We start from the raw sequence: 54282 nt of genomic DNA, 5'->3' as shown, positions 1-54282 counted from the left end.
GAGAGCACCTCTCCCGACACCGAGGACGCCCCCACCGGAAGCTGACACCCGACCACTCGCCCCACCCGCCCCGCTCGCGGCGGGAACGCCGACGGCCCGGAGGACACTGTCCCCCGGGCCGTCGGCGTCCGTCAGCGCGCGTCGCGGCGGCGGCGCGTGACTCCGAGCGCGAGCGCTCCACCGGCGAGCAGGGCGAGAGCCGCCGCGGCGGTCCAGCCCGTCTCGACGCCGGTGCTCGCGAGTCCCGAGCCGGTCCGCGGAGGAACGGCGCCGGCCGGAGCGGGAGCCGGCGCGCGGGTCGGCTCGGCCGAGGGGTGCGCGGTCGGCGCCGTGGTCGGCTCACCCGTCGGCGCCACCGTCGGCTCGACGGTCGGCCCAACAGTCGGTCCCGGCGTCGGTACCGTCCCCGTCCCGAACACGGACGCCGCGGAGCCGAGCGATGCGAGCACCGTCTCGCCGTTCGCGTCGTCCACGCCGTCGTTGTCGGTCACCGCGAACACCTCGCCGGAGCCGGTGATCCCGAGGCCCTCGAGCTTCTCCTGGGTCCAGCCGTTCCCGGCCTGCAGCGCGGGCAGCACGTCGACCGCGAGGGTCTTCTCGAGCATCGGCAGCGTCTCGCCGACCGCCGCGCCGGCCTCCGTCGGCAGCGGCACCGTGTACACGGCCTTCAGCGCGGCGTCCGGCCCGTTGAGCTTGTCGCGCTCGATCACCGCGAGCGTGCCCGCGGGGGTCAGCGTGATCTCCGAGAGCCCGTTCCAGTCGCCGTCCGCCCCGGAGACGGCCTCCAGCGGGTAGCCGAAGAAGCTCCAGCTGTCGGCGGCGACGTCGTAGCGCCCGATCCGGACCACTCCGTCGGCGTCGATCGAGGCCTCGCGCTGCAGCGCCGTCCAGACGATCTCACCGGCGGCGCCGTCCTCGACGGTCACTCCCTCGAAGCCCTGCTTGCCCAGTGCGGAGGCGAGCTCCGCGGGCAGGGCGATCCGCTCGGTCACCGCGGCGTCCGCGTCGAGCCGCAGGAGCGCGTTGCCGTCGCCTGTCCCGCCCTCCGTCACGGCCCAGAAGCCGCCGTCGACGCGGGCGGCGATCCCCTCCAGATCCAGAGCGGCGGGCTCGCCGCCCTCGGTCACCGTGAGCGTCGAGTCGAGCAGCGCCGGCGAGACGGAGGTGTCGATAGAGTGGAGGGTGCTCGGCGCGTAGGCGCTGTCGCTCACCGCGTACAGGCGGTCGGGCGCCGCCGGGTCGGTCGAGAGGCCCGAGAGCGCACCCCAGGGCAGCGGCGATCCGTCGACGTCGGCCGACAGCACGGTCGGGAACGCGGGGGCGGAGGCGCCGAGCGCGTAGAGCTGCACACTCGCGCGGACGGCGGCCTCGGCGTCGTCGGTCTCGCTCGAGACGACCAGCAGGTCGCGCTCGGGCAGGGCGAGCAGCCCCTCCGGGCCGGGCGTCGACGGCAGCGCCTGCACGAAGCGCGGCGCGGTCGGCTCCGACACGTCGTAGACGGCCACGAAGTTGGCCCGCTCGGCGCCGACGAACACGTAGGGGACGCCGTCGAAGGTGGCCGAGAGCAGGCCCTCGGGCTCGGAGCCCTTCGCGTCGGAGCGCTTGTCCGGGTAGAGCCCGAGGCGCACCGCGAGGTGGTCGAACGAGTTCCCGGCGTCCCACTGCACGGCCCCGGTCGCGGCGTCGAGGATCGACCAGCCGCGCGTGCCGCCCTTCCAGTCGCCCTCGTTCGCGATCGCGACGTGGTCGTCGCCGACCCAGCCGATCGCGTCGGGCTCGCGCGGGACGTCGGTGATCGAGCCGGTCAGCGAGATCGAGTCGTCGTCGAGCGTGTCGATGCCGCCGACGGAGGCGGTGCCCGCGGTGTACGAGGCGGTGACGGAGCGGGTGGCCAGGTCGACGATCGCGACGGCGTTGTTCTCCTGCAGCGTCACGGCGACGGCCGTGTCGGCCGGGTTGATCGAGACGTACTCGGGCTCCGGGTCCGACGGGGTGTCGAGGCCGGCGAGACCGGTGAGGTCGACGTGCTCCGGCACCCAGGCGGAGGGGTCGCCCGCGAGGTCCATCACCACGAGCTCCCCGGCGGGCGCCTGCGGGAGGTCGCCCTCCTCGCCGCCCTCGGGGGCGAGGTCCTCGTCGCGCTGGTTCTCGATCGCGATGACCGCGGTCGAGCCGTCGGTGGTGACGTCGATGGAGTCGGGCTGGCCGCCGAGCTCGATGCTCGCGATGGGCGCGAGGTCGTCGGCGTGCAGCACGCTGACGTGGCCGGAGGGGTTCGCGAAGTCGCCGTCGCTCGTGTCGACCACCGCGAGGACGTACTCGCCGGTCGCGTAGACCGAGGTCGGCTCGCCGCCCACGCCGACGCCGCCGCGCGGCTCGGGGGCGTCGGGGTCCGAGATGTCGAGGACGTCGATGCGCTGCCCGGCGGAGTCCGTCGAGTAGACCAGGCGGCCGTCGGGCGACGCGCTCGAGATCTCGGCGACGGCGGAGTCGGCGGACGGGTCGGCCGCGTTCAGGTAGGCCGGCACCGTGGCGATGCGGGTGAAGAAGGAGTCGCCCGCGGCGGAGGCGGGCAGGGCCGCGGCTCCGAGGGTGCAGCCGGCGAGGGTGACGGTGAGGGCGAGGGCGGCGGTGCGGGTGCTGGTGCGGGTGTGACGAGAGGACACGGGTCTCCTGAGCGGCTTCGAAGGAACCCGCCCACGCTGGCCGCCCCCGGTGAACGCCCCGCCGCCCGCAGGTGTCCGCCCGGCGAACGCGCGGTGGCGGAGCCGCGACCGGGCGGGGGTCTCGAGACGCCGGCACGGACGCCTCGAGATCCGCCGGGCGGCGTGGTCAGCGCGCGAGGCCCTCCGCGGCCGAGCCCCAGGAGCCGAGGGCCGCGCGGACTCGCTCGTCGCGCGCGAGCGTCAGCGCCTCCGCGTACCCCTCCTCCAGCACGTCGTCGAGCCGCACCCGCGCACCCGTCTCGGAGGAGCGGACCGCCGCCTCCACCATCGCGAGGCTCCGCACGTTCGAGTGCACCTCGCCCGAGGGGACCGCCCCCGAGCCCAGCACTCGCACGAACTCCGCGAGCGAGCCCGCGATCTCCTCGGGCACGGGCTCGAGCGCGGCGGTCCGCACCGGCTCCGACTCGCGCGACTGCCACTCCGGAGCGCCGTCGCCGTCCCAGTGCGCGGTGCCGCCGGCCCCGTTCACGCGCCAGTCGCCGTTCCACGAGGTCTCGAGGCCGTCGGCGCACCAGCTGCCGGTGTAGCTGAAGCGCACTCCGCCGGCGAACTCGAACACGGCGCTCGCCGCGGCTCCGTCGGCGTACCAGCTCCAGCCCGGGTTGTACTCCTCGCAGTAGACCGCGACCGGGTCGCTGTCGAGCAGGTACCGCGCCGCGTCGAAGGCGTGGATCGCCATGTCGACCAGGAGCACGTGGTCCATCTCGTCGCGGAAGCCGCCGAAGCGGGGCGCCTTCGCGAAGTGCACGGAGGCGGTGCCCAGCTGCCCGAGCCCGGCGATCTGCTCGCGGAAGGCGGTGATCGCCGAGTAGTAGCGGCGCGACTGGCTGGTCATCAGGAGCCGGCCCGAGGCCTCTGCCGTCGCCGCGAGCACCAGCGCCTCGGCGATGGTCGGCGCGATCGGCTTCTCGGAGAGCACGGGCAGCCCGGCGAACAGCGCCTCCGAGCTGACGGGCAGATGCGCCCGCGGCACGGTCACGTTGACCACGGCGTCGGCGCCGGAGCGCGCGGCGACCTCGGCGACGGAGGTGCCGACCGCGACCGGGCCGACCCCCTCCTCCTCCGCGGCAGCCGTGGCGAGGTCGACGTCGAGGTCGACCAGGCCGACGAGCTCGGCGTCCGGGGAGTCGCGGATGGTGCGGATCCAGGCGCGGCCCATCGCGCCGGCGCCGACCTGGACGAGGCGGACCGTCATCGGACGAGCGCTCCCTCGTAGTCCTGGCCGTTGTGGAAGTCCTCGGTCTCGTAGCGCTGCAGCACCGGGAGGCGGCGCTCGGGGCGCGAGGAGCGCACCCACTCGACGCCGTTCGCGATCACGCGGCGCACCTCGGCCTGGTGGTAGACGGGGTAGTCCTGGTCGCCGGGGGAGAAGAAGAAGATGCGCCCGTGGCCGCGCTTCCAGGTCATGCCGGAGCGGAAGACCTCGCCGCCCGAGAAGGTCGAGAGGAACACGAGCTCGTCGGGCGCCGGCACGTCGAAGAACTCGCCGTACATCTCCTGCTGCGGGATCAGGAAGGGGTGCGGGATCCCCTGGGCGATGGGGTGCGTGGGGTCGACGGTCCAGACCAGCTCGCGGTCCTGCTCCGAGCGCCAGCGCAGCGTGCAGGTGGTGCCCATGAGCTTGCCGAAGATCTTCGACCAGTGGCCGGAGTGCAGGACGACGAGGCCCATGCCCGAGAGGACGTGGCGCTGGACGCGCTCGACGATCTCGTCGGAGACGTCGCCGTGGGCCATGTGGCCCCACCAGACGAGCACGTCGGTGGCGTCGAGGACGTCCTCGGTGAGGCCGTGCTCGGGCTCGTCGAGCGTGGTGGTGGAGACGGTGGCGCGCTCGCCGAGGTTCTCGCGGATGCCGTCGGCGATCGTGCTGTGCATGCCGTCGGGGTAGATCGCGCGGACCTTCTCCTCGATCTGCTCATGGCGGTTCTCGCCCCAGACGAGGACGCGGACGGGGGAGGAGGGTGTGGTCACGGTGTTCCTTCTTCGACGGTGGAGACGGTGCGGCGGTGGGCGGCCCGACACGGGGTTAACCGCTTTACCGGCCGCGTCTCCTAGGATGCGGGAGACGTCCGCCCCGCGTCAACCACGGCCGGGCGGCGCGAGCGGAGGAGGCGCGGTGGCCACGATGAGGGATGTCGCGCGCCTCGCGGGGGTCTCGATCGCGACGGTCTCGTTCGTGGTCAACGACACCAAGCCCGTCTCGCCCGAGACCCGCGAGCGGGTGCGGGCGGCGATGCACGAGCTCGGCTTCCGGCCGCACGCCCTGGCCCGCGCCCTCGCGCGGCGCCGCTCGGGGATCGTCGCGGTCGTCTATCCGCTCGTGTCGAGCCGGCCGCTCAACACCGCCACCTCGTTCCTGCTCGGAGCCGCCGAGGCCGCGGCGGAGCAGGACCACTCGATCGTCCTGTGGCCGACGGTCGGCGGCTCCGACCGCCTCGCCGACCTGCGCGCCGACGGCCTGATCGACGGCGTCGTGCTGATGCAGGTCACCAGCGAGGACGAGCGCGTGCCGGTCCTGCGGGACTCCGGCACGCCCTTCGCCCTCATCGGGCGCACCCGCGACCCGTCCGCCCTCGACTGGGTCGACATCGACTTCGAGGGAATGGTCGAGGAGGCGCTCGGCCGGCTCGCCGGCCTGGGGCACGCGCGGGTGGCGCTCGTGCTCGGCCCGGACCGCGACGCCGCGGCCGACTTCGGCCCCTACGCGCGCACCCAGGAGGCGTTCGCGCTCGCCTGCGCGGCCCGCGGCGTCGAGGGCGTGCTGCTGCGCTGCGAGGAGTCGCCCGCCGGTGGCCGCACCCTCGCCCGCTCGTTCGACCCCGCCTCCGCGACCGCCGTGGTGATCGTCAACGGGGGCGCCGCCGTCGGGTTCGCGCACGAGGTGCGGCACCGCGGGCTGCGCGTGCCCGAGAACCTCTCGATCGTCCTGCTCGCCTCCGACCCCGACGTCGCCGACCTGGCCGACCCGGCGCTCGACCTGCTCGTCGCGCCCGGCCGCGAGCTCGGCCGCCGCGGAGTGGAGGCGCTGCTCGCCCGCCTCGCCGACCCGGCGGCGCCGCTCCTCCAGGAGCGCATCGGCGGCCCGTGGCGCCCCGGCGGCTCTGTCGCCCCTCCGCGCTGACGGCCGGCGCCCCGGGAAGCCCCGGGAGCGCGCGCTACGGCACGATCGAGTCGATGTAGCCGCCGTCGACGCGCACGGCGGCGCCCGTGGTGGCCGAGGCGAGCGGGGAGGCGAGGTACGCCACCATGTGGGCGATCTCCTCCGGCTCGATGAGGCGCTTCAGCAGCGACTGCGGCCGGTGCAGGCGCATGAACTCGCGCTGCGCCTCCTCCCACGGCAGCTCGCGGTCGACCAGCTCGTAGACGAAGTCCTCGACGCCGCCCGTATGGGTCGGCCCGGCGAGCACGCTGTTCACCGTCACCCCGGTGCCGGCGGCGGCCTTGGCGAAGCCTCGCGAGACGCCCAGCAGCGCGGTCTTCGACACTCCGTAGTGGATCATCTCGGCGGGCGTGACGACGGCGGAGTCGCTGCCGATGTAGAGGACGCGGCCCCACTCGCGCTCCATCATCCCCGGGAGGTAGGCACGGGTGAGGCGCACGCCGGTGAGCACGTTGACCTCGAAGTAGCGGCGCCACTCGTCGTCGTCGATGGAGAGCGCATCGGCGGAGCCGAAGATCCCGAGGTTGTTGACGAGCACGTCCACCTCCGCGGCCGCGCGCAGGAGGGAGGCCGTGCCCTTCTCCGTCGACACGTCGGCCGCGACTCCGCGCACCCGCGCCTCCGGCACCGCCGCGCCGACCGCCTCGATCGCCCGGCGGATCGACCGCTCGGAGCGGGCGTTCACGATCACCTCGGCGCCCGCCTCCGCGAGCGTCGTCGCGATGGCCAGCCCGATGCCCTGCCCCGACCCCGTGACGAGGGCCGTGCGCCCGGTGAGATCCAACCCGATCATGCTGCTCCGCTCCGCGCTGCCGCCCGCCGGCCGCGCTCGGGGTCGAGCATGCCACCGAGCCCTGACATCCGGCCCGCTTCCGGCTGAGGACGCCCGCGGGTCGCCGCGGCATCGCTCGGAACGGCGGAGACCGTTGCCAACCGGACACTCGTGCGTTACGGTCTAATCAATCGGCAATACGTATTACCCGCGGGTAGTAGGCCGATGACCCAGACTGTCGACGAGGACGAGGCGGACGCGTGACCCCGATGCAAGCAGATGTCGCCGTGATCGGCGGCGGCCTCGGAGGAGTGGCGGCGGCGATCGCCCTCGCCCGCAACGGCCTCTCGGTCGTGCTGACCGAGCAGTACCCGTGGCTGGGCGGCCAGCTCACCTCGCAGGGCGTCCCGCCGGACGAGCACACCTGGGTCGAGCAGTTCGGCGTCACCGCCGACTACCGGCGCCTCCGGGACGGCATCCGCGGCTACTACCGCCGCAACTACCCCCTCACCGCCGAGGCGATGCGCGACGACCGCCTGAACCCCGGCCGCGGACTCGTGAGCAGGCTCTGCGCCGAGCCCCGCGTCGCCGTCGCCGTGCTCGACGAGATGCTCGCCCCCTACCGCTCGAGCGGAGCGATCCGCGTCGTCACCGGCGTCGTCCCCTTCGCCGTCGACGGCGGCCCGGGCCGGATCGAGCGCGTCCTGCTGCGCGACGCGGTCTCGGGCGAGGAGCTCGCCGTCTCCGGACGGTACGTGATCGACGCGACCGAGACGGGGGAGCTGCTCCCCCTCGCGGAGGTCGACTACGTCACGGGCTCCGAGTCGCGCGACGAGCACGGCGAGCCCAGCGCTCCCGCCGTCGCCGACCCGATGAACGTGCAGGCCGTCACCTGGTGCTTCGGCTTCGACAGCGCGGACGGCGACCACACCATCGAGCGCCCGGCCGACTACGACTACTGGCACGAGTACGAGGTGCCGTTCTGGGGCGGGAAGCTCCTCTCCTTCACCGCGCCGAACCCGAGGACGCTGCGCCCCGAGACCCGCACGATGCACGTGAACGCCGTGGGCGACACCCGCACCGCGGACCAGCGCGCGCAGGGCGGGGACACCGACCTCTGGATGTTCCGCCGGATCCTCGCGACCGAGACCCTCCGGCCGGGCGCGCTCGACAGCGACATCGTGCTCGCGAACTGGCCGATGCTCGACTACCTCGACAGCTCGATCCTCGACGTGCCGGAGCCGGAGAAGCACCTCGCCGGCGCCCGCGCGCTCTCGCTGTCGTACTTCTACTGGCTCCAGACCGAGGCGCCCCGGCCCGACGGCGGCCGCGGCTGGCCCGGGCTCCGGCTCCGCGGCGACGTGATGGGCACCGCCGACGGCCTCGCGCAGGCCCCCTACATCCGCGAGTCCCGCCGGATCCGCGCGCTCACCACGGTGCGCGAGCAGGACGTCTCCGTCGCCGCCCGCGGGACGGGGAGCCCCGCGCGCTTCGACGACTCCGTCGGCGTGGGCATGTACCGGATCGACCTGCACCCGACCACCGGAGGCGACAACTACCTCGACGTGGAGTGCTCACCGTTCGAGATCCCGCTCGGCGCCCTCGTGCCGCGCACCCCGACGAACCTGCTGCCCGGGGGCAAGAACATCGGGACGACGCACATCACCAACGGCGCGTACCGCCTCCACCCCGTGGAGTGGAACATCGGCGAGGCCGTCGGCGAGCTGGCGGCCCTCGCCCTCGCCGAGGACCTGTCGCCCCACGAGATCGCCGCCGACCCCGCCCTCGTCGCCCGCCTGCAGGCGAGGCTCGAGTCGCGCGGCGTAGAGACCCACTGGCCCGACGTCGTCGGGTACTGACCGGGAACACCGAGAAGACCATTGGAGAAAGAGAGACGATGAGACCAGCGAAGAAGCTGATGGCCTCGCTCGCCGCAGTCGGAGTGATCGCCGCCCTCTCGGGCTGCGGCGCCGCCGGCGGCGGTGACGACTCAGCACCCGTCGCTCTGAGGATGTCCGTCTGGACCTCCGACGAGAAGCAGCTCGCCCTGTTCGACTCGATGGCCGACGAGTACATCGCCGACCACCCCGAGATCGAGTCCGTGACCTTCGAGTCCCTCCCGTTCGCGGACTACAACTCGACCCTGACCACGCAGGCCGCGGGCGGCAACGCCCCCGACCTCGCCTGGGTCGGCGACATCGCGAAGGACCTGATCGACGCCGGAGCGCTCGCTCCGCTGACCGAGACCTTCGAGGGGACCGAGGGCTACGAGTACGACGACATCCTGCCCAGCGTGGCGCAGTCGTTCAGCCAGGACGGCGAGCTCTACGCGTACCCGTTCTCCAACTCGCCCTTCGCGCTGTACGTGAACCAGGACCTCATCGCGCAGGCCGGGCAGACCGTCGACCCCGCGACGCTCAGCTGGGAGGACGTCGACCGCATCGGCGCGGCCGTCAACGAGTCGACCGGCAAGGCCGGCTACATCATCCGCGACTTCGACTTCTCGGGCTGGCTGAGCCTCGCGAACCTCTGGGCGGGCTGGGGAGCCCAGCCGTGGAGCGACGACGGGACCCAGTGCACGATGGACTCGCCCGAGATGGTGGAGGCGTTCCAGTTCTTCCACGACTCGGTCTACGTCAGCGGCGCGACCCCCGGACCCGGCGTGACGGCGGACTTCTTCGCCGGCGACGCCGCGTTCACGACCGCGCAGGTCTCGCGGGCGAGCCTGCTCGACGGCTCGTTCCCGTTCGAGATCTACCCGCTGCCCGTCGGCCCCGCCGGCGAGTACGGCAACATCGGCCAGGCCGGCATGGCCGCGCTCGCAGGCGGCGACCACGTGGAGGAGGCGACCGGCTTCCTCTCGTTCATGACCAACCCGGAGAACTCCGCCAAGCTCGCGCAGTTCTTCCCGCCGCCCCGCGAGTCGCTGCTGTCCGGTGAGGAGCTGGCGAAGGTCAACACCCGCCTCAGCGCCGAGCAGCTCGACCGCGTCGTGGTCGACGAGCTGGCCGACGTGTCCGCCACCCCTCCGGTGACGAGCCCTGCCGAGATCACCTCGGTCGGCAAGACGGCGCTGGACCGCATGTGGTCGGCCGACGCCGACGTCGCCGAGGTGCTCGGAGGCGTCTGCGACGCCATCGCGCCCGTCCTCCAGGGGAAGTGATCCCGTGACCGCGACCTCGACGGACAGCCGCCGATCCGCTCCCGCCGGCGCCTACTGGAACCTCCGGCGCCGCGACGCGCTCGCCGGCTGGCTCTTCATCGCGCCCCAGCTGCTCGGTGTGATCGTGTTCGTGCTGCTGCCCGTCGGGCTCGCGGTCTGGTTCAGCCTCAACGAGTGGAACGTCTTCACCGGCTCCATGACCTTCGTGGGCGGCGAGAACTACGAGCGGGCGATCAACGACCCGAGCATCGGCGCGGTGCTCGGCACGACCGCGGTCTTCTCCGGGGGAGTGGTCGTCCTGAACCTCGCCCTCGGGCTGGGCCTGGCCGTGCTGCTCAACCGGAGGATCCCGGGCGGCGCCCTGTTCCGCACGCTCTTCTTCTCGCCCGTCGTCATCTCAGTGGTCGCCTGGACCCTCGTCTGGGGCTTCCTCCTTCAGGACAACGGCGCGATCAACGGCCTGCTCTCGCTGGTCGGCCTCGACGGGCCGAACTGGCTCCAGGAGGGACCCACCGCGATGGCGAGCGTCATCGTCACGCAGGTCATCCGCAGCGTCGGCGTCAACATGGTGCTCTTCCTCGCCGCGCTGCAGGGAGTGCCGGGCGACCTCTACGAGGCGGCCCGCCTGGACGGCGCGAGCCCCCGCGCGATCTTCTTCCGGATCACGCTCCCGCTCATCTCGCCCACCCTGCTCCTCACCGGCATCCTCACGATCGTCGGCTCGCTGCAGGCGTTCGCGCAGGTCGCCGTCCTGACCGAGGGCGGGCCGGAACTGTCGACGACAGTGCTCGTCTACTACGTGTTCCAACAGGCCTTCGAGTTCAGCGACATCGGCTACGGCGCGACGCTCTCGCTGATGCTGCTCCTCTTCGTCCTGATCCTCACGGTCGTGCAGTGGCAGCTGCGCAGGAAATGGGTCTTCTATGAGAACTGACGCCGTCGTCGAGCAGGGGACCCCGCTCACGCCACGCCTCGAAGCCGTCCCGGAGCCGCCCGTCAAGCGCCGCCGCGGCCGCGGCCCGCTCATGACCGCCCTGCTCGTCGTGACGCTGATCCTGCTCGTGCTGCCGTTCGCGGTGCCGACGTTCTGGATGATCGCCTCGTCGTTCAAGCCGGTGAACGAGATCTTCTCGAACCCGCCGACCCTGCTGCCGGACTCGCCGAGCCTGGCGGGCTACGCCGAGGCGTTCCGGTTCCAGCCGTTCGCGCTCCAGTACTGGAACAGCCTCTACATCGCGGTCACGGTCACCGTGGTCACGCTGCTGGTGTCGAGCCTGGCCGGCTACGCCTTCGCCCGGATCCCGTTCCCGGGACGCAACGCGGTGTTCCTCGTCGTCCTGACCGGCCTGCTGGTGCCGACGGAGGTGACGATCATCCCGCTGTTCCAGATCTTCCGGCAGCTCGGCTTCATCGACACCCACGTGCCGCTGCTGCTGGTGCCGATGGTCGGAGCGCCGGCGGTGCTGGGCACGTTCATCATGCGGCAGTACTTCATCGCGATGCCCGGCGAGCTCGAGGAGGCCGCGCGCCTGGACGGCCTCGGCCGCTTCGGGATCTGGCGGCGCATCTTCCTGCCGCTGTCCAAGCCCGCGCTGTCGGCCGTCGCGATCCTGACCTTCCTCGGGTCCTGGAACATGTACCTCGAGCCGACGGTCTACCTGACCTCGCCCGAGCTCTTCACCCTGCCCCAGGCGCTCACCCGCTTCACCGACGCCTACGGCGGGGAGATGTGGGACGTGCAGCTCGCCGCGGCGACGATGACGGTCGTGCCCGTGCTGGCCGTGTTCCTCCTCGCTCAGCGGCAGTTCGTGGAAGGGCTCGCGCACTCCGGTCTGAAAGGCTGACCCGGTGTTCACGGATCGCCCCCTCGCCGCCCTCCGCGAGTTCCGTGCGGAGGTCGCGGAGCCCGACGACTTCGACGCCTTCTGGCGGGCCACCCTCGCGCTCGGGCGGGAGGGCGGCCCCGGCGTCAGCGCCGTGCCGGTCGACGCGGGCCTCCCGCTGGTGCGGGTGCGGGACGTGCGGTTCCCCGGCTTCGCGGGCGAGCCGATCGCCGCCTGGCTGGTGACCCCCGCGGTCGACCCGGGCGCCCCGCTCCCCGTGGTGATCGAGTACCCCGGGTACGGCAGCGGACGGGGCCGGCCGATCGAGCACCTCTGGATCGCCGCCGCCGGGTACGCGCACCTGGTCGTCGACGCGCGAGGCCAGGGAGCCGGCCGCCTCGCCCGCTCCGGAGCCACCCCCGACCCCCACGGCAGCGGCCCCGCCTACCCCGGGGTCACGACCCGCGGCATCGAGTCGCCCGAGACGTACTACTACCGGCGCCTGATCGCGGACGCGGCGCTCGCCGTCGACGCCGTGGAGGCGCTCCCCGGGCTGGACCCGGACCGGGTGTCGGTCTTCGGCGGCAGCCAGGGCGGAGCGCTCGCGACCGCCGCGGCGGCGCTGCGCCCCCGGATGCGCGCCGCGATCGCCCTGGTGCCCTTCCTCTCCGACGTCCTGCGCGCGACGACCGTCACGAACGAGGCGCCCTACGTCGAGATCGCCCGCTACCTGGCGACCCGCCCCGAGGACCTCGACGCCGTCGAGCGGACCCTCTCCTACGTCGACGGCGTCCACTTCTCGCGGCGCCTGCGCTGCCGGGTGCACCGCTCGGTCGGCCTGATGGACCCGATCTGCCCGCCCTCGACGGTCTTCGCCTCCCACAACGTCTCCGGCGGCGAGACGTCGATCGACGTGTGGCCGTACAGCGGGCACGAGGGCGGCGGGGTCGGCGACCGCGAGCGGGCGCTGGAGGTGCTGCGGGAGGTCCTCGGGTGACCGCGCGGGCGTGACCCCGCGTCTCAGGACGTCGGCGCCTCCTCCATCCCGAGCCGCATCGCCAGGTCCATGGCGCGCAGGCGGGCCGGCGAGACGTCGTAGGGCAGGCTCCGGATGATCTCGCCGGCGCTCCGGGCGCGGGAGCCCTGTGCGGGATCGGGGGCCGGCGCGGGGTCCTCGGGCGGGTGCGCCTCGTCCCACGCGTCGAAGATCGCCTCGTCCTCCTCGAGCTGACCGGACTCCTCGACGACGCGCATCAGCCGGGCCTCGAAGGCGTGCCGCTCCCGCGCCACCTGCTCCACCCGGGGGTCGTCCTCGGGGACCGTGTCGTCGAGGGCCTCCTCGGCGGCGTCGACGCGGTCGGCCTCCGCCCGCAGCGCCGGATCGGCGGCCAGGACGACGAAGCGGCCGGCCTGGGAGACGGCGCCCAGCGGGCCGAACATCCGCTCGGTGACCAGCAGGGTGTCGAGGTCGGCCTGGCGCAGCGAGCCCTCGGGTGCGCCCTCGAGGCGGCGCGAGACGATGTCGTCGAGCAGCCCAAGCCGGCCGCCGAGGGTCCGCATGCGCCGGACCGAGGCCCGCTTCCGCTGCAGCTCCTCCTCCTGCGCGGCGAGCGCGGCGTCCAGCCGCGCGAGGACGCCCGCGACCTCGTCCTCGCGGTCGGCGCTGTCCTCGGCGCCGACCGGGGCTGCGACGGCGAAGGCGTCCCGGATGTCCTCGAGTGCGACCCCGGCGTCGGCCAGGCGGCGGATCCAGAGCAGCCGGATGATGTCGTCGTAGCCGTAGCGCCGACGACCGTCTCCGCCCCGCTCGCGCTCGGGGAGCAGGCCGAGCCGGTGGTAGTGGCGGATCGCCCGCGGAGTGACGCCGGCGAACGCGGCGGCGTCGCCGATCTGCACCTGGCGGGGCGGGGCGGGGAACGACTGCATGGGGGACCTCTCCGATCGGGACGGTGCGCATCGAGCAGACCACATGACGCAGGGGCAGGAGCAAGCCGACCCGGCCTGCTCCCGCCCCCGCGTCCCCTCGCGCTCAGCGCGCCAGGCGCACCGTCGCGATCTCGAACGGGCGCAGCTCGAGCCGCACGTCGGCTGACTCCGCCTCGACGGAGCTCTCGATGCGGACCTGCTCGGTCGGGCGCTCCATCAGGTCGGTGCGGGTGACCGTCCGGACGGCGAAGGCGGCGCGGAGGGTCGCTGCGGCGCGGCGGCCGAGCGACTCGTAGAGCCGCACGATCACGTCGCCGCTCCCGTCGTCCGCCGCCTTCACAGCCTCGACGATCACCGAGGGGTCGTCGATCGACACCAGGGGAGCGACGGGCGCGGCGCCGGTGAGCCTGCGGACCGGGGTGTTCAGCGCGTAGCCGGCCTCGACGGCGTCGGGCAGCTCGGCGCCGACCACGAGCGACACTGCGAGGCGGTGGCGGCCCTGGTCGGCGTCCGGGTCGGGGAACAGCGGCGCGCGCAGGAGCGAGAGCCGGACCGTGGTCGTCGGTGTGCCGGCCGCGGCGCGGTCGCGGGTGATGTCGTGCCCGTAGGTGGAGTCGTTGACGACCGCGACGCCGAAGCCCGGCTCGCCGACGTGCACCCAGCGGTGCGCGACGGTCTCGAAGCGGGCGGCGTCCCACGTCGTGTTCACGTGGGTCGGGCGGTGCACGTGGCCGAACTGGATCTCGGACGTCGCCCGGTCCGAGAGCAGGTCGAGCGGGAAGGCGAGCTTGAGCAGCTTGCGGCGCTCGTACCAGTCGATGTCGAGGTCGAGGTCGACGGCCGCCCGGCCGATCTGCAGCGAGACGGTCTGCACGACTGTGGAGCCGCCGAACGAGCGGGTGATCACGACCGCCGGCACCTCGCGGCCGAGCGGGTCGCTCACGGTGCCGGCGCGGACCGAGTCGACGCCGACGAGGTCCTCCACCGTGCGGCGGTAGTTGTCGTCGAGGTCCCAGGCGTCCCACTTGTTCGGGGTGTCGCGGTGGAGCTGGAGGAGCCCCGCGGCGGCGCCGGCGGGCACGACCTCCCGGCCGCTCGCGAGGTCCACGACCGACTCGAGGAGCCCGGAGGCGCCGATCCGCACCCGGACGAGCCCGTTGTCGAGGACGTGGGCGTCGCCGTCGGAGCGGAGCGTCGGGGCCGAGTGCTCCGCGGCGGGGTCGGCCGCGGCCGCGCCGAGCGCCGGCACGCCCCCGACGGCGAAGGGGGAGGAGTTCACCAGCAGCTCCGCGGAGCCCTCGCCGGCGAGGGCCCGGACGGCCTCGGCGATCATCTCCTCGATCCGCTGCGCGATGCGGGCGTAGTTCTCCTCCGCCTCGCGGTGCACCCAGGCGATGGAGGTGCCGGGCAGGATGTCGTGGAACTGCTGCAGGAGGACCGTCCGCCACATCTCGCGCAGCTCGTCGGCCGGGAACGGGACCCCGGCGCGGACGAGGGCCGTGGTCGCCCACAGCTCGATCTCGCGGAGCAGGTGCTCGCTGCGGCGGTTGCCCTGCTTGGTGCGCGCCTGCGACGTGTAGGTGCCGCGGTGGAACTCGAGGTAGAGCTCGCCCGACCAGGTGGGCGCGTCCGGGTACTCGGCCTGCGCCTCCTCGAAGAAGCGGCGGGGTGTGGACAGCTCGACGGTCGGCGAGCCCTCGAGGCTGCGCGTGCGGCGGGCGGCCGCGATCATCTCGCGGTTGGGGCCTCCTCCGCCGTCGCCGTAGCCGAAGGGCACGAGCGACATGGTGCCGCTGCCCTTCTCGGCGTACTGGCGCTCGGCGCGGGCGAGGTCCTCGCCGGAGAGGTCGGAGTTGTAGAGGTCGACGGGCGGGAAGTGCGTGAACACGCGGGTGCCGTCGATGCCCTCCCACCAGAAGGTGTGGTGGGGCATCGTGTTGGTCTCGTTCCACGAGATCTTCTGCGTGAGGAACCAGCGCCCGCCCGCTCCGGCGATGATCTGCGGCAGCGCCGCGGAGTAGCCGAAGGAGTCCGGGAGCCAGACCTCCTCGGTGTCGATCCCGAACTCGTCGAGGAAGAAGCGCTTGCCCTCGAGCAGCTGGCGCACGAGCGCCTCGCCGCCGGGCATGTTCGTGTCCGACTCGACCCACATCCCGCCGACCGGCACGAAGCGGCCCGCGAGCACGTGGCCGCGGACGCGCTCGAACAGCTCCGGGTGGTCGCGCTTCAGCCACGCGTACTGCTGCGCGGAGGAGGCGGCGAAGACGAAGCCCTCCTCGCGCTCGATCAGATCGCAGACGTTCGAGAAGGTGCGGGCCACCTTGCGGGCGGTCTCGCGGGCGGGCCAGAGCCAGGCGGAGTCGATGTGGGCGTGGCCGACGGCGTGCAGGTGGTGCGCGCTGGCCGAGGCGGGCCGCTCGAGGACGGTCCGCAGCGCCTCCCGGCCCGCGGCGGCGGTGCCGGACACGTCGTCCGGATCGAGGACGTCGACGGCGCGGTCGAGGGCGCGCACGATCTCGGCGCGGCGCTGGGAGGACTCGGGCAGCTGCCCGATCAGCCCGACGAGCACGGCCATGTCCTGCTCCAGCTCCCAGACCTCCCGGTCGAGCAGCCCGAGCTCGAGGCGGCGGAGGCGGTAGAGCGGGTCGGACGGCAGGGCGCCGTCGGCGGGGCGGCCGCCGAGCGCCGTGGGGGTGAATGACCAGTCGCCGGTGATGTTCGGGTTGGCGGCGGCCTCGATGTAGAGCTCGACCGTGCGGTCGCCCGCCTCGCGGCCGGGCAGCCGGTCGAGCGGGACCGACTGGTTGAACGGCTCGACGGCCTTCACGACCGTGCCGGTCGCGGTGAAGACGAGCCCCTCCGCCTCGAAGCCGGACTGGGCGCCGGTGTAGCCGAGGTCGACGACGAGCTCGGGCTCGCAGCCGTCGACGCCGACCCAGGAGGCGGGGATCTCGCCGCGCACGTGGAACCACACGGTGCCCCAGGGGGCGCCCCACGGCTCCCCGATGCGGGCGGGCGCGTAGGACGCGGCCCGCGCCTGCTCGAAGGGGACCGGCTCGCCCGGAGCGGTCCACGACTCGATCCCGAGCGGCTCGACCGCCCGGTGGATCGCCGGCCGGAGGCTCTCGGCGCGGAAGCGGGCGATGCGGGCTTCGATGCGGGTGCTGTCGTCATGCATGCGTTCTGGTGCTCGTTCCGTGTGCAGTGGGGGAGGGCGGCGGCGCGGAGGGCGCCACCGCCCGGGGTCAGGAGGCGATGACGACGCGGTGCCCGTCGGGGAAGACGGCCACCTTCCGCCAGGTGTCGCCGGAGCGCTCCCAGCCCTCGTTGACCTGTCCGGCCGGAGGGGTCGGGATGGTCTCGGGGGCGCGGGCGACCGTGGTGTAGCCGGCCGCGCGCTCCACCCGGCCGCGGCCGAGCTCGAACGAGGTCAGGCGTCCCTCGTCGACGATCAGCGAGCCCTCGTCCACTCCCGCGGCGCCGCGCTCGATGAACGGGTTCACGAGGCGCGTCTGGGAGGAGTCGCTGCCCAGCACGATCGCCTTCTGCTGCGGGAAGCGGCCGAGGCTGAGCCCGTAGAAGCCGCCGAGGACGGTGAGGTTGCGCACCTCGAAGTCCGCTCCGCCGTTCGTCAGGCCGACGCCGAGGCAGTTCGCGCCCGAGGTCGGGAAGAAGTTCGGGTTCACGATCATGTGGCTCGTGCCGGCCTCGATCAGCACCTCCCAGCCGTCGCGGGAGCCCTCCGAGCGGAAGTTGATCAGGGTCAGGCCGGAGTTGACCGAGCGCCGGTTCTCGTTGCGGATCGACCGGAGGCCGACCGTGCCGCCGATGGCCTGGCAGTCGAGCAGCGTCATGTTCGTCGGCGCGAGGAGGAAGCCGCCGAGGCCGGGGCTGATCGCCTCGACGTTGGTCATCGAGCCGCCGATGGAGGCCTTGCCCGAGTCCTCCACGCCCCAGCCCGCGGGGGCGACGATCTTGATCTTGTTCCAGGAGTTGGCGTACGAGTACTCGTCGTCGACGCCCGAGACGAAGGTGGCGCGCTCGCGGAAGATGCCCGACTTGCCGGTCTTCTGGATCCACAGGTTGCGGAACTCGCAGTTGACCAGCGAGCGCAGCGACATCCCGTGGCCGCCGGAGGGCGTGCCCGTCATCTCGAAGTCGGCGAGGACGACGCCGGTGGCCTTGTTGTTGTTGGCGGGACCGGCCGCGTCGCCGGTCTGGCCGGAGACGGTGAAGATGTCGCGGGTCGAGCCCTCGATCTGGACGATCCTCGTCTGGCGCATGCCGGCGCCGACGATCTTCGGCCCGGCGTAGCCGTAGGGCGGCCCGTTCTCGGGCTGCACCGGGTAGCCGCGGTAGTCGACCGCGAGGCCCGTCACCCGGATCTCGCCGGCGGGCAGCGACACCTCGCCGCCCGGAGCGGTCATCGCCTTGTCGATGGCCGCCTGCACCGCGCGGGTGTTGTCGGCGCCGGCGCGGTCGTCCCAGCGGAACTCCTTGTCGAGCGGCGAGATCGGCCCCTCGGTGACGCTCAGGCGCTTCTTCTGCCCGGGAGCGTCGGCCGGGGGCGCGGCGGCGGCCGGAGTGGCGGCGCCGACGGCCCCTGCCGCGCCGGCGAGGGCGGCGGCGCCCCCGGCGAGGAAGAGGCGGCGCGAGTTGTCGGGCCTGCGCTGCGGATCGTGCTCGGGCTGCTGATCGGGCTTGTGCTGCCGATCGGGCCTCGGGGAGGCCGTGGTCTGGTTGTCTGGGTCTGCGGGATTCATCATCGTCGACGTTCCGCCCTCTCTCGCCCCGGATGGGCGTACGGCGATCCTTCGTCATCGGTAGCCTGAGGTCAAGACGTAATACCTATTACCAGGATGAAGCGGGGGTGTCCGGGTGCCGCGGATCACGCAGAAGGACATCGCGCGTCTCGCGGGAGTCAGCCAGACGACGGTGTCGTTCGTGCTCAACGACAAGGGCGAGCAGCTCGCCCGGGTCCCGGAGGCGACGCGGGCGCGGATCCTCAAGGCGATCCAGGAGACGGGGTACGTCGCCGACCCCATCGCGCGCCGCCTCAAGCAGGTCGGCACCGGCATGATCGGCGTCTACACCTACGAGAGCCTGTTCCCGCTCGACCGCGAGGACTTCTTCCACCCGTTCCTCGCCGGCATCGAGGAGGAGGCGCAGAACCGCGACATCGACCTCCTCCTGCTGACCAGCGGCCGTGTCGGCGGCCGCCGCGGCGGCCTCAGCGGCGGCACCACCCGGCTGCGCCTGGCCGACTCCTGCATCCTCCTCGGGCAGCGCATGCCCCGTGAGGAGCTCGAGTTCCTCAACGCGAGCGGCTTCTCCTTCGTCAGCGTCGGCCGCCGCGACGACGCCGGCGGGCCCGTGCCCTACGTGGCCGCCGACTACGCGTCGATCGTCCGCGAGCTGATCTCCTGCGCGCGCGCCCTCGGCCACACCCGCTTCGCCTACGCCGGCCACGGCGAGGGCGTCGAGTCGTACACCGACCGCATGGCCGGCGCGCGGGCCGAGCTCGGCGACGGCTTCCTCCACCTCGTCCCGGGGCCGGAGGCGTCGCCGCGGGAGTGGATCCGCCGGATCGCCACCGAGGGCGTCACGGTCGTCCTCGCCGAGCAGGAGGAGCAGTTCGTCCTCCTGCAGGAGGCCGCCGAGGCCGAGGGGGTGGCGGTGCCGGGCGACCTGTCGCTGGTGTCGCTCTCCGGATCGGCCGACCGCACCGGCTGGCAGGCCGGCTTCGAGCTGCCCCGGCGCGACATGGGCCGCCGCGCCGTGCAGATCCTCATCGAGGGCGACCCCGCGCGACGGGAGCAGCAGCTCCTCCGCTGCACGCTCGTCGACGGCGCCTCCCTGGCCGCGGCCCCGGCCTGACCGCTCAGTCTGAACGGCCGGGCTCAGCCCGAGTGGTGGCGCCCGATCGGCAGCACCAGCGGCGTCCGCGAGACCGGGTCCTCGATCACGCGCGACTCCATCCCGAACACCGCGCGCACCGTCTCCGGCGTCACCACCTCGGCGGGCGTGCCCGAGGCGTACAGGGCTCCGTCGCGCACGGCGACGAGGTGGTCGGCGTAGCGGGCGGCGAGGTTGAGGTCGTGCAGCACGATCACGATGGTCGTCCCGCGCGAGCGGTTGAGGTCGGTGAGCAGGTCGAGCACCTCGACCTGGTGCGACACGTCGAGGTAGGTCGTCGGCTCGTCCAGGAGGAGCACGTCGGTCCGCTGGGCGAGGGCCATCGCGATCCACACCCGCTGGCGCTGCCCGCCCGAGAGCTCGTCCACGGGGCGGTCGGCGAGCTCGAGCGTGCCGGTGTCGCGCAGCGCCTCCTCGACGATCGCGTCGTCGTCCGATCCGGAGCCGCGGCCGAAGAGGCCCCGGTGCGGGTAGCGGCCCCGGGCGACCAGGTCCGAGACGGCGATCCCCTCCGGGGCGATCGGGGTCTGCGGCAGCAGCCCCACCTGCTGCGCGACCTGGCGCGTCGGGAGCCGGTGGATCGCGCGCCCGTCGAGCAGGACGCTCCCCGAGCGCGGGGTGATCAGCCGCGCCATCGCGCGCAGGAGCGTCGACTTGCCGCAGGCGTTCGCGCCGACGATCACCGTGATCCGGCCGGGCGGCACGGCGAGCGAGAGCCCGTCGACCACGACGCGCTCGTCGTAGGCGAGGGTGACCGCGTCGGCGGCGAGGGTGGGCGGGGCGTCGGTCACAGGGAGCCTCCGGAGCGGTTGCGGCGGGCGAGGAGCCAGAGCAGGAAGGGCGCGCCGAGGGCGCCGGTGACGACGCCGACCGGGAAGCGCGCGCCCGAGAACAGCGCGCCGACGACGTACTGGGCGAGCAGGTCGGCGGCGAGCACCACGACCGCGCCGACCAGGGCGGAGGGGATCAGCAGCGTGCGCGCGCTCGGCAGGATCCGCCGCGCGATCGGCCCCGAGACGAAGGCGACGAACGCGATCGGGCCGGTGGCGGCGGTCGCGACGGCCACGAGGCCGACTCCGACCGCGAGCAGGGCCAGCCGGCTGCGCCGCACGTCGAGCCCGAGCGCGGTCGCCGACTCGTCGCCGAGCTGCAGCACGCCGAGCCGGCCCGAGAGCAGCAGCGCCAGCGGCACCAGCACGAGCATCGTCAGCGCGAGCGGCGGGACGGAGGGCCAGGCGGCCGAGTTGAGGCTGCCGGTCAGCCAGCGCAGCGACTCCTGGACGTCCTCGAAGTCGGCGCGGGTCTGCACGTAGGCGATCACGCTCTGGAACATCGCCGCGACGCCGATGCCGATGAGGATCAGCCGCGCCCCGATCACTCCGCCGCCCTCGGCCAGCCCGGCGATGATCAGGGCCGTCGCGAGCCCAGCCGCGACCGCGATCACCGAGACCGCGCCGCCCGAGAGCCCGAAGAACGCGATCGCGACGACGGCCGCCGCGCTCGCCCCCGACGTGATGCCGATGATGTCGGGGCTGGCGAGGGCGTTGCGCAGCATCGTCTGGAAGATCACGCCGCCCATCCCGAAGCCCACGCCCACCAGGACGGCCGTGATGGTGCGCGGCAGCCGCAGCGTGCCCACGGTGAAGGAGGCGCCCGGCACGGTCTTGCCGAGGACCACGCGGACGACCTCCGGCACCGAGTAGACCGTGCTGCCGACCGTGAGCGAGACGACGACGAGCGCCAGCACGAGCACCGCGAGGACCGCGCAGCCGATGACCGTGCGCCGACGGCGCAGCGTGCGGCCGGCCGCGATGCCGACCGCGGCGGGCGCCTCCGCGGTCCTCACAGCGCCCGCACCTTCGAGCGGCGCACGATCGCGATGAGCACCGGGGCGCCGATCAGCGCGGTCACGATGCCCACCTCGACGTCGCTCGGCCGGGCGACCACGCGGCCGACCACGTCGGCGACGAGCAGCAGCAGGGCGCCGAGCAGAGCGGAGGAGGGCAGCAGCCAGGCGTGCGCGGGGCCGGTGACGCGGCGGGCGAGGTGCGGGACGACCAGGCCGATGAATCCGATCGGTCCGGCGATCGCGGTCGCGGCGCCGCAGAGCAGCACGGCCGCGAGCCCCGCGACCAGGCGGATGCGCCCCACGCGCTGGCCGAGGCCGGTCGCCAGGTCGTCGCCGAGCGCCAGGGCGTCGAGCCCTCGCGCGCTGGAGAGGGCCAGCACCGCGCCGACCGCGAGGAACGGGAGGACCTGCAGGATGCTCGCGGTCTCGGCGCCGCCGACTCCGCCGACCTGCCAGAAGCGGAAGCGGTTCAGCGTGGTCTCCTGGGTGAGCAGGACCGCGCTGATGAGGGAGGTGAGCGCGGCGGCGGTGGCGGCTCCGGCGAGGGCGAGCTTCAGCGGAGTGGCGCCCTCGCGGCCGAGCGACGCGACTGCGTAGACGAACGCCCCGGCGGCGGCGGCTCCGAGGAACGCGAGCCAGATGAACTGCGGCAGGCTCGTCGCGCCGACCCCGGCGATCCCGAGCACGACCGCGAGCGAGGCGCCCGAGTTGAGGCCGAGGATGCCCGGATCGGCGAGCGGGTTGCGGGTCAGGCCCTGCATCACGGCTCCGGCGAGCCCGAGCGCGGCGCCGACCAGGATCGCGAGGACCGTCCGCGGCACCCGCCCCTGCACCGCCGCGTCGACGATGGACGCCGGATCGGGCGAGGTCAGCGCCGGCCAGACCTCGCCGAGCGGGATCTCGCGGGAGCCGTACACGAGCGAGAGGACCGAGGCGACGGCCAGCGCGACGAGGGCGACCGCCAGCGCGGTCGCCCTCGTCTTCCGGGTGGGTGCGGTGCGGGTCACGACACCTTGTCGGCGGCCGCGGCGAGGCCGGCGGTGTACTCGTCGAGCACCCACGGGATGCTGAGCAGGTTCGGCGACGAGGTGGCCATGGCGGCGGAGGAGCCGTCCTCGAGCACGTAGACGGAGCCCCGCTCGACGGCCGGGATCTTGGAGAGCAGCGGGTCGGCCTGCAGTGCGGCGAGGGTCGTGTCGTCGCCGTAGACGACGAGCACGTCGGCGTCGAGCTGGTCGGCGTTCTCGGAGCTGATCGTGCCGCTGAACGCCTCCGAGTCGCCGGAGAGCTCGGCGACGCTCGGGGCGACGTCGAGTCCGAGGTCCTCGACGAACTTCACGCGCGCGTCGTTCGGCGTGTAGTAGGTGAAGGTGCTCGCGTCGGTCGGGTCGTACCAGCCGTACATGAACGTGGTGCCCGCGAGCTGCGGGTAGGACGCGGTGGTCTGCGTGATGTCGCTCTCGATCTCGCCGACCTTCGCGACGGCCTCGTCCTCGAGGCCCAGCGCGGCGCCGTCGAGCTTCGCGGAGTCCTGCCAGGTCGTGCCCCAGGGCAGGCCCGGGTAGGCGACGGTGGGGGCGATCTGGCTGAGGGTGTCGTAGTCCTGCCGGGTGATGCCGGAGTAGGCCGAGAGGATCACGGTCGGGCTGAGGTCCGAGATCGCCTCGAAGGGCACGCCGTCGGTCTCGTCGAACAGGGTCGGGGTCTCGGCGCCGGAGGCGTCGAGCGCTTCCTTCGTCCACACCAGCAGGCCGTCGCCGTCCTCGTCGCCGTAGGAGGCGCGGGTGAAGCCGACCGGGGTCACACCCAGCGCGAGCGCCACGTCCTGGTTGGTCCAGCTCGTCGCGACGACGCGGTCGGCCGACTCGACGGTGGTGCTGCCGAAGGCGTGGTCGACGGTGACGGGGAAGCCCTCGCTGCTCTCGGCGGCGCTGCTCTCGGACGTGCCCTCGGAGCCGGCGTCGGCTCCTCCCGAGCAGGCGGTGAGCAGCAGCGCGGCGAGGCCGAGCGAGGCGACGGCGGTCAGGCGGAGGGGGGTGCGAGTGGCGGGCACGGCGATCCTTCGAAGGGGGTGGTGTGGGTTGCGAAGGTTAACCTAACCTAACCGCCTGGACGGGGCCAGTGGCCGAGGGGATCAGCGGACGGGTCGCGCCTCCGCCGCCGCGTCCATCCGTCGCCCGCGGCCCGTGCCCGCCGCGGGGACGGGCCGCTGCTGACGGATCGATCGCGGGTGCGGCCCAGCGGGAGCATCGTTAGCGTGGAGGTCCGCGCCGATCGCCGGCGCCGAGGGGAGCCCCATGGATCAGACCGTCGAGATCGACGCCCGGGCGGAGGCCCTGCGCGCCGACCCCGAGAGCTTCGCCGCGATGGACGCGCTCTGGCGCAGCGTCTACGCCCTGCCGATGTGGTGCTTCATCGCGCGGGGGCCGGACGACGCGCCCACCCCCTTCGTCGGCGGCCTGGAGTCGGGGCCGATGGTCTTCGCCTTCACCACGGGGGAGCGCGCCCGCGCCGGGGCGCTGCACGCCGGCCTCTCCGACGAGGACGCGTCGCGCGTGCTGAAGGTGCCGATGCCGGCCGCGCTCGAGTGGATCGCGGCGATGGGATCCTCCGGAGTCGCGGGAGTGGTCTTCGACCTGCCCCGCTTCGGGTACTTCGCGCCCCTCCAGAATCTGCTGCCGATGCGCGACTTCATGGCGGCGAACCCGCCGGCCTGAGCCCCGCCCCGTCGAGACCAGCGGATCCGCCGATACCAGCTGATCCGCCGGTTGTCGCCGCCCCGAACTGGTCACTGGACGACACCCGAGGATGGTGGGCCGGAGGCGCGCCCGTCCTCCGAGGACGAGGCCGGGAGACGCCGATGGGGAAGCTGCACTACGACGGATCGGTCGAGATCGACGTCGAGGACCGGGTGCTCGCCCACCTGCAGATCGTCCTCACCGCGAAGCTGCGCCGGGGGGAGTCGTGCCTGCTCACCTGGCGCGACGAGAACGGGATGAGCGACGGCCGCAGCGCGATCTGGCTGCACCCCTCGCACACGCTCCGCTACACCTACGCCGGCGGCCGCATGCCCCGCATCAACCCCGCCTGGATCTCGGCGCTCACCGATCTCGCGAACTCCGCCGGCGGCCTCCGCTTCGTCCCCGAGCCGCCGGAGCCCGTGCATCCCCCCGGCGGGAGCCCTCGCCGGTGACCGGCGGCCGGCCCCGTGCCCGGCCTCGGGCTCAGCAGCCGGAGTCGGCGGCGTCCGCGTCGAGCGCCGCCGCGGTGCCGAGCGCGATCAGCGACTGATCCGTCGCGATCGCGACCCTCGGGAAGCCGAGCGCTCGCAGCAGCCCGGCGCGCTCGCGGTCGCCCGCGTAGGCCCCGGCGCCCTTGCCCGCGCGCCGGGCCGCCGCGGCGATCCTCGGCAGCGGGTCGTCCGGTCCGTCCGCGGCGAGCAGGTCGGACAGGTCCCGTCCGAGGCCGATCGCGAGGTCGAACGGGCCGACGAAGACTCCGCTCACGCCCGGCACCGCGAGAATCCGATCGACGGCGTCGAGGCCGGCCTGCGTCTCGATCATGACCCAGAGCGCGGTGCGCGCCTCGGCGGCCGACGGGGGAGCGGCGCCCCAGAGATCGGACATCGGCCCCCAGCTGCGGCGACCGAGCGGCGGGTAGTGCGCGGCGCGGACGGCCGCGAGCGCCTCCTCGACCGTCTCGATCATCGGGACGACGACGACGTCCGCTCCGGCGTCGAGCGCCCTGCCGATCAGCGCGTCGGAGAGCCCGGCGACCCGGACGCCGACGGGCGGCCTCCCGCTCACGACGCCGAGCGCGCGAAGGGAGGCGAGGACCGCGGCGTCGTCGAACGCGCCGTGCTGCGCGTCCAGGCACAGCCACGCGGGCCCGCCGCGAGCGATCTGCGCGACCGTCAGCGGCTCCCCAAGCCGGCACCACACCCCGTCGGCCCGACCGTCTCCGAGAACCCGTTCCGCATCCACGGGTCCGATCCTCGCGCACGGAGCGCCGCCTAGGCGAGGACCGCCAGCGCCGTCGACAGGATCCCGAGGACGACGCCCGCCGCGAGCAGGATCAGGCCGGTCAGGCGCAGCGCCCGCACCGCGTCGCTCCACCGGTGCAGGCGGATGCGGTGCGGATCCTCCTCGCGGTAGTGCACCTCCCGCTGGTCCGACCGCGTCGGCGTCAGCGGGTCCCCGGCGGACAGCGGACGCGATCGCACCTCGCCGGCCCGGGTCACCCAGTGCAGCGCGAGGGGCGGACCCTCCTCGAGGTAGGCGGTCGTCGTCAGCCAGCGTCCGTCGATCAGCGCCGCGACGAACGCGGCGAGCAGGAACAGCACGCCGAGGGGGAGGGTGACAAGCGAGAGGGCCTCGGAGATCGTGTCCAGCATGCAGCGTCCCTCCGACCGGATCCGGTGCTGAGCGTACCGAGTCGGCGGCCGGCGCGTCCGCAGTGGGACGCGCCCCGCCGCCGAGCCCGCGGGCCTCAGCCCCAGGCGACCTCGAGGTCGACGACGAACGTCACTCCGAAGCGATCGCGCAGCATCCCGTAGAGGGGCGACCAGGCCGCCGGGGCCAGGGGCACGACGACCGCCGCCCCCTCCGAGAGGCCGTCCCAGAGGCGGTGCAGCTCGTCGGCGTCGGAGCCGCGCAGCGACACGAACACCGGGATCGTACCCGAGTCGTAAGCCGTGTGCGCGGGGACGTCGTACGCCATGACGCGGAAGCCGGCCTCGGAGACGACCTGGCCCCACATCAGCTGGTCGGCCTCGTCGGGCGCGGTGACAGCGTTCGCGTCCGCGTAGGACATCGCGTCGACCCGGCCTCCCGTGACCGAGGCGTAGAACTCCAGTGCCTCGCGGGCCTGTCCGCGGAAGTTGAGGTGGGTCGTCGTAGTGATGCTCATGGTGCGCTCCTCGCAGTCGTGCCGGGTCGATCACCCGGTGCCCCGACGCTCCCAGGAGAAGAGGACGGTGACGGTCCTCTTCTCGGAATACCCTCGGGACGTGCCCACGACGACCGAGCGGCTCCTCCTGCTCCTCTCCCTCCTGCAGACCCGCCGCGACTGGCCGGGCGGAGTGCTCGCCGAGCGCCTGGGGATCGCGCCGCGCACGGTGCGTCGCGACGTCGACCGACTCCGCACGATGGGCTACCGGATCGACGCGGCGAAGGGCCCCGACGGCGGGTACCGGCTCGAGGCCGGCGCCGAGCTCCCGCCGCTGCTCTTCGACGACGAGCAGGTGCTCGCCCTCACCGCCGCCCTGCGCGCGCCGATCACGGGGCTCGAGGAGGCGTCGGCCCGTGCGCTGGCGACGGTGCGGCAGGTCCTGCCCGCCCGGCTCCGGCCCCGAGCGGATGCGCTGCGCTTCACGGTCGCGGCGGCGCCGGCCCCCGCAGTCCCTCCGGAGCGGCTGGTCGCGGTCGCGGCGGCCGTCCGGGCCTCGGAGGTGCTCCGCTTCGCGTACGCGGAGGCGGTGCGCCGCGTCGAGCCCCACCACCTGGTCGCGCGTCAGGGCCGCTGGTACCTCATCGGTTTCGACCTCGACCGCGACGACTGGCGGGTGTTCCGCGTCGACCGGCTCGAGCCGCGCTCGCCCCGCGGGGCTCGCTTCCGCCGCCGGGTGCTGCCGGGCGGGAGTCCCGCCGAGTTCCTGGAGGCGCGGTTCCGCGGCGGAGCGCCCGGGGAGGGGTGGCCGTGCCGCGGCTCGGTGGTGCTCGAGGCGCCCGCCGCCGAGGTCCTGCCCTACGCGGGCGACGGGGAGGTGGAGGACCTCGGCGACGCGGGCTGCCGACTCGCCCTCGGCGCCTGGTCGTGGGAGGCGCTCGCCGCGTCGTTCGGCCGGTTCGCCGCTGCGATGGCCGGGGCCGAGCCGCCCGAGCTGGCCGCCGCGTTCCGCGTGCTCGCGGAGCGGTACGCCGCGGCGGGAGCCTGACCGGACCGCGGCGGCCGTCCGGCGCCGCTACTTCACCGAGTACCGGGCGCTCCCCGTGCTGCCGTCCGCCGTCGTGACCGTCAGCGTCCAGCAGGTGCCCCGCTTCGCGGGCACCGTCCACGCCTTCACGTAGCGGTTCGTCGCGGTGTCGTAGCGGAGGCGTCCGGTCAGGGTGGTCGTCGGCGCTCCGGTGAGGACGGCGCCGGCGGTGCAGGAGGTCTGCTTCTGCGTGACGCTGCGCGCGTCGGCGAGGGCGGAGTGGCGGAACGTTCCCGCGGAGGACGTCGAGGTCACCTGGAACGTCATGCCGGTCGCGGCTCCGGCGGCCACGCTCTTCACCGAGGTGCTGAGCCCGCCGATCGTCCACGGGGTCACGGTGTAGGACGCGGTGAGGGTCGAGACGTTGCCCGCCCGGTCGGTCGCGGTCGCCCGGTACACGTGCGGTCCGACGGAGCGGCCGCCGCCCGCGATCACGCAGTCGCCGGTGAGGCCCGCGAGCGCGTCGTCCGCGAGGCAGCGCGCCTCCGGGAGCACGGTGCCGAAGGGGTAGGACCCCTCGGGCCTCGACGTGAACGAGAGCTGCGGCTTCGTGGTGTCGATGGCGATGCCGCTGCGGGTCGTCGTGGCGCGGTTGCCCGCGTTGTCGACGGCGGTGCCGGTGACGCTCTGGCCGGGGCCCTCGCGCAGGATCCGCGCGGGGGTGCAGCTGCGGATCCCGGAGCCGCTGCCGTCGGCGCAGGAGAAGCCGACGGAGACGGGGGAGCGGAACCAGCCCGCGGCGTTCGGAGCCGTCGGCGCGGTCGTCGCGGCGATGGTGGGGACGCCGGTGTCGACGATCCGGTAGGTCGCGGTGGCGGTCGTGGTCAGTCCTCCGGGGTCGGTCCAGGTGCAGGTCGCCGTGCGGGTGCCGAGGCCGTTCACGAGCGTGCCGGTGACGACGGCCTCCTCGCTGAACGTTCCGCTCTCCGCATCCGTGATCGCGCAGGCGGCCCTCGGCTCCGAGCCCTTCTCGTAGGAGGCGCCGTCGGTGGCGGAGGCGACCGTCACGACGGGCGGGGTGTTCGCGGGGACCACGGTGACCGTGTGCGGCACGCCGGCCGTGGTGCCGTACGCGTTCCGCGCGCTCACCGTGAAGGTGGAGTCGCCTGCGGTGGTCGGCCTGCCCGAGACGACGCCCTCCGGCGAGAGGGCCACCCCCGCGGGAAGGGCGCCGGACGAGACCTCGAAGGTCGCAGCCGGGCCGGACGCCGTGAAGGTCGCGGAGTAGCGGGTCCCGGTCGTGACGAGCGTCTCGGCGGTGTCGGCGGTGAGGGTCGGCAGCGGGCCGATCGCGAAGGCGTGGTTGAAGCCGACCGCGATGCCGGTGGCGCCGGTGATCCCGGCCGGGACGTCCAGCTCCGTGTCGCCGTCGGGGTGCAGGGAGACGACGGTGCCGTCGGACGTCAGCAGGACGCTGAAGCCGATGCCGGCGGCGATCGCGGTGATGCCGCCGAGATCGGCGGGGACCCGCGGCAAGCCGGAGTCGACGGGGTCGCCCCAGGTGACGACGGTGCCGTCCCGCTTCAGGGCGAGGCTGTGGGAGTAGCTGACCGAGACGGCGACGACGTCCCGGAGGCCCGCCGGGGCGGTGTACGCGCCCCTGTCGTCGCCGCCCCACGCCACGACCGTCCCGTCGGCGCGCAGCGCGAGGCTGTTCCAGCCGCCCGCGGCGATCGCGACCACTCCGGAGAGACCCACCGGCACGTCGGTCGCTCCGAACTGATCCGAGCCCCAGGCCGCCACGGTCCCGTCGCCCCGCAGAGCGAGGGTGTGGTAGCTGCCCGCGGCGACGGCGGTCACGCCGCCGAGTCCGGCCGGGACGTCGGTCTGGCCCTGACGGTCGTCGCCCCACGCGACGACCGTCCCCTCCATCGTGAGGGCGATGCTGTGGAGGTACCCGGTCGAGATCGCGGTCACCTCGCGGAGCCCGGCCGGCACGTCCCGCTCGCCCTCCAGATCCGCTCCCCAGGCCTCGACGGTGCCGTCGGTGTGGAGCGCGAGGGTGTGGCTGTAGCTGCTCGCGACGTCCGTGAGGTCGGACATGCCCGCCGGCACGTCCCACTCCCCGTTGAGGTAGCGCCCCCAGGCGGCGACGCCGTTGGCGAGGTGGTCGTTCCCGACCGGCACCGGGTCCGGCTCGGCGGAGGCGAGGGGAGCCGCGGTGCCGGCGAGCAGCGCGACGGTCGCGGTCAGAGCGAGCAGAGTGCGGCGCAGACCCGCGGCGGTGCGGGTGGGGCGCGGAGAAGCGGGGTCGGTCACGGGCTCACGCTAGGGGCCGGCTCTCCTCCGCGGCGGGGGCGGGGGCGCCCTGTAGCGGACATGTCCTCTAGAGGGCGGAGCGCCGCTCCTCCAGGGCGAAGCCCGGGCCCTCCAGGGCGGAGCCTGGCCCCTCGGGGCCCGCGGCGGAAGGGCTTGCTCGGATCCGCGGCGGGCGATTGGCTGGAGGGCAGGAGAGAGAGGTGTCACCATGACGCAGACCTTCCCCGCCTGGTTGCGGGATCAGCAGAAGAGGGACGACGAGGTCGGCCGCTTCGCGCAGGCCTTCGGCGGTCGCGACGACCTGCCCGAGCACGGCGGCCGCGCGATCTACGACGGCTACTTCGCCAGCGAGCCCGAGTCGGCGCGGGCCGATCTGGACCGCGCTTGGATGGAGTTCGAGGCGCACCCCGAGCCGTCCGCCACGTCCGACGAGCCGGAGGGGCTCCGATGAGCGACCAGACCCCGAGCCCCGTCGAGGACCCGGACGACCAGTCCGACAAGCCGTCGCAGGCCGAGGGCGAGGACGAGCGCGACACCCCGCACGAGGTCCTGCCCGCCGAGGGCAAGCCCTCGAAGGCCGAGGGCTGAGCCGACGCACTGAGCCGACGCACTCCCCGGAGGGGCGCATCCTGCAGAGGGTGCGCCCCTCCATCGCGTCAGCGCCCGGTGACCGCCAGCAGCTCGTGCGCTGCGGCGCTGTCCGGGTAGCGGGAGAGCACGCGGTCCAGATCGCGCCGAGCAGGAGCCGTGCGCCCGTCCGAGAGGAGCGTGCTCGCGCGCTCGAGCAGCGCCTCCGCCCCCAGCTCCACGGGCCGCGCACTGGTGACGGTCGGGCGCACCACGCGGTCGAACGCCTCGAGGGCGCCCTCGACTAGGCCGAGCTCGCGGAGAGCGACGCCGCGGCGGATGAGCACCGCGGCGGAGGCGGCGTCCACGTTCTCGACGGGCGCCGAGAACTCGGCCACGTCGCTCCAGCGGCGGCGGGCGGAGTAGAGGGAGGCGAGCGTCGACGCCGCGAGGGTCGACGGCTCAAGGGTCTCGACCGCCACGACCGCCGCGGCCGGATCCATCGGTGCTGCCAGCTCGGCGTAGAGCAGGCGCAGCGCCGGGGCGTCGAGCGGCACCTCCACGTCGAGGCCGCCGCTCAGCGGCAGGCGGACGGTCAGCGCGATCCCGTAGCGGCGGAGGAAGGAGTCGGCCGACGGGTCGTAGCGGATGCGCACCAGCCAGCCGGTGAGCCGCAGAGCGCGGTCGTCGTCTGCGGAGTGCAGGGCGTCGCGGACGAGCTCGACGACGGCCGCGAGGCGCGAGCACTCGGGGGAGCCGGTGGTCGCCTCGTGCAGGTCCTCCGCCGGCGCCCCGGCGCGCACGAGCCGGAGCAGAGGCGCCTCCCACGCCGGAGCGAGGGCGGAGGGGCGCACGAGACCCGGCCCGCCGGGCATGCTGAGCCAACCGGACAGCCGGGAGCGGTGGTCCTCGGGGGAGAGCGGGTCGCCGGCAGCCCGGAGCCGGGGGCGCGCGAGGGCACGGAGCTCACCGCTCCGCCGGAAGCCGACTGCCACGGCCGATCCCCCTCCGCGTGCGGCGGCGGCTGAGGACCGTCGATCCGCCGAGTCTACGGCGTCGCCCCCCGCCGTCACCCCCGAACGGGGAGCGACGCGCTGGCGGCGATCCCCCGCCTCCCGTCGTCGCCCCCCGGCGCTGTCAGGCGCCGATCGAGCCCGCCGTGCGCAGCGGCATCACGTCGGGCTTCTCGGCGGTGCTCGCGATCGTCACGACCGCCTTCTCCTCGTTCGAGCGGAGCACGGCGTCCATGATCTCGAGCACGTGCAGGGCCACGCGGCCGGAGGCGCGGTGCGGGCGGTCCTCCGCGATCGCCTCCGCGAGGTCGGCCAGTCCCACTCCGCGACCGGTGTCGATCACGCCGGCGGAGTCGGGGACGACCCGCCAGTCCTCGTCGCGGACGGCGACCTCGACCGGGTCCGAGAACATGTTCGGATCCGGGACCGAGATGGTGCCCTCGGTGCCGTAGACCTCGAACTTCGGGGCCCGGCTGCGCCAGACCTCGAAGCTCACGGTGACGGTGGTGGCGACTCCGCTCGCGTGCTCGAGCAGCGCGGTGATGTGCGTGTCGATCGTCACCTCGATCGGCGTGCCCGCCTTCGGCCCGGTCTCGATCGTGCGCGGGCGGTCGGAGCGGGTGGCCAGGCCCGTGACGCGGACGACCGGCCCGAAGAAGTGCACGAGCGCCGTCAGGTAGTACGGGCCCATGTCCAGCAGCGGGCCGCCGCCGGGCTGGTAGTAGAACTCGGGCGCCGGGTGCCAGCGCTCGTGGCCGGGCGCGGCCCAGTGCACCTGCGCGGCGATCGGGGTGCCGATCGCGCCGGAGTCGAGGGTGAGGCGCGCGGTCTGCACCCCGGTCCCGAGCACCGTGTCCGGGGCGCTCGCGAAGCGCAGGCCCAGCTCGTCCGCGAGGTCGAGCATCGGCGCGGCCTCGGCCGGGTTCAGCCCGAGCGGCTTCTCGGCGAAGACGTGCTTGCCCGCCTTCAAGGCGCGGGTGCCGATCTCGACGTGCGCCGCCGGGATCGTGAGGTTCAGCACCGCGTCGATCTCCGGGTCGTCGATCAGCGCGTCGACGGTGAGGGCGCGGACGCCCTGCTCGTCGGCGACCTGCTGCGCCCGCTCCTGGTTCAGGTCGGCGACCGCGACGAGGCGGAGGCCGGGGAAGGTCGGGAGGTTCGCGAGGTACTGCTCGCTGATCTTCCCGACGCCGATGATGCCGACTCTCAGCGGGACGCCCACAGCATTCCCCTCTCGATGATCGTGCGGACGTTGTCGTCCTGGAGGATCTCGACGCGGTGGCCCGGCGTCGAGACGAAGATGCGGCCCTCGCCCCAGAGGCGGGTCCAGATCGCGGGGGAGGTGATGGGGCGCTTCCACGGGTCCCACGGGCGGACGGCCTGCGTGGTCGTGGCGAGCACGTCGTTGTAGTCGTCGTGCAGCACCCAGTACTGCTCCGTGACCAGCTCGAAGTCGGAGATGCCCTGCGTGATCGGGTGGTCGGCGGCGAGGGCCGTCATCTCGATCGTGTGCGGCATGTAGTTGTCCGACTGCTCGCCGGTGCGCTCGTCCGGGTGCTTGCCGGGGTGCGAGGCGAACTGGCCGCCGATCAGCTGCAGGTAGTCGGAGTTGTCGCGGTAGGAGTCGGCGATCCCGCCGTGCCAGCCGGCGAGGCCTGTGCCGCGCTCGACCGCCGCGCGGAGGCCCAGGAACTCCTCCCACTGGATGGAGGTCATCGTGTTCGACTGCACGATCAGGTCGACCGTCCGCATGTAGGCCTCGTCGGCGTACACGGCGGTCGACTCCTCGACGCGCACGTCGTAGCCGTTGTCGCGGAGGAACGGCAGGAACAGCTCGGTCGCCTCGACCGGTTGGTGGCCGTCCCAGCCCCCTCGGACGACGAGGGCCGTCTTGCCGGGAGTGGTCGGGGAGTGGTCGGTCATCGTCGTCCTCACGTGCGGGCGGATCGCTCCGCGGTTCGTCATCGAACAGGACTTGCGCAACTTCTGTGCGGGAGCCCCGGCGTCCGACCATCATGCACCGCGGTTCCCGGCGGAGCAAGCCGTCCTGGCGCAGGGCTAGTTGCGAAAGTCGGTATCCGCTACGGTGAGCACATGCCCGACCACGACGACGTCTCCGGAGCGACCACCCGCCCGACCATGGCGCTGATCGCCGAGCGCGCCGGGACGAGCGTCCCCACCGTCTCGAAGGTGCTCAACGGCGGCACCGACGTCTCGGAGGCGACCCGCCTGCGCGTGATGGAGGCGGCGCACGCGCTCGGCTACCGCCGCCGCCCGCGCCTGCGCCCGCCGGTCGAGGATCCGCACTCCGCCCAGATCGTCGACGTCGTCGTCGGCCACATCGGCGGCACCTGGATCGGACCGGTCCTCGAGGGGATCGAGGCCGAGGCCTCCGCCGCCGGGGTCGACCTGGTGCTTACCCGCGCCCGCGACGACGGCGCCTGGATCAGCCGCCTCCTCCGCCGCCCCTCGCTCGGCGCCATCGTGGTGCTGGTCAACGTCTCGGCCGCGCAGCTGCACCTGCTGACCACCGCCGAGCTGCCCGTCGTCGTCGTCGACCCCAGCACGCGGCCGCCGGCCGACGTCGCGAGCGTCGGCGCGACCAACTGGGACGGGGGCCGCATGGCCGCCGAGCACCTCCTCGACGCCGGCCACACCCGCTTCGGCGTCCTCGGCGGCACCCGCACCCAGCTCTACAGCAGCGCCCGGATCGACGGCTTCACCACCGCGCTCCGCGCCGCCGGGGTCGAGGATCCGCGCGTCGCCTACTGCGACTGGGACCGCGAGCTGGCCCGCGAGGCCGCCGGGCTGATGCTCGCCGAGCCGGACGCGCCGACCGCCTTCTTCGCCTGCTCCGACGTGATGGCGCTCGGCGTCTACGAGGCCGCCGACGACGCCGGCCTCCGCATCCCGCGAGACCTCAGCGTCATCGGCTTCGACGACGTCGAGGAGTCGGCCTGGGCGACCCCGCCGATGACCACGATCCAGCAGCCCATCGGCGAGATGGGCGCCATCGCCTTCCGGATGCTGCACCAGGCGCACCGGTCGGCGACCCCGCTCGCCTCGGGAGCCTTGGCCACCCGCATGGAGCTGGAGACGCGGCTGATCCGCCGCGCCTCCGTCGCACCCGTGCGCGTCTAGCGCCGCCCGCGGGCCCTCCCGCCTCCCGCCCTCCCCGAGATCGATGCGTCACGATCGGCCCCTCTCCCGCGCCCGTGACGACCGTTCGTGACGCATCGACCCCGGCGGGCGCCGCGGTCCCGCAGCCCCGACCCTCAGTGCCCCGCGCCGAGGTTCCCGGCGAGGCGGCCGTGCATCCGGGTGGAGGCGTCGTTCATGCCCTCGATCACGGCGCGGGTGCCGTGGCGCTCGTACTTGGTCGTGACGGCGTCCAGCGCGGCGACGGTCGAGGCGTCCCAGATGTGGGAGCCGGAGAGGTCGATCACGACGTGCGCAGGGTCCTCCGCGTAGGAGAACTGCGTGGTGAGGTCGTTGCTGGAGGCGAAGAACAGCTCGCCGGTGACCGTGTAGTGGGCCGTCGATCCGTCGGACGAGAGGGTGCGCTCGACGGTGGCGAAGTGGGCGACCCGGCGGGCGAAGACGACCATGGCAGCCAGGACGCCGATGACGACTCCGATCGCCAGGTTGTGGGTGAGGACGACCACGACGACCGTGGCGATCATGACGACCGTCTCGCCCACGGGCATCCGCTTCAGGGTCGACGGGCGGATGCTGTGCCAGTCGAACGTCGCCACCGAGACCATCACCATCACCGCGACCAGCGCGGCCATCGGGATGATCGCGACGAGGTCGCCGAGCGCGACGACGAGGATCAGGAGGAACACGCCAGCGAGGAAGGTCGAGATGCGGGTGCGGGCGCCGGACGCCTTCACGTTGATCATCGTCTGGCCGATCATCGCGCAGCCGCCCATGCCGCCGAACAGGCCGGAGAGCACGTTCGCGGCGCCCTGCCCGAGCGACTCGCGGGTCTTGCGGGAGGGGGTGTCGGTGATGTCGTCGACGAGCTTCGCAGTCATCAGCGACTCGAGGAGTCCGACGAGCGCCATCGCGACGGCGTACGGCGCGATGGTCGTGAAGGTCTCCCAGGTCAGCGGTACGTTCGGCAGGAACAGCTCGGGGAGGCTGCGGGGCAGCTCGCCCTGATCGCCCACGGTGGGGACGGCGACCGCCGTCACGACGACCGCCGCGGTGATGAGGACGATGGCGACGAGAGGCGCCGGAACGGCCTTCGTCAGGCGCGGCATCACGACCATGATCACGATCCCGACGGCGACCAGCGGGTAGACCAGCCAGGGCACGCCGATCAGGTTGGGGATCTGCGCCGAGAAGATCAGGATCGCCAGCGCGTTCACGAATCCGACCATCACGCTGCGGGGGATGAAGCGCATGAGCTTCGCCACTCCGAGCAGCCCGAGCACGATCTGGAGCACGCCCGCGAGGATCACCGTCGCGATGAAGTAGTCCATCCCGTAGTCGCGGGCGACGGGGGCGATCACGAGGGCGACGGCGCCCGTGGCGGCGGTGATCATCGCGGGGCGTCCGCCGAGGAACGCGATCGACACGGCCATCACGAACGACGAGAAGAGGCCGACCCGCGGATCCACGCCCGCGATGATCGAGAACGAGATCGCCTCGGGGATGAGCGCGAGCGCGACCACGAGGCCGGCGAGGACCTCGCGGGTCAGGATGCGGGGGGTGCGCAGCGCCGTCATCACGGTGGGCTCGGCGTGAGGGCGGGCAGGGGTCTTCGAGGCGAGGGCCATCGCGGCGGCTCCAGGGAGTGGGAGGGGTGCTCGACGAGGAGCGCGGAGGGCTGCGGCATCAGGTCGGCGGAAGCGGGCGGGGATGCCAAGCTTGCAGAGGCGTGTCAGCAGCACGGGCAACCCTACCCTCACGTAAGGGTAGATCTGAAGGGGTGAGCAGGATCGGCACCATGCACATCGGCGAGCTCGCCGAGCGGACCGGCCTCTCGCTCCGGACCCTGCGCCACTACGACGAGATCGGCCTCGTGAAGGCGTCCGGCCGCACCGAGGGCGGCTTCCGCCTCTACACGTCCACCGACTACGACCGCCTGATCCTCATCCGCCGCATGAAGCCGCTCGGCTTCTCGCTGGAGGAGATGGCCGCGCTGCTCCGCGTGATCGACACCCTCGAGGCCGAGGGCGACGACGCGCCGGCCGAGGTCCGCGCGCAGCTCGACGCCTTCGTCGCGCAGGCCCGCGAGCGCCGCGAGGCGCTGAGCGCCCAGCTCGCGATGGCCGACGAGTTCGTCGAGCTGCTCACCAGCCGCTGAGCCCGGCCGCCTGCGCGATCGATGCGTCGCGAACGGCTCCCCTTCGCCTCCGATGACGACCTTTCGCGACGCATCGGATCCCCGGGAGCGCGGGAGAGCCGCTCAGGTCGCGCTCGCGTCGGGCAGCTGCTCCGAGCAGTCGCCGCCCGGCTCGGTGGCGAGCTCGAAGTGCCAGATCTCGTTCGCGTAGATCTGGCAGAGCCCGTAGTCGGTGCCGTGCTGTGCGAGCCAGCTGTCCGCGTCCGTGTAGCCGATGTCGACCGCGCCGCCGGTGAGGTGGGCGGAGGAGGTGACGGATGCGACGCGGCGGCCGCGGCCCGACGGCGGCCGTCAGCCGCGCGGACCGCGGGCCAGCAGGGCGTGCAGCAGCGGCAGCGCCGACGCGATCATCAGCACGGTCCCGAAGCCGCTGTCGTCCGGGCGCACGACGGCGCCGGCGATCAGCAGTCCCGCGAACAGCACGGCCGAGATCACGCGGCGGACGGTGCCCTCGAGCCGGTTCAGCCGGCGCTCGATCGTGGGGACGGTGACCGCGAGCTCGCCGTCGTCGAGGGTCGTGACGAGCTCGTCGAGCCGGCGCGGCAGGCGCCAGATCAGGCCGAGCGTGTCGACGGCCTGCTTGCCGACGTCCTGCACGACGGAGCCGCGCTCCTCGCGGATCAGCTGCTGCGCGTAGGGCTCGACCGAGTCCCACAGGTTGAAGGCCGGGTCGAGCGCGCTGCAGACGCCCGAGGTCAGCGACATCGCGCGGATGACGAGCAGGAAGTTCTCGGGGAGCTGGAACGGCAGCGCGCGCACGACGTCGCCGAACTGCACGGCGAAGTCGCGGAACTCGCGCGGATCCACCTCCCGCAGCTCGGCGAAGCCCATGCCGCCGAAGCGGGCGAAGAGCTGCGTGAGCGCCCGCTCCAGCTCGCGGGAGTCGGCCGAGGGGAGGAGGACGCCGACCGCTCGGGCCGCGTCGACGAGCCCCTTGCCGTCGCGGGAGGCGGCGGCGATCAGCATCCGGCGCAGGCCCACGCGGGTGCTCGGCGGCACCTCGCCCATCATCCCGAAGTCGATGAAGGTGAGGCGCCAGGGCAGCTCGCCCCCAGGGGTCGGCGTGACGAAGACGTTGCCGGGGTGCGGATCCGCGTGGAAGTAGCCGTTGGTGAAGAGCTGGTCGAACATCACGGCCGCGAAGACCGGAGCGACCTCCCGCGGGTCGATCCCGGCGGCCAGCAGCGCGGCGTGGTCGGTGATCTTGATCGCGGTGACGTCCTCGAGCGTGAGGACCTTGCGGGTCGAGCGCTCCCAGACCACGTCCGGGACGGCCACCCGGGCGTCGCCCGCGAAGTCGGCGGCGAAGCGGACGGAGTTGGCCGCCTCCTGCAGGTAGTCGATCTCCTCGAGACTGGTGACCGCGAACTCCTCGACGAGCGCCGGGGCGTCGACGCGGTCCGAGACGAGGCGCACGTGGCTGAGCCAGCCGCCGACGCGGCGCAGAGCCGCGAGGTCGACCTCGACGATCTGGTCGATCCCCGGCCGCTGCACCTTCATGATGGCGGCGGAGTAGCCGGTGTCCTCGGCGTCGGCGGGGGAGAGCCGGGCGCGGTGGGCCTGGCCGAGCGAGGCGGCGGCGACGGGCGACTCGTTGACTCCGGCGTACGCGCGCTCGAGCGGCAGCCCGAGCTCGGACTCGGCCAGCGCCCGGATCCGCGGGAACGGGACGGGCGGGACCTCGTCCTGCAGCCCCTCCAGCTCGCGCGTGATCTCGGGCGGCAGCACGTCCAGGCGCGACGACATGAACTGGCCGACCTTGATCATCAGGCCGCCGAGATCGACCGCGAGCACGTGGAAGCTGCGGGCGAAGCGGCGCATCCGGCCGGGCCGGGTGCGGAGCGCGACGCGCGTGAGCCCCACCCGCGGCAGGAGCAGGTCGAAGAACCAGGTGACCGCGAGATGCCACGCGGCGAAGCGGAGGATCCGGCGGTAGCGCCGCCGGTCCTCCCGCTCTCGGTGGCCCGGGGCGGCAGGACCCGGGCTGACCGAGGCCACCCGGGTCAGTCCTGCGCGAGGATCGCGTACAGGCGGCGGCGCACGTCCTCGAGTTCGGCGACGGCCTTGCGGATCTGCTCGGGGGTGCCCGAGCGTCCGACCTGGGCCGCGGCCTGGGCGAGCTCGAGGCCCGCCTTGGGCAGGGCGCCGAAGTCGACGTGGTCGGAGTCGTTCCACGGGGTCGAGGTGCCGTGCTCGGCGACCGTCGCGCGGCCGGCGTCGGTCAGCGTGTAGGTCTTGCGGCCGTTCTGCTCGTCGGCCGTGATGAGGCCCTCGTCCGCGAGGAGCTGGAGGGTCGGGTAGACCGAGCCGGGGCTCGGCTTCCAGTCGCCTCCGCTGCGCTCCTCGATCTCGCGGATGATCTGGTAGCCGTGCATGGGCTGCTCGGCGAGGAGCGCGAGCACCGCGGTGCGCACGTCCCCGCGGCCGACCCGGGAGCCGACGCGCTTCTCCATGCGGGAGCGGGCCTGCTCCATCGCGCGCCAGATGCTCTCGATGGGCGTGCCGGTGCCGAACGCGCCGGTCGATGACGATCCGTTCATGATGACCTCCTGTTTCTCCGAACGATACTCAGCGATATGGGTGGCGACTGTGAACGACTGCCGCGTCGGCTCAGAGCTTCGCGAGCTTCGCCCGGGCGACGAGGAACAGCCCGTACATGACCAGTCCCGCGCTGACGAGGGTCAGGGCGATCGTGCCGTACGGAGGGACGTCGAGGAAGCGGATGGCCCCGTCGAGCCCGGTCGCCTGGCGGGCGTCGCCGGTCAGCGCCGCGACCACGAAGATCCCGCCGGCCAGGCCCAGAGCGAGCCCCTTCGTGATGTAGCCGGTCGCGCCGAGGATCAGCACTGCCGTCCCCGTCGGGCCCTCGGGGATGCGGACGAGCTTGCGGAAGCCGCGCCGGATCCCGATCGCGACGAAGCCGATCCCGCTGCCCAGCACGATCCCGCCGACGATCACGAGGATCACGACGCCGACCGTGCTCGTCAGCAGCTCGGTGTTGATGCGGCGGATCGTGGCCGAGGAGCTCGTCGAGCCGCCGAGCGCGAAGACGAGCGTGGTGCCCGCGAGCGTGAGCGAGGCGAAGCCTTTGCCCGACTCGACGATCCGGCGGCCCAGGCGGGCGGGGAGCCCCGGCGCGGAGGAGCGCCCGCCGAGGGAGAGCTGCCAGAGCCCGAGCGCGACCAGCCCGACCAGCGCAGCCCAGACCACCACGAGCCCGACGGGGGAGTCGGCCATGCGCCCGATCGCTCCGGACGCGTCCGCCTCCCGCGAGGTCTCGTCGCTGACCGCGACGCGCAGGGCGAGGCCGCCGATCAGGAGGTGGATCAGTCCGTTGACGGCGAAGCCCGTGCGGGCGAGGCGCCGGAAGCGCCGGGTCCGGACTCCGGCGCGCGGCGACGGCACGCTCGCAGTGGACATCGCGCAACCCTCTCATCCCCGGCGCCTCCTGACCCGCCGACGCGCGCGTGGCAACCCTCTCCCCGGCCCGGGTGCCCACGTCGTGTGATGGAGGTGCGGTGCAGTTCGCGCCGCAGCAGGACGAGAGAAGGAACCCCATGCGTGCACGCCGACGTCGCGCGGGCGGTCGCCGAGGGCCGAGGCGGGGCGGACGTCCCGGACCGGTCCCGGGCAGGGGAGGGCGGCGACGATGACCGGAGCGACGCTCCTGGTCCGCCGCCCGTCGAGCCCGGCCTCGCGGGTGCTGGTGCTCCACGCGACTGCGGTCGAGCTGGAGCTGCTGGTGGCCGCGCTGCTCGGGCTCGCCGAGGAGACGCCGTGCCTGGACGTGCGGGTGGCGGCGAGGTCGCGGGCGGCGCTCCTGCTGGCGACCGTCGATCCGGAGGCGGTGCTGCCGCTGGCAGAGGCGCGGCGGGTCCGCGTCGGGCTCCGCCGCGAGCGCGAGGAGCTGGAGCGCGGCGGGGTCGGGTGCCGGCACGTCGTCGAGGCGCGGGCCGGCCGTCGGTAGCTCCGGAGCGGGTCCGATCGGCCGCCGGCCTCGCGACGAAGTCGTGACGGAGGTCGTCCACCGCCGATGTGCGCCGCGCCGTCCCGCCCCCGTCAGCAGCAGCCGCAGGCCTCGGAGTCCTCGCTCGTGAGCGCGGCGATCGGCGTCGTGCAGGACTCGCCGCGCCAGGCCTCCAGGCCCTCGCGGACGGCGACCGCGGCGATCACGAGGCCGGCGACGGGGTCGGCCCACGTCCATCCGAGCGTGCTGTTCAGCAGCAGGCCCACCAGGACGGCGGCGGAGAGGTACGAGCAGAGGAGCGTCTGCTTCGAGTCCGCGACGGCCGAGGCCGAGCCGAGCTCGCGGCCGGTCCGGCGCTCGAGCAGGGAGAACGCCGGCATCACCAGCAGGCTGACGGCGGCCAGCACGATGCCGACGGGGGAGTGCTGGGCCTCCGAGAATCCGAGCAGCGCCCGGACCGAGTCGACGGCGACGAACGCGGCCAGGCCGAGGAACGAGACGGCGATCACCCGCAGCGCGGTGCGCTCGCGCGCCTCCGGATCGCGGCCCGAGAACTGCCAGGCGACGGCCGCGGCGGAGAGCACCTCCACCACGGAGTCGAGGCCGAAGGCGACGAGCGCGGTGGACGAGGCGACCGTCCCGGCGGCGAGGGCCACGATCCCCTCCACCACGTTGTAGCCGATCGTCGCGCCGACGATCCAGCGGATGCGCCTCTGCAGCACGCGGCGGCGGGCGGGGAGGAGCGGAGCGCGCAGGGCGGTCATGCGCAGCGGCAGTCGTCGCCGGAGCAGCAGTCCGGATCGACGACCAGGGCCAGGCGGAGCAGGTGGTCGAGCGCCCCGGCGATCCGGGTCTCGGCCAGCCGGTACCAGGTGTACCGGCCGTCCTTCACGGCCTCGACCAGCCCGCATCCGCGCAGGCACGTGAGCTGATTCGACATCACCTGCCGCGAGACCCCGAGCGCGTCCGCGAGGTCGGAGGGGACGGCCGGAGCCTCTCGCAGCGCGAGCAGGATCCGGGACCGGGTCTCGTCCGCCAGGGCGGATCCGAGGCGCGCGAGAGCAGCGGAGTGGGTGAGGGTCGCGGAGGCGGGCACGGGAGCGACGGTACACGCGATGCTGTATCGAGCGCGAGGGCGGTGGTCTCTCCTCGAACGTGCGAGCCCCCCCTCCTGCTCCCCCCGTCGGGTGGGCGGACGGGCCGCACTGCCGCGGATCCCCGGGGCCGGCCTCCACGGCGCGCCCCGAGCGGCCCGCGCGCCGTGCCAGGATCCCCTTGATCACGGCGCCCGTCCGCCGCTCCGCCGCTCGGTCTCCTGGAAGGGCCACGGACCCGCCTTGCTCGATGCCACGGCCCTCCGCGTCGCCTTCGGGGTCACCGCCCTCACCCTCTTCCTGCTGTTCGCGCTGGTCACCTACCGGTCGACACGCTCGTCCTTCAGCTTCTGGTGGTGCACGGCGCTCGCGCTGTTCATGGGCGGCTCGCTCGCCTACCTCCGCGACGGCACGGCCGACCAGGTGTGGGCGAATCCGCTCGGCAACGGGCTCATCGTGGCCGGCGCCGCCGCGGTCTGGGCGGCGAGCCGCTCCCTCCGCGGCCGGCCGACGCCGTGGTGGCTGGTGGTCGCTCCGACCGTGGTGGTGACGGGCGTGTCCAGCCTCGACTCTCCCGCCGTCAACGACTGGTCGGGAGGGCCGCTCTACCTCGCGTCGATGGCGCTCCTCATCGGACTGTCGACCCGCGAGATCGCGCTGCTCGGCGCCGGACGCTCGCGCACGCGCTGGCCGCTGCTGCTGAGCTCCGGCGCCCTCTCCCTCTACTACGCGCTCCGGTTCGCCGTGTTCCTGGCCGCGGGGCTGCGCAGCGAGCTGTTCGCGACCTGGTTCGGGACCCCGACCACCACGCTGATCACGCTGGTGCTGCTGGTCGTGGTGTCGTTCAGCATGGCCTCGCTCAGCGGCGAGCAGGTCGCGCAGATGCTCACCGCCGGCGCCGCCCGCTCGCGGCAGGAGCTCGCCGACGGCGAGAGGGTGCAGCGGCGGCTCGAGCCCCGCTCGGTCCCGGACCTCCCGGGCTACGACGTCGCCGGCGCCTGCGTGCCCAGCGGGACGGTGAGCGGCGACTTCTTCGACTGGCGCTGCACGCCCGACGGGCTCGCCGTCACCGTCGCCGACGTGATGGGCAAGGGGGTCGGCGCCGCGATGATCGCGGCCACGGTCCGCGCCGCCCTGCGCGTCACTCCTCCCGCCCTCGGCCCCGCGGCGACGATGGCGCTCATCGACCGGGTCGTCGAGCCGGATCTGTCGGCGAACGACGCGTTCGTCACGCTCCTCCACCTGCGGCTCAGCGCCTCGACCGGCGACATCGCGCTCGTCGACGCCGGCCACGGACTCGGGATCGTCTGCCGCACCGACGGCTCGCGCGAGCGCATCCCCTCCGCCCACCTGCCGCTCGGCCTCCTCGGCACGCAGGAGTGGGAGCCGACCGGCCTCCGACTCCACCCCGGCGACCTGCTGCTGATCTGCAGCGACGGCGTGCTGGACCTCTTCGACGGCTCCCTCGCCGCCCTCGACCGGGTGGCCGACGCGGCCGTCGCCGCCCCCGCGACCGCCGCCGCCGCGGTCGCCGGCGTCACCCGCCTGGCGGCCGAGGGGCTGCTGGCGGACGACGTGACCGTGGTCGCGATCCGGCGGACCTCAAGGAGCTGACCCGGCCTCAGCCCCGCCCCGCCTGCAGCCGGAGCCCGGCCAGCAGCAGGTCGAGGCCGGAGCGGAACACGTCGAGGTCGTCGTGCGTCGCCATGACGTCGGCCGCGTGGTGGCCGAAGGGGAACTCCTCCGGATCGAGGGCGCGCCAGCGGTCGGCCAGGTGCTCGAGGAACTCGCCCCTCTCCATCCCGCTCTCGAGGAACTCGCGGGGCGGCGGCTGCGCCAGGTCGGCCGCGACTCCGACGACGTAGCTGACGATGGACGACACGGCGTGGAACCGCTGCCGGGGCGTCAGGTCGAGAGCCATGAGCTGCTGCCCGAGGCGCTCGTACATCGCCATCGAGTTGGGCTGCACCCCGGTCGTGCGGAGCATGTAGAGGCCGAACCAGGGTCGGCGGACGCACTCGTCGAAGAGGGCCAGTGCGACGGCGCGGACGTTGTCGATCGGGTCCGGCCCGTGGGTGAGCGGCTCGCTGTCTGCGAGGACCCGACCCATGACCTCGTCGGTCGCCCGCTCCAGCAGCTCGTCGCGGCTGCCGACGTACCAGTAGATGCTCGCCACACCGCCGCCGAGTCGGGCCGCGAGCGCGCGGAACGTGAGGGCCGACTCCCCGGACTCGTCGAGGATCGCGATCGCCTCGGCCAGCACGGTGTCGAGCGAGTGCGACGCTCGGCGGCGGCCCCGGGCGGGGGAGGGCGCGGCAGCGGTCTCCGTCGGGCGATCTGCAGGCATGGCTTGCATCTTACTGAACGGCGTTCCATACTATCGAACGCCGTACGAGAGTCGAACGGCGTTCGATAGGAAGGCGCCTCGATGTCCGCTCCGACGACCACCTCCGCCGAGTCCCGCGCTCACACCTCCCTCCGCTCCGCGGCACTCCCGCTCGCCGCTCTCTGCCTCGCGTTCTTCGTCGAGATGGTCGACAACACGCTGCTCTCGATCGCCCTCCCGACGATCGGACGCTCACTCGACGGGTCGACCGCCGGACTGCAGTGGGTGACCGGTGCCTACTCCCTGACCTTCGGCGGGCTGCTGCTGACAGCCGGGTCCGCCGCCGACCGGTTCGGCCGCCGCCGCGTGCTCCTCACCGGCCTCGCCGCGTTCGGGCTGATCAGCCTCGCCGTCGTCCTCGTCACCGACATCGGCCAGCTGATCGCCCTCCGCGCGGCGCTCGGCTGCGCCGCGGCCGCCATGGCGCCCGTCACGATGTCGCTGGTGTTCCGGCTCTTCGACGACGAGAGGCTCCGCATGCGGTCGATCACGATCGTGATGATCGTCGGGATGTCCGGCATGGTCCTCGGCCCCCTCCTCGGCGGCTCGATCCTCAGCACCGTCAGCTGGCAGTGGCTGCTCGTCGTCAACGCCCCGATCGCGCTGCTGGTCTGGATCGGCGTGCGCCTCGGAGTTCCCGCGGACCAGCGCGCCGACCTCACCTCCGGTCGGCTCGACCTGCCGGGGACCGCCCTCACCGTCGCCGCGGTGGGGCTCGGCTGCTACACGCTCACCAGCGGAGTCGAGAACGGCTGGCTGTCGCTCCTCACGATCGCCTGCGCCGCGGGCACCGTCGCCGCCGTCGCGGGATTCGTCGTCCGCGAGCGCCGCGCCGTCTCGCCCATGATCGACCTCGCGATCTTCCGCGCCGGCCCCGCGCGGGGAGCGGCGCTCACGCAGCTCGGCGCCTCGGTCGCCTTCGCGAGCGTCCTGTTCGGCCTGATCCTGCACTTCCAGTACGCCTACGGCTGGAGCCCGGTGCGCGCCGGCCTCGCGAACCTGCCCGTCATCGTCACGATGCTCGCCGCCACTCCGGTCACCGAGCGCCTCGCCGCGAAGCTGGGGCACCGCGCGGCCTGCCTGATCGGCACCGGGCTCCTGGTCGGCGCGCTGCTCGGGATGTCCTGGGCGGTGGACCGGGGCTACCTCGCGATCGCCGTGATGATGGTCGTGATGACGGTGGGCCTGCGGACGATCATGACCATCTGCGCCGTCGCCCTCGTCGAGGCGATGCCCGCGAACCGCACGTCGATCGGTGCGGCGCTCAACGACACGGCCCAGGAGATCGGCACCAGCATCGGCACGGCCGTCGTCGGCACGCTGATCGCCGCACTGGTGGCGACCACCCTCCCGGCGGGCGCGTGGAGCGCGGACCTCGTCCGGAGCTTCTTCGCGGGTGAGCGGGTCGCCTTCCTGGTCGTGGCGGTCCTCGTCGGCGTGATCGCGACGATCGGCTCGCTGTCCCTCAGCGACTCCCGCTCCACCGAGGAGCCGGCGGCGGCCTAGTCCGTCGGGTCGCGCCGGGCGTCCTCGAGGTCGGCGATGTCCGTGTACTCGAGGAAGTCCAGCGGCGGGATGTCCGTCATCTCCTCGCTCCACGAGGGACGGGCCGGCTGCATGCGGCGCGTCTCGAGCTCGATGTGGGCGATGACCTCCGCGTCGTCCGGCTCCTCCACCTCGCTGCTGTCGATCGGCAGCGACCAGAGCTGGCTCGCCGGCCCGATCAGCAGGTGGGCGTAGGCGCGGCCGCCGCCCTCGGTCAGGACCGGCACCGAGACGACATCCGACTTGCTGACGTCCGCGAGGGCCCGGGCGTACCGGAGGACCGCCTTGCAGGTCAGGTCGCCGACGAGCAGGTGGCCGCTGGAGTAGTGCAGTTTCCGCATGCGTCCAGCCTCCGCGCGCCGCCCGCGGGGCCTCAAGAGGGTTGCCCTGGGAAGGCGGTGCCCCTAATGGGCCGGGAGGTCCCGCCCGATCGGGGTCATCGCTCCGGGTGTCCGGCGCTCTCGCGGAGCTCGCGGCCGTCGGCGACGTCCTCGGCGTGCTTCTCGGCTTTCTTGTCGCTCTGCCGGGTGTCGCGGGGCGGGAGCTGGATGTGCTCCTCGGCTTCGATGCCGGCCTGCAGCTGGCGGCCGCGCTCGAGCTCGGCGTCGAACTCGGCCCCGAAGAGCAGGGCGAGGTTCGTGATCCAGAGCCAGAGGAGGAAGACGATCACGCCGCCGAGGGCGCCGTAGGTCTTGTTGTAGTTGCTGAAGTTGGCGACGTAGAACGCGAAGCCGGCCGACGCCAGCGCCCAGACGACGAGGGCGAGGATCGAGCCCATGCTGGTCCAGCGGAACTTCGGCTGCCGCACGTTCGGCGACCAGTGGTAGAGGACCGCGACGATCACGACCATGATCGCGATCAGCACCGGCCACTTGGCGATGCTCCACACGGTCAGGGCGACCTCGCCGAGGCCGACGGCGTCGCCGATGGTCTGCGCGACGGGTCCGCTGAGCACGAGGATCAGCCCGGCGATCACGAGCAGGAGGACCGTCACGAGGGTGACGGCGAGCATCGTGGGGCGCAGCTTCCAGATCGGGCGGCCCTCGTCGATCTCGTAGACGCGGTTCATGCCGCGCCCGAAGGCGCCGACGTAGCCGGAGGCGGACCAGAGGGCGCCGAGGACACCGGTGACGAACGCCAGGCCGGCGGCGGGGCTGGAGGTGAGCTCCTGGATCGGGCCGCGGACCGTGTCGAGGACGTCGGCCGAGACGAACCCGCCGGCGATCTCGAGCACGGTGTCGGTCGTGGTCTCGGCCTGGCCGAAGAGGCCGAGGATCGAGACGATCGCGAGCAGCCCGGGGAACAGCGCGAGGACGGCGTAGTAGGTCAGCCCCGCCGCGATGTCCGTGCACTGGTCGGCGCCGAACTCGCGGAGCGTCTTCTTGAGGACGTAGCCCCACGAGCGCTTGGTGACGTCCGTCGGTCCGTCGGGCTTGCGGGAGTCGTCGGGGTCGGGCGCGGTGCGGTCGCGCTCGGTGCTGGTCTGGGCCACGGTCGTCCTCCATCTCGAGCGTCTGCGGATCGTCGGGGACGGAAGGACCGCCTGCGATCGCTCCGGCGCCCCGGCGACGCCGTGCTCGCCACCGACCGTAGGAGCGCCGGACGCTCGAGGCAGGACGGTTGACAGCCGCCCGTCGAGTCCGGTGGGGGAGGTGTTCCGCGGTGGCGCCCGCGCTCAGAGATGCGCGAGCAGCCTCTCGCACGCCTGCTCGCAGCGGCGGCAGGCCTCGGCGCAGATCCGGCAGTGCTCGTGCATCCCGGCGTGCTGCTCGCAGTCGTCGGCGCAGGCGCGGCAGGCCAGGAGGCAGGCCTCGACGAGGGCGCGGACGGCCGCGGATCCGACGACGCCTCGGCGCGACAGCACGGCGCCGGTCGCGGCGCACACGTCGGCGCAGGCGAGGTCGGTGCGGATGCAGTGGACCAGCTCGGCGACCGACTCCTCGCCGAGGCACGCGTCGGCGCAGGCGGTGCAGGTGAGCGCGCAGGCGCCGCACGCGTCGATGCACTCGGCCAGGACCTCCGGATCGACGCCGCGCAGCTCCTCGGGGTGGCTCCGGATCATGTCGCTCGTGCTGCTCATGGCGCGTCCTCTCGTCGTGACCCCGGCGGGTCGATCGGTCCGGGCGACGCTACGGGCCCGCCCGCCGCCGGGCGAGGGCCTGGCCAGGCACCGCGGCCGGTGATAGCCGGGCCGTCAGCCCCTCACGACGAAGGCGTCGTGGATCAGGTTGCCCCCGGTCGCCGCCGGATTCCGTGTGCTGCCGCGGGTGATCGTGACGGTGTGGGTGCCGGCGGGCAGGGTCCCGCTGGTCCAGACGGTCTGGGCGGAGCGGGTGGTGGCGCTGTAGCGGTCGACCGAGGCCACGAGGACGCCGTCGAGGCGGACCTCGTCGATCCCGGACGTGCTGGACCGGCGGCTCACCCACGAGACTCCGGTGCCGGTGAAGCGGAGGGTGGCGGAGGCGCCCCCTGTCGACGAGAAGGAGACGCCTCCGCCGCTGTCCGCGGAGGAGGAGGTCGTGGACCAGGTGCCCGTGACGGCGACGGCCGGCGAGCCGTTCTGGTGGGTGCCGGCCCCGACGGCGGCGAGCGGAGTCGCGGTGGCGGTCGGCGTCGAGGTCGGCGCGGCGGTGGCGGTCGGCGTGGGCGTGGCCGTCGGCACCGGAGTGGCGGCCCTCTTCGCGAGCACGATGGACGCCGTCGCTCCCTTCAGCCCGCTCGGCCGGAACGTGATCGTCGTCGCGGTGCTCGTCCTGCTCGTCACGCTCAGGGCGGCGCTCGAGGACACCGTGCCCGCGGTCGGCCGCGCGAGCGTCACGGTGAGCGCGCTCGTCGAGACCTGCGTCGGGTCGACGGTCGAGACGGTCACCGTGTCCGCGTCCTCCCGGATCGAGACCAGTCCGGCGCCGGTGATGCTCGCGACCCGGGTGCCTCCGACGAGGACGGGGCTCGTGGTCCCGGCCTTCCACGACACGGCGCTCACGGTGCCGGTCGAGCGGTCGCGGGCGGCGCTCAGCTGGGGTGTGTTGCTGAGCACGGTCACGTCCGGGTCCGCCGCGTACGCGGCGGTCGCCGCCTCGGAGGCGCCGGGGAGGACCGTGTACGCGTAGGAGGCGCCGGTCGGGTTCGTGCCGTGGCTCGTCGTGAGGGAGTAGTAGTGGCCGGTCACCGGCGCCGTCGGACCGGCGGCGCTCACGGCGCTCCAGGCTCCGGTGCGGGTCCGTCCCTGCGCGGTCAGGGCGATCGGCGACGGGAAGACGTAGCCCACCGACTCCGCGGAGCCGGTGATCGAGGCCCAGCGGGCGGTGCTCGTGGCGGTCGCCTCCGCACCGCGGAGGACGCCGTCGACGCGGAGCCTCGCATCGGGAGCGACGTCGCGGCGGTCGTCGATCACCGTCTCCGCGCGCCGGCGCGCCCCGTCCCAGCCGGTCCCGGACATGTCGGTCGCCGTGATCCCGGAGCCGAGCGCGAGGATCTCGTCGTCGAAGGTGAACCAGGCCTTCTTCGCGACCAGGCTCACCGACGCCGCGTCGAAGTCGAGCGCCGCGATCCCCGTCCGCCGCGACGGGCTCTCGAGGCTCCCGGTGAAGGTCGTCGTCGGGCGGGACGACGCGCCCTCGCCCGCGCTCCGGACGATCGTGTCCTCGGTGGTGCCGGGCATCCGGTACGGGTTCGCCGTGGCCCAGTAGCCGTCGTCGTACTGGCGCCCGCTGCCCAGGTGGAGCGAGGTCGCGCCGTCGCCGGTGTACCAGCCGCTGCGGTTCTCGCCGTTGAGCGACTCGTAGCGCGCGATCCGCGTGCTCGACAGGCCGACGGCGAAGCCCGAGGTCGCCGTGGTCCGCGTGAAGCGGTCCATCCCGGCGAAGGCCCGGACGCCCGAGCCGATCGGGGTCGCGGTCAGGCCCGTGTCGGCGAGGACGAGCCGCGCGCGCACGACGTCGCTGACGGACCCGGCCGTCTCGATGCTCACGGGGCTGCCGGAGTTGCAGGCCAGCCAGCTCTTCGCCAGCGCGTTCGTCCGTGTCCTGGCCGAGGGAGGGGCGCTGTCGGCGAGGCGCAGCACCGCCGCCTGCAGCTGGACGCCGACGTCGCCGTCCTCCGACTCCGCCCGCGCCGTCTCGCGGCCGCGGACCGTCGACATCACGGCGCCGCACCAGGTGACGGGGGCGAAGGAGGAGGCGAGCCGGTCGTACACGCCGAGCCCCTCCGGGCTCGTGATCTCCCAGCGGGAGCCGTCGAGCAGCGCGTAGAGGTCGTCGAGGGTGTCGAGCATCGAGAGCCCGTACCCGCCGCTGTAGGCGAAGACGCTGTGCTGCACGAAGGAGCCGTCGGCGTGGAAGCCGTCGCCGGACGCCACCGTCCGCAGCGCCGGGTCGATGCCGGCGGCCGCCTCCGCGATCTTCGCCGGCTGCTTCAGCAGCACCGCCCGCCCGGCGATGACCGCCGCCGTCCAGACGCGGTTGGCGCCGGTCCGGGTGACGGTGTCGGCGAAGCGCGTCGAGGCCGACAGGTAGGCCTGCACCTGCGCCGCCGAGAGGTCGGGGTAGAGGAGGGCGGTGATGCTGTTCAGCTCGAGCGGGATGCCGATCTGCTGCTCCCACCAGCGGGAGGTGCCGGTGGTGGAGCGGTTGTAGCGGTTCGCCGAGAGCCAGTCGGCGGTCGTGACGACGTCGCGGAGGAGCGCCGGGTCGCCGCTGAGGGCGGTGCCGGGGGTCTTCAGCGCGGTCGCGAGGACGGTGACCCGCTTGTAGGCGGCCCACACCTCCACCGCCGAGGTGCCCGTGACCAGGTCGGGCCAGGGCTCGCCGCCGTCGGTCTCGAGCGTCGACCAGTAGCCCTCGGCCTCGGCGACGAGGCGGCCCTTCGCCGCGGCGAGGCCGCCGACGCTCCCGCTTCCCGGGATGGTGCCCGTCAGATCGGCGACGAGGGCGAGGCGCATCGCGTCGTACTCGTCGCCCGCCGAGTCGACGGCGGACGCTGTCGGCGCGGCGGCGAGCGGGAGGATCAGGGCGGTCACGAGCAGGAGCGCCGCAGCGAGCGGGCTCCCGCGCCGGGGCGCGTCGGATCGAGAGGGTCGGTTCGTCTCCGCGCGCGATCGGCGGAGGGGACGCGGCTGGGTGGGCACGGGCGCTCCTGAGGCGACGCCCACGAGCCTGCGGGCTTCGGGTGCTCGCGGGTCGCCGGGGGAGCGTCGGGTGAAGAGTAGGGGTCCGCTCCGTCCGGCGGCAAGAGGCGGAGGCGAGGACGGCCGGGATCGGCCACCGCCGACGCTCCCGACCGCGCGATCTGCGACAGCCGTACCCCGTGAGGGGTACAGAGGCGCCTAAGGTCCCCCACCCGTCAAGCGGGGCGATACGGTCGGAGGTGCGTGTGCGCTCCGGGGAGTCCCGGCGCGGCGCGCAGGGGGAAGGGGGCACGGATGATCGAGGCCGAGCAGGATCCGCGGCTGGTGGCGCTCGAGGCGCTCGAGATGATGGGGTCGGCTCCGGAGGAGCGCTTCGACCGGATCACGCGGATGGCCGAGGAGCTGTTCCGCGTGCCCGTGGCCGAGATCCACTTCCTCGACGACACCACGCTGTTCACGAAGTCCCCGCAGCGTCCGGACGCCGTGCTCGCCTACCCGCGCGCCGGCACTTTCTGCGACGCGACGCTCGAGAAGCGCACCACCTTCGTCGTGCCGGACCTCGGTGCCGACGAGGCGTGGGCCGGGCACGAGCACGTCGCGGGGTACCCGCACGTCCGCTTCTACGCCGGGCGGCCGCTGTCGGTCGAGGGCGACCTGCAGCTGGGCACCCTCTGCCTCATCGACTTCGTGCCCCGGAGCCTCACCCCGGACGAGCGGCAGCTGCTCGAGGAGTTCGGCGAGTGGGTCGAGCGGGAGCTGCGCGACACGGCGGAGCGCGACCGCGCCGCCGACATGCAGACGCAGATGGCTCCCTCCTCCCTCCACCACCCCGCCGGCTACGAGCTCTCGGGGCTCTCGCTGCCGCGGTGGACGATCACCGGCGACTTCTACAGCTGGCGCGGCGACGACGAGACGGTCGACCTGACCCTCGTGGACGTGATGGGCAAGGGGACGGCGGCGGCGATCGTGGCCGCGTCGATCCGCTCCGCGTTCCGGGCGCGCCTGGGCGGCGACCCCGACGCGGTCGTCAGCGCGGTGAGCGCCCAGCTGCACGACGACTTCACGGCCACCGAGACCTTCGCGACCCTCTTCCACGGGCGCCTCGACACCGCGTCCGGCCGGATCGACTTCGTCGACGCGGGCCACGGGCTCACCGTCCTCCTCCGCGCCGACGGCTCGTTCCAGCGGCTCGCGGCACTGGGCCTCCCGCTGGGCATCGCGGAGGACGGCGGCTGGATCACCCAGACCGTGGAGCTCGCGGTCGGCGACTCGCTCCTGGCCTTCACCGACGGCGTCCTCGACCTCTACGACGGGACGCTGCAGTCCCTGGCGCGCGCGGTCGACCTCGCCCGCGACTCCGCCGACACCGCCGCGTTCCTGCAGGCGCTGAAGGCGCTCGCCGCCTCCGGCTCCGCGTCCGACGACATCACCGCCCTCGTGCTGACCCGCACGGGCGCCGACCGCTCCGCCGAGAAGGACCCCGCATGACGTTCACGACCGAGACGACCGCCCCCGACATCGCCGTGCTGCGGGGGGAGGGGCGGCTCAACGCGGCCTCGGCTCCGGAGCTGCGCTCGGCCGTCCGCCGGGCGATCGACGAGGGCAGCCCCCGCATCGTCGTCGAGCTCAGCGCGGTGACGTTCATGGACTCCTCCGGCCTCGGCGCCCTGGTCGGCGCTCTCAAGACCGCGCGGCAGGCGGGCGGCGACCTGCGGATCGCGGCGCCCAGCGAGCAGGTCGTGATGGTGCTGCAGCTGTCCAATCTGGACCGGGTGCTCACCCTCTTCGACACGGCCGGCGACGCGTACCGTGACTGAGCGCAGCGTCGGGTTCCGCACGCCCCCGGACGACACCGAGGTCGTCCACGAGATGCTCGCCGGGCTCTGGGGCGAGCGGCCGGACCTGCCGGCCCGCGACCGCATGGCCGTCGAGACGGCGCTGGTCGAGCTGGTCGACAACGTCATCCAGCACGCGACGTCGACGACGACGATCGTCTGCCGCCTCGTCGTGCGCGTCGAGGGAGACGCGATCCACGCGGAGCTGGTCGACACGGCCGATCCGCCGGACATCGGCACGGGGCCGCGGGAGATGCCGGACGTCTTCGCGGAGTCGGGCCGCGGGCTCGCTCTCATCCAGGCTCTGACGACCACGTTCGAGCACGAGCGCTCGGAGGGGCGCAACGTCTGGACCCTGACCCGGGCGCTGGACTCCTAGCGACTGGCGCGGATCAGCGGATCGTGTGCGCGGTGATGACCGCGGCGGCACGCGCCAGGTCGTCCGCCATGCCGTTCAGCCCGGGGGAGGCCTTCAGCACCTCCGCGCTGACCTCGTCGTAGCGCTCGTCCACCTGCGCGAGCAGCTGCTCCCCGGAGGCGGTGAGGCGCAGGAGGACGCTGCGGCGGTCCTGCGGGTTGGCGAGCCGGTCGACGTGGCCGGCGGTCGCCAGCCGGTCGAGGAGCGCGGTCACGGCGCCCGTCGAGAGGGAGAGCTCGAGGCCCAGCCACTTCGGCGTGAGGTCGGGCGACTCGCCGAGCACCTCGAGCGCGGTGAGCTCCGAGATGCCCACGCCCACGCCCGCGGCGATGCTCGCGCGGAGGTGCCGCTGCGCGTTCTCGAGCAGGCGGAGCGACTGCCGCAGCTGCACGGCGGGCGCGTCCTGGTCGACGTCGCGCGGGGTCGGTCTCTCGGTGGTCATTCGTCCTTCTCGGGGTAGGGCTGGGGTCATCGTACGGGTCGCCCTCGGGCGTCCCGGCCTGTCACCCGGACAGGGGGTGAAAGAACGATTGCAATGTATCTTGGTCGTCAAGTAACTTAGCGGTCAATCGAGTTCGGCGGACCACCAGCCGGACCCTCCCCCTTCAGCATCAGCCCGCCCCACCCGATCAGGAGTCCTGCCATGTCGACCCACACCGCCAAGTCCAAGCGCGTCCGCTTCGCTCCCCTCGCCATCGCGACGAGCATCGCCGCCGCCGCTCTCCTCTCCGTCTCGATGTCCGGCACCCTGTCCGGCTTCGTCGCGAGCATCTCCAACACCGGCAACACCGCCGCCTCCGGCTCGCTCGTCATGGAGGAGAAGTCGACCGGCGCCAGCCCCATCACCTGCCTCAGCACCGACGGCGGCTCGATCAGCACCAACACCGCGACCTGCGCGACCATCAACAAGTTCGGCGGATCGACCACGATGGTCCCCGGCCAGACCGTCACCACCGCGATCACGCTGAAGAACACCGGCACCGTCAACGCCAACACCTTCACGCTGACCCCCGGCGCCACCTGCTCGCAGAGCAACAACGTCGCGGCCGGCGCCTCCGGCTCCGCCACCGACTTCTGCGGCAAGCTCAACGTCGTGATCACCTCCGGCGGGACCACCGTCTTCACCGGCACCGCCGCGACCCTCGCCGGCTCGGCCGTCAAGACCCTCAACACCGCCCCGGTCACCCCCGGCACCTCCACCCCCTTCTCCATCGCCGTGACCCTCGACTCGTCGGCCACCAACGCCTACCAGGGCCTGTCCGCCTCGCTCCCGCTCACCTGGACCTTCGCGAGCTGATCCCCTCTCCACCCGGCCCGGAGCGCCCCCGCGCGACGGGCCGGGGGAGGAGCGTCCCGCAGCGCTCCTCCTGCACCGCCCCCGAGAACCCCCCTCTCCCCCCGAGAACCCCCC

Annotated in this window: 51 protein-coding genes; 21 read left to right on the top strand and 30 right to left on the bottom strand. The window is 73.5% G+C overall.

All coding sequences use genetic code 11. The features are described 5' to 3' along the window. Positions 1–131: 131 nt before the first annotated feature. The 3 genes from C5C35_RS13550 to C5C35_RS13540 form a co-directional block, all read right to left on the bottom strand. Positions 132–2666 (bottom strand): esterase-like activity of phytase family protein, encoded by a 2535-nt coding sequence (locus C5C35_RS13550; protein ID WP_104263302.1) that lies wholly within the window; start codon positions 2664–2666, stop codon positions 132–134. Positions 2667–2832: 166 nt separating this feature from the next. Next, positions 2833–3921, bottom strand: coding sequence for a Gfo/Idh/MocA family protein (locus tag C5C35_RS13545; protein ID WP_104263301.1), 1089 nt, complete (start codon positions 3919–3921; stop codon positions 2833–2835). After that, a complete protein-coding gene (locus C5C35_RS13540; protein ID WP_104261591.1) occupies positions 3918–4697 on the bottom strand; it encodes a ThuA domain-containing protein in 780 nt (259 codons plus the stop codon). The genes C5C35_RS13545 and C5C35_RS13540 overlap by 4 nt, the downstream gene beginning before the upstream one ends. A gap of 154 nt (positions 4698–4851) precedes the next feature. On the opposite strand from C5C35_RS13540, the gene C5C35_RS13535 reads away from it, so the two are divergent. Beyond that, a complete protein-coding gene (locus C5C35_RS13535) occupies positions 4852–5847 on the top strand; it encodes a LacI family DNA-binding transcriptional regulator (RefSeq protein ID WP_258066439.1) in 996 nt (331 codons plus the stop codon). Positions 5848–5881: 34 nt separating this feature from the next. Here C5C35_RS13535 and C5C35_RS13530 read toward each other — a convergent pair whose 3' ends face one another. Next, positions 5882–6676 carry an SDR family NAD(P)-dependent oxidoreductase gene (locus tag C5C35_RS13530; RefSeq protein WP_104224325.1) on the bottom strand — a complete coding sequence of 265 codons (795 nt, stop codon included), beginning with the start codon at positions 6674–6676 and terminating at the stop codon, positions 5882–5884. A 251-nt stretch (positions 6677–6927) separates the two neighbouring features. Here C5C35_RS13530 and C5C35_RS13525 point away from each other — a divergent pair, with 251 nt between their 5' ends. Genes C5C35_RS13525 through C5C35_RS13505 form a run of 5 tightly spaced genes read left to right on the top strand, consistent with a single transcriptional unit; the run spans position 6928 to position 12641 of the window. Next, a complete protein-coding gene (locus C5C35_RS13525) occupies positions 6928–8517 on the top strand; it encodes an FAD-dependent oxidoreductase (RefSeq protein ID WP_104263304.1) in 1590 nt (529 codons plus the stop codon). 38 nt (positions 8518–8555) lie between these two features. Beyond that, positions 8556–9821, top strand: a complete 1266-nt coding sequence (locus C5C35_RS13520; protein ID WP_104224315.1) for a sugar ABC transporter substrate-binding protein — start codon at positions 8556–8558, stop codon at positions 9819–9821. A gap of 4 nt (positions 9822–9825) precedes the next feature. Beyond that, positions 9826–10755 (top strand): carbohydrate ABC transporter permease, encoded by a 930-nt coding sequence (locus C5C35_RS13515; RefSeq protein ID WP_104224314.1) that lies wholly within the window; start codon positions 9826–9828, stop codon positions 10753–10755. Beyond that, entirely contained in the window at positions 10745–11665 is a 921-nt protein-coding gene (locus C5C35_RS13510) for a carbohydrate ABC transporter permease (RefSeq protein ID WP_258066438.1), read from the top strand. The genes C5C35_RS13515 and C5C35_RS13510 overlap by 11 nt, the downstream gene beginning before the upstream one ends. Before the next feature lie 4 nt (positions 11666–11669). Beyond that, positions 11670–12641 (top strand): acetylxylan esterase, encoded by a 972-nt coding sequence (locus C5C35_RS13505; protein WP_104263299.1) that lies wholly within the window; start codon positions 11670–11672, stop codon positions 12639–12641. Between the two features lie 23 nt (positions 12642–12664). Here the strand turns inward: C5C35_RS13505 and C5C35_RS13500 are convergent, their stop codons facing one another. The 3 genes from C5C35_RS13500 to C5C35_RS13490 form a co-directional block, all read right to left on the bottom strand. Continuing rightward, positions 12665–13570: a MerR family transcriptional regulator gene (locus C5C35_RS13500; protein WP_104263298.1), complete on the bottom strand. Its 906-nt coding sequence runs from the start codon at positions 13568–13570 to the stop codon at positions 12665–12667. Between the two features lie 103 nt (positions 13571–13673). Then, positions 13674–16748 carry a glycoside hydrolase family 38 C-terminal domain-containing protein gene (locus C5C35_RS13495; RefSeq protein WP_104263297.1) on the bottom strand — a complete coding sequence of 1025 codons (3075 nt, stop codon included), beginning with the start codon at positions 16746–16748 and terminating at the stop codon, positions 13674–13676. A gap of 67 nt (positions 16749–16815) precedes the next feature. Beyond that, positions 16816–18336 (bottom strand): hypothetical protein, encoded by a 1521-nt coding sequence (locus C5C35_RS13490; protein ID WP_104263296.1) that lies wholly within the window; start codon positions 18334–18336, stop codon positions 16816–16818. Positions 18337–18448: 112 nt separating this feature from the next. On the opposite strand from C5C35_RS13490, the gene C5C35_RS13485 reads away from it, so the two are divergent. Next, positions 18449–19447 carry a LacI family DNA-binding transcriptional regulator gene (locus C5C35_RS13485; RefSeq protein WP_104263295.1) on the top strand — a complete coding sequence of 333 codons (999 nt, stop codon included), beginning with the start codon at positions 18449–18451 and terminating at the stop codon, positions 19445–19447. Between the two features lie 23 nt (positions 19448–19470). On the opposite strand, the gene C5C35_RS13480 is transcribed toward C5C35_RS13485, so the two are convergent. From C5C35_RS13480 to C5C35_RS13465, 4 genes are read right to left on the bottom strand one after another with little or no spacing between them, the layout of a single operon-like run. After that, a complete protein-coding gene (locus tag C5C35_RS13480; RefSeq protein ID WP_104224308.1) occupies positions 19471–20277 on the bottom strand; it encodes an ABC transporter ATP-binding protein in 807 nt (268 codons plus the stop codon). After that, positions 20274–21332, bottom strand: a complete 1059-nt coding sequence (locus C5C35_RS13475) for an iron chelate uptake ABC transporter family permease subunit (protein ID WP_104263294.1) — start codon at positions 21330–21332, stop codon at positions 20274–20276. Before C5C35_RS13475 ends, C5C35_RS13480 begins: the two co-directional genes overlap by 4 nt. Next, positions 21329–22342 carry an iron ABC transporter permease gene (locus tag C5C35_RS13470; protein ID WP_104263293.1) on the bottom strand — a complete coding sequence of 338 codons (1014 nt, stop codon included), beginning with the start codon at positions 22340–22342 and terminating at the stop codon, positions 21329–21331. Before C5C35_RS13470 ends, C5C35_RS13475 begins: the two co-directional genes overlap by 4 nt. Further along, positions 22339–23388: an iron-siderophore ABC transporter substrate-binding protein gene (locus tag C5C35_RS13465; RefSeq protein ID WP_181027213.1), complete on the bottom strand. Its 1050-nt coding sequence runs from the start codon at positions 23386–23388 to the stop codon at positions 22339–22341. Before C5C35_RS13465 ends, C5C35_RS13470 begins: the two co-directional genes overlap by 4 nt. A 244-nt stretch (positions 23389–23632) precedes the next feature. Here C5C35_RS13465 and C5C35_RS13460 point away from each other — a divergent pair, with 244 nt between their 5' ends. Both C5C35_RS13460 and C5C35_RS13455 read left to right on the top strand, forming a co-directional pair. After that, positions 23633–24052 carry a hypothetical protein gene (locus C5C35_RS13460; RefSeq protein WP_104224305.1) on the top strand — a complete coding sequence of 140 codons (420 nt, stop codon included), beginning with the start codon at positions 23633–23635 and terminating at the stop codon, positions 24050–24052. 143 nt (positions 24053–24195) lie between these two features. Next, a complete protein-coding gene (locus tag C5C35_RS13455) occupies positions 24196–24528 on the top strand; it encodes an ATP-dependent DNA ligase (RefSeq protein ID WP_104263292.1) in 333 nt (110 codons plus the stop codon). A 31-nt stretch (positions 24529–24559) separates the two neighbouring features. On the opposite strand, the gene C5C35_RS17035 is transcribed toward C5C35_RS13455, so the two are convergent. The 3 genes from C5C35_RS17035 to C5C35_RS13445 form a co-directional block, all read right to left on the bottom strand. Further along, positions 24560–25318, bottom strand: coding sequence for an HpcH/HpaI aldolase/citrate lyase family protein (locus C5C35_RS17035; protein ID WP_181133833.1), 759 nt, complete (start codon positions 25316–25318; stop codon positions 24560–24562). 29 nt (positions 25319–25347) lie between these two features. Continuing rightward, positions 25348–25728 carry a hypothetical protein gene (locus C5C35_RS17030; RefSeq protein WP_181074600.1) on the bottom strand — a complete coding sequence of 127 codons (381 nt, stop codon included), beginning with the start codon at positions 25726–25728 and terminating at the stop codon, positions 25348–25350. A 95-nt stretch (positions 25729–25823) separates the two neighbouring features. Then, positions 25824–26243 carry a VOC family protein gene (locus C5C35_RS13445; protein WP_104227150.1) on the bottom strand — a complete coding sequence of 140 codons (420 nt, stop codon included), beginning with the start codon at positions 26241–26243 and terminating at the stop codon, positions 25824–25826. Positions 26244–26343: 100 nt separating this feature from the next. On the opposite strand from C5C35_RS13445, the gene C5C35_RS13440 reads away from it, so the two are divergent. Then, on the top strand, positions 26344–27270 hold the full coding sequence (locus C5C35_RS13440) for a YafY family protein (RefSeq protein WP_258069068.1): 927 nt from the start codon (positions 26344–26346) through the stop codon (positions 27268–27270). Between the two features lie 27 nt (positions 27271–27297). Here the strand turns inward: C5C35_RS13440 and C5C35_RS13435 are convergent, their stop codons facing one another. Beyond that, positions 27298–29568, bottom strand: a complete 2271-nt coding sequence (locus tag C5C35_RS13435; RefSeq protein ID WP_104263290.1) for a PxKF domain-containing protein — start codon at positions 29566–29568, stop codon at positions 27298–27300. 208 nt (positions 29569–29776) lie between these two features. Between C5C35_RS13435 and C5C35_RS13430 the strand changes: the two genes are divergently transcribed. Together C5C35_RS13430 and C5C35_RS17025 are read left to right on the top strand one after the other, a co-directional pair. Then, entirely contained in the window at positions 29777–30019 is a 243-nt protein-coding gene (locus C5C35_RS13430) for a hypothetical protein (RefSeq protein WP_104263289.1), read from the top strand. Then, entirely contained in the window at positions 30016–30156 is a 141-nt protein-coding gene (locus C5C35_RS17025; RefSeq protein WP_159940045.1) for a hypothetical protein, read from the top strand. The genes C5C35_RS13430 and C5C35_RS17025 overlap by 4 nt, the downstream gene beginning before the upstream one ends. A 68-nt stretch (positions 30157–30224) precedes the next feature. On the opposite strand, the gene C5C35_RS13425 is transcribed toward C5C35_RS17025, so the two are convergent. From C5C35_RS13425 to C5C35_RS13415, 3 genes are all read right to left on the bottom strand, one after another. Next, positions 30225–31130, bottom strand: a complete 906-nt coding sequence (locus C5C35_RS13425) for a tol-pal system YbgF family protein (RefSeq protein ID WP_104263288.1) — start codon at positions 31128–31130, stop codon at positions 30225–30227. A gap of 142 nt (positions 31131–31272) precedes the next feature. Continuing rightward, positions 31273–32370: a Gfo/Idh/MocA family protein gene (locus C5C35_RS13420; RefSeq protein WP_104255953.1), complete on the bottom strand. Its 1098-nt coding sequence runs from the start codon at positions 32368–32370 to the stop codon at positions 31273–31275. Continuing rightward, complete coding sequence (locus C5C35_RS13415; protein WP_104224320.1) at positions 32355–33071, bottom strand: ThuA domain-containing protein; 717 nt, start codon at positions 33069–33071, stop codon at positions 32355–32357. The genes C5C35_RS13420 and C5C35_RS13415 overlap by 16 nt, the downstream gene beginning before the upstream one ends. A gap of 171 nt (positions 33072–33242) precedes the next feature. On the opposite strand from C5C35_RS13415, the gene C5C35_RS13410 reads away from it, so the two are divergent. After that, a complete protein-coding gene (locus C5C35_RS13410; RefSeq protein WP_104263287.1) occupies positions 33243–34289 on the top strand; it encodes a LacI family DNA-binding transcriptional regulator in 1047 nt (348 codons plus the stop codon). A 134-nt stretch (positions 34290–34423) separates the two neighbouring features. Here the strand turns inward: C5C35_RS13410 and C5C35_RS13405 are convergent, their stop codons facing one another. Beyond that, positions 34424–35932 carry a SulP family inorganic anion transporter gene (locus C5C35_RS13405; protein WP_104263286.1) on the bottom strand — a complete coding sequence of 503 codons (1509 nt, stop codon included), beginning with the start codon at positions 35930–35932 and terminating at the stop codon, positions 34424–34426. A 170-nt stretch (positions 35933–36102) separates the two neighbouring features. Here C5C35_RS13405 and C5C35_RS13400 point away from each other — a divergent pair, with 170 nt between their 5' ends. Then, positions 36103–36462: a MerR family DNA-binding transcriptional regulator gene (locus C5C35_RS13400; RefSeq protein ID WP_104227142.1), complete on the top strand. Its 360-nt coding sequence runs from the start codon at positions 36103–36105 to the stop codon at positions 36460–36462. Between the two features lie 330 nt (positions 36463–36792). On the opposite strand, the gene C5C35_RS13390 is transcribed toward C5C35_RS13400, so the two are convergent. The 3 genes from C5C35_RS13390 to C5C35_RS13380 all read right to left on the bottom strand — a co-directional run bounded on the left by C5C35_RS13390 (position 36793) and on the right by C5C35_RS13380 (position 39921). Further along, entirely contained in the window at positions 36793–38499 is a 1707-nt protein-coding gene (locus C5C35_RS13390) for an AarF/ABC1/UbiB kinase family protein (protein ID WP_104263285.1), read from the bottom strand. Between the two features lie 5 nt (positions 38500–38504). Further along, positions 38505–39041 carry a PadR family transcriptional regulator gene (locus C5C35_RS13385; protein ID WP_104224292.1) on the bottom strand — a complete coding sequence of 179 codons (537 nt, stop codon included), beginning with the start codon at positions 39039–39041 and terminating at the stop codon, positions 38505–38507. A 70-nt stretch (positions 39042–39111) separates the two neighbouring features. Then, complete coding sequence (locus tag C5C35_RS13380) at positions 39112–39921, bottom strand: DUF1206 domain-containing protein (RefSeq protein WP_104227140.1); 810 nt, start codon at positions 39919–39921, stop codon at positions 39112–39114. Between the two features lie 229 nt (positions 39922–40150). Between C5C35_RS13380 and C5C35_RS13375 the strand changes: the two genes are divergently transcribed. Beyond that, entirely contained in the window at positions 40151–40468 is a 318-nt protein-coding gene (locus tag C5C35_RS13375) for a hypothetical protein (protein WP_104261209.1), read from the top strand. 92 nt (positions 40469–40560) lie between these two features. Here the strand turns inward: C5C35_RS13375 and C5C35_RS13370 are convergent, their stop codons facing one another. Together C5C35_RS13370 and C5C35_RS13365 are read right to left on the bottom strand one after the other, a co-directional pair. Then, positions 40561–41232 carry a cation diffusion facilitator family transporter gene (locus C5C35_RS13370; RefSeq protein WP_104263284.1) on the bottom strand — a complete coding sequence of 224 codons (672 nt, stop codon included), beginning with the start codon at positions 41230–41232 and terminating at the stop codon, positions 40561–40563. Continuing rightward, positions 41229–41564 carry a helix-turn-helix transcriptional regulator gene (locus tag C5C35_RS13365; RefSeq protein ID WP_104263283.1) on the bottom strand — a complete coding sequence of 112 codons (336 nt, stop codon included), beginning with the start codon at positions 41562–41564 and terminating at the stop codon, positions 41229–41231. Before C5C35_RS13365 ends, C5C35_RS13370 begins: the two co-directional genes overlap by 4 nt. A 241-nt stretch (positions 41565–41805) precedes the next feature. On the opposite strand from C5C35_RS13365, the gene C5C35_RS13360 reads away from it, so the two are divergent. Next, a complete protein-coding gene (locus C5C35_RS13360) occupies positions 41806–43176 on the top strand; it encodes a PP2C family protein-serine/threonine phosphatase (protein ID WP_104263282.1) in 1371 nt (456 codons plus the stop codon). Between the two features lie 7 nt (positions 43177–43183). Here C5C35_RS13360 and C5C35_RS13355 read toward each other — a convergent pair whose 3' ends face one another. Continuing rightward, on the bottom strand, positions 43184–43909 hold the full coding sequence (locus tag C5C35_RS13355; RefSeq protein WP_219812210.1) for a TetR/AcrR family transcriptional regulator: 726 nt from the start codon (positions 43907–43909) through the stop codon (positions 43184–43186). 81 nt (positions 43910–43990) lie between these two features. On the opposite strand from C5C35_RS13355, the gene C5C35_RS13350 reads away from it, so the two are divergent. Then, complete coding sequence (locus C5C35_RS13350; protein ID WP_104227133.1) at positions 43991–45454, top strand: MFS transporter; 1464 nt, start codon at positions 43991–43993, stop codon at positions 45452–45454. On the opposite strand, the gene C5C35_RS13345 is transcribed toward C5C35_RS13350, so the two are convergent. The 4 genes from C5C35_RS13345 to C5C35_RS13330 all read right to left on the bottom strand — a co-directional run bounded on the left by C5C35_RS13345 (position 45451) and on the right by C5C35_RS13330 (position 50510). Further along, entirely contained in the window at positions 45451–45834 is a 384-nt protein-coding gene (locus C5C35_RS13345) for a hypothetical protein (RefSeq protein WP_104263281.1), read from the bottom strand. The genes C5C35_RS13350 and C5C35_RS13345 overlap by 4 nt on opposite strands. Before the next feature lie 95 nt (positions 45835–45929). Next, entirely contained in the window at positions 45930–46985 is a 1056-nt protein-coding gene (locus C5C35_RS13340) for a YihY/virulence factor BrkB family protein (RefSeq protein WP_104263280.1), read from the bottom strand. A gap of 183 nt (positions 46986–47168) precedes the next feature. Then, positions 47169–47573, bottom strand: a complete 405-nt coding sequence (locus C5C35_RS13335; RefSeq protein ID WP_104263279.1) for a four-helix bundle copper-binding protein — start codon at positions 47571–47573, stop codon at positions 47169–47171. 114 nt (positions 47574–47687) lie between these two features. Continuing rightward, entirely contained in the window at positions 47688–50510 is a 2823-nt protein-coding gene (locus C5C35_RS13330) for a polysaccharide lyase 8 family protein (RefSeq protein WP_146084608.1), read from the bottom strand. 402 nt (positions 50511–50912) lie between these two features. On the opposite strand from C5C35_RS13330, the gene C5C35_RS13325 reads away from it, so the two are divergent. Genes C5C35_RS13325 through C5C35_RS13315 form a run of 3 tightly spaced genes read left to right on the top strand, consistent with a single transcriptional unit; the run spans position 50913 to position 52832 of the window. Further along, on the top strand, positions 50913–52106 hold the full coding sequence (locus C5C35_RS13325) for a PP2C family protein-serine/threonine phosphatase (protein ID WP_104227128.1): 1194 nt from the start codon (positions 50913–50915) through the stop codon (positions 52104–52106). Next, positions 52103–52435 carry an STAS domain-containing protein gene (locus C5C35_RS13320; RefSeq protein ID WP_104227127.1) on the top strand — a complete coding sequence of 111 codons (333 nt, stop codon included), beginning with the start codon at positions 52103–52105 and terminating at the stop codon, positions 52433–52435. Before C5C35_RS13325 ends, C5C35_RS13320 begins: the two co-directional genes overlap by 4 nt. After that, positions 52428–52832, top strand: a complete 405-nt coding sequence (locus C5C35_RS13315) for an ATP-binding protein (protein WP_104227126.1) — start codon at positions 52428–52430, stop codon at positions 52830–52832. Before C5C35_RS13320 ends, C5C35_RS13315 begins: the two co-directional genes overlap by 8 nt. Positions 52833–52845: 13 nt before the next feature. On the opposite strand, the gene C5C35_RS13310 is transcribed toward C5C35_RS13315, so the two are convergent. After that, entirely contained in the window at positions 52846–53313 is a 468-nt protein-coding gene (locus tag C5C35_RS13310; RefSeq protein ID WP_104224277.1) for a MarR family transcriptional regulator, read from the bottom strand. Between the two features lie 201 nt (positions 53314–53514). Between C5C35_RS13310 and C5C35_RS13305 the strand changes: the two genes are divergently transcribed. Continuing rightward, positions 53515–54168, top strand: coding sequence for a hypothetical protein (locus C5C35_RS13305; protein ID WP_104224276.1), 654 nt, complete (start codon positions 53515–53517; stop codon positions 54166–54168). The last annotated feature ends 114 nt before the right edge of the window (positions 54169–54282 follow it).

Source organism: Rathayibacter sp. AY1F8 (genome assembly GCF_002932165.1).
Lineage (GTDB): Bacteria > Actinomycetota > Actinomycetes > Actinomycetales > Microbacteriaceae > Rathayibacter.
This window is presented reverse-complemented; position numbering and strand designations above follow the sequence as displayed.

What these genes read in the sequence shown, in the direction of transcription:
- C5C35_RS13400 (WP_104227142.1), top strand. Translation starts at nt 36,103, where the DNA reads ATGCACATCGGCGAGCTCGCCGAGCGGACCGGCCTCTCGCTCCGGACC.
- C5C35_RS13345 (WP_104263281.1), bottom strand. Translation starts at nt 45,834, where the DNA reads ATGCGGAAACTGCACTACTCCAGCGGCCACCTGCTCGTCGGCGACCTG.
- C5C35_RS13445 (WP_104227150.1), bottom strand. Translation starts at nt 26,243, where the DNA reads ATGAGCATCACTACGACGACCCACCTCAACTTCCGCGGACAGGCCCGC.
- C5C35_RS13325 (WP_104227128.1), top strand. Translation starts at nt 50,913, where the DNA reads ATGATCGAGGCCGAGCAGGATCCGCGGCTGGTGGCGCTCGAGGCGCTC.
- C5C35_RS17030 (WP_181074600.1), bottom strand. Translation starts at nt 25,728, where the DNA reads ATGCTGGACACGATCTCCGAGGCCCTCTCGCTTGTCACCCTCCCCCTC.
- C5C35_RS13535 (WP_258066439.1), top strand. Translation starts at nt 4,852, where the DNA reads ATGAGGGATGTCGCGCGCCTCGCGGGGGTCTCGATCGCGACGGTCTCG.
- C5C35_RS13510 (WP_258066438.1), top strand. Translation starts at nt 10,745, where the DNA reads ATGAGAACTGACGCCGTCGTCGAGCAGGGGACCCCGCTCACGCCACGC.
- C5C35_RS13545 (WP_104263301.1), bottom strand. Translation starts at nt 3,921, where the DNA reads ATGACGGTCCGCCTCGTCCAGGTCGGCGCCGGCGCGATGGGCCGCGCC.
- C5C35_RS13525 (WP_104263304.1), top strand. Translation starts at nt 6,928, where the DNA reads ATGCAAGCAGATGTCGCCGTGATCGGCGGCGGCCTCGGAGGAGTGGCG.
- C5C35_RS13405 (WP_104263286.1), bottom strand. Translation starts at nt 35,932, where the DNA reads ATGGCCCTCGCCTCGAAGACCCCTGCCCGCCCTCACGCCGAGCCCACC.
- C5C35_RS13455 (WP_104263292.1), top strand. Translation starts at nt 24,196, where the DNA reads ATGGGGAAGCTGCACTACGACGGATCGGTCGAGATCGACGTCGAGGAC.
- C5C35_RS13370 (WP_104263284.1), bottom strand. Translation starts at nt 41,232, where the DNA reads ATGACCGCCCTGCGCGCTCCGCTCCTCCCCGCCCGCCGCCGCGTGCTG.
- C5C35_RS13415 (WP_104224320.1), bottom strand. Translation starts at nt 33,071, where the DNA reads ATGACCGACCACTCCCCGACCACTCCCGGCAAGACGGCCCTCGTCGTC.
- C5C35_RS13495 (WP_104263297.1), bottom strand. Translation starts at nt 16,748, where the DNA reads ATGCATGACGACAGCACCCGCATCGAAGCCCGCATCGCCCGCTTCCGC.
- C5C35_RS13385 (WP_104224292.1), bottom strand. Translation starts at nt 39,041, where the DNA reads ATGAACGGATCGTCATCGACCGGCGCGTTCGGCACCGGCACGCCCATC.
- C5C35_RS13320 (WP_104227127.1), top strand. Translation starts at nt 52,103, where the DNA reads ATGACGTTCACGACCGAGACGACCGCCCCCGACATCGCCGTGCTGCGG.
- C5C35_RS13305 (WP_104224276.1), top strand. Translation starts at nt 53,515, where the DNA reads ATGTCGACCCACACCGCCAAGTCCAAGCGCGTCCGCTTCGCTCCCCTC.
- C5C35_RS13380 (WP_104227140.1), bottom strand. Translation starts at nt 39,921, where the DNA reads ATGTCCACTGCGAGCGTGCCGTCGCCGCGCGCCGGAGTCCGGACCCGG.
- C5C35_RS13310 (WP_104224277.1), bottom strand. Translation starts at nt 53,313, where the DNA reads ATGACCACCGAGAGACCGACCCCGCGCGACGTCGACCAGGACGCGCCC.
- C5C35_RS13500 (WP_104263298.1), bottom strand. Translation starts at nt 13,570, where the DNA reads ATGCAGTCGTTCCCCGCCCCGCCCCGCCAGGTGCAGATCGGCGACGCC.
- C5C35_RS13490 (WP_104263296.1), bottom strand. Translation starts at nt 18,336, where the DNA reads ATGATGAATCCCGCAGACCCAGACAACCAGACCACGGCCTCCCCGAGG.
- C5C35_RS13355 (WP_219812210.1), bottom strand. Translation starts at nt 43,909, where the DNA reads ATGCCTGCAGATCGCCCGACGGAGACCGCTGCCGCGCCCTCCCCCGCC.
- C5C35_RS13410 (WP_104263287.1), top strand. Translation starts at nt 33,243, where the DNA reads ATGCCCGACCACGACGACGTCTCCGGAGCGACCACCCGCCCGACCATG.
- C5C35_RS13430 (WP_104263289.1), top strand. Translation starts at nt 29,777, where the DNA reads ATGACGCAGACCTTCCCCGCCTGGTTGCGGGATCAGCAGAAGAGGGAC.
- C5C35_RS17025 (WP_159940045.1), top strand. Translation starts at nt 30,016, where the DNA reads ATGAGCGACCAGACCCCGAGCCCCGTCGAGGACCCGGACGACCAGTCC.
- C5C35_RS13335 (WP_104263279.1), bottom strand. Translation starts at nt 47,573, where the DNA reads ATGAGCAGCACGAGCGACATGATCCGGAGCCACCCCGAGGAGCTGCGC.
- C5C35_RS13350 (WP_104227133.1), top strand. Translation starts at nt 43,991, where the DNA reads ATGTCCGCTCCGACGACCACCTCCGCCGAGTCCCGCGCTCACACCTCC.
- C5C35_RS13520 (WP_104224315.1), top strand. Translation starts at nt 8,556, where the DNA reads ATGAGACCAGCGAAGAAGCTGATGGCCTCGCTCGCCGCAGTCGGAGTG.
- C5C35_RS13460 (WP_104224305.1), top strand. Translation starts at nt 23,633, where the DNA reads ATGGATCAGACCGTCGAGATCGACGCCCGGGCGGAGGCCCTGCGCGCC.
- C5C35_RS13375 (WP_104261209.1), top strand. Translation starts at nt 40,151, where the DNA reads ATGACCGGAGCGACGCTCCTGGTCCGCCGCCCGTCGAGCCCGGCCTCG.